Source organism: Tenacibaculum sp. 1B UA (assembly GCF_033978845.1).
GTDB lineage: Bacteria > Bacteroidota > Bacteroidia > Flavobacteriales > Flavobacteriaceae > Polaribacter.
In genome coordinates this window covers 1-55,942 of record NZ_JAKVUA010000021.1, presented here as the reverse complement: position 1 = coordinate 55,942, position 55,942 = coordinate 1, and the positions used below count along the sequence as shown (strand labels likewise).

General features: G+C 32.1%; 41 protein-coding genes and 1 pseudogene. 20 read left to right on the top strand and 22 right to left on the bottom strand.

The features are described 5' to 3' along the window. The 3 genes from MK851_RS13790 to MK851_RS13780 all read left to right on the top strand — a co-directional run. Nucleotides 1-3,057: gliding motility-associated C-terminal domain-containing protein (locus MK851_RS13790; protein ID WP_320244408.1), on the top strand; the 3,057-nt coding region annotated here is incomplete at its 5' end. Between the two features lie 10 nt (nucleotides 3,058-3,067). Beyond that, on the top strand, nucleotides 3,068-4,009 hold the full coding sequence (locus MK851_RS13785) for a type IX secretion system membrane protein PorP/SprF (protein WP_320244407.1): 942 nt from the start codon (nucleotides 3,068-3,070) through the stop codon (nucleotides 4,007-4,009). A 10-nt stretch (nucleotides 4,010-4,019) separates the two neighbouring features. After that, nucleotides 4,020-5,906: an OmpA family protein gene (locus MK851_RS13780; RefSeq protein WP_320244406.1), complete on the top strand. Its 1,887-nt coding sequence runs from the start codon at nucleotides 4,020-4,022 to the stop codon at nucleotides 5,904-5,906. Between the two features lie 91 nt (nucleotides 5,907-5,997). Here the strand turns inward: MK851_RS13780 and MK851_RS13775 are convergent, their stop codons facing one another. From MK851_RS13775 to MK851_RS13765, 3 genes are all read right to left on the bottom strand, one after another. Beyond that, the gene (locus MK851_RS13775; RefSeq protein ID WP_320244405.1) at nucleotides 5,998-6,489 is read right to left on the bottom strand and encodes a CAP domain-containing protein; all 492 of its coding nucleotides are present in this window, start codon (nucleotides 6,487-6,489) and stop codon (nucleotides 5,998-6,000) included. A 109-nt stretch (nucleotides 6,490-6,598) separates the two neighbouring features. Continuing rightward, a complete protein-coding gene (locus MK851_RS13770; RefSeq protein WP_303511037.1) occupies nucleotides 6,599-7,036 on the bottom strand; it encodes a DUF4268 domain-containing protein in 438 nt (145 codons plus the stop codon). After that, complete coding sequence (locus MK851_RS13765; protein ID WP_320244404.1) at nucleotides 7,036-7,617, bottom strand: tRNA-(ms[2]io[6]A)-hydroxylase; 582 nt, start codon at nucleotides 7,615-7,617, stop codon at nucleotides 7,036-7,038. The genes MK851_RS13770 and MK851_RS13765 overlap by 1 nt, the downstream gene beginning before the upstream one ends. Nucleotides 7,618-7,842: 225 nt before the next feature. Between MK851_RS13765 and MK851_RS13760 the strand changes: the two genes are divergently transcribed. Together MK851_RS13760 and MK851_RS13755 are read left to right on the top strand one after the other, a co-directional pair. Next, on the top strand, nucleotides 7,843-13,362 hold the full coding sequence (locus tag MK851_RS13760; protein WP_320244403.1) for an alpha-2-macroglobulin family protein: 5,520 nt from the start codon (nucleotides 7,843-7,845) through the stop codon (nucleotides 13,360-13,362). Nucleotides 13,363-13,499: 137 nt separating this feature from the next. Further along, complete coding sequence (locus tag MK851_RS13755; protein ID WP_320244402.1) at nucleotides 13,500-14,813, top strand: DEAD/DEAH box helicase; 1,314 nt, start codon at nucleotides 13,500-13,502, stop codon at nucleotides 14,811-14,813. Nucleotides 14,814-14,919: 106 nt separating this feature from the next. Here the strand turns inward: MK851_RS13755 and MK851_RS13750 are convergent, their stop codons facing one another. Beyond that, nucleotides 14,920-15,867 (bottom strand): tRNA-dihydrouridine synthase family protein, encoded by a 948-nt coding sequence (locus MK851_RS13750; protein ID WP_320244401.1) that lies wholly within the window; start codon nucleotides 15,865-15,867, stop codon nucleotides 14,920-14,922. Between the two features lie 85 nt (nucleotides 15,868-15,952). Between MK851_RS13750 and pbpC the strand changes: the two genes are divergently transcribed. Both pbpC and MK851_RS13740 read left to right on the top strand, forming a co-directional pair. Further along, the gene (gene pbpC, locus MK851_RS13745) at nucleotides 15,953-18,307 is read left to right on the top strand and encodes a penicillin-binding protein 1C (protein WP_320244400.1); all 2,355 of its coding nucleotides are present in this window, start codon (nucleotides 15,953-15,955) and stop codon (nucleotides 18,305-18,307) included. A gap of 58 nt (nucleotides 18,308-18,365) precedes the next feature. Further along, on the top strand, nucleotides 18,366-20,189 hold the full coding sequence (locus MK851_RS13740) for a sodium:proton antiporter (RefSeq protein WP_320244399.1): 1,824 nt from the start codon (nucleotides 18,366-18,368) through the stop codon (nucleotides 20,187-20,189). On the opposite strand, the gene dnaX is transcribed toward MK851_RS13740, so the two are convergent. Next, nucleotides 20,178-21,878, bottom strand: coding sequence for a DNA polymerase III subunit gamma/tau (dnaX, locus tag MK851_RS13735; protein WP_320244398.1), 1,701 nt, complete (start codon nucleotides 21,876-21,878; stop codon nucleotides 20,178-20,180). The genes MK851_RS13740 and dnaX overlap by 12 nt on opposite strands. A gap of 144 nt (nucleotides 21,879-22,022) precedes the next feature. Between dnaX and msrA the strand changes: the two genes are divergently transcribed. Further along, nucleotides 22,023-22,679 (top strand): peptide-methionine (S)-S-oxide reductase MsrA, encoded by a 657-nt coding sequence (gene msrA, locus MK851_RS13730; protein WP_303511176.1) that lies wholly within the window; start codon nucleotides 22,023-22,025, stop codon nucleotides 22,677-22,679. Between the two features lie 69 nt (nucleotides 22,680-22,748). Here msrA and MK851_RS13725 read toward each other — a convergent pair whose 3' ends face one another. The 10 genes from MK851_RS13725 to MK851_RS13680 form a co-directional block, all read right to left on the bottom strand. Continuing rightward, entirely contained in the window at nucleotides 22,749-25,034 is a 2,286-nt protein-coding gene (locus MK851_RS13725) for a TonB-dependent receptor (RefSeq protein ID WP_320244397.1), read from the bottom strand. A 51-nt stretch (nucleotides 25,035-25,085) separates the two neighbouring features. Then, nucleotides 25,086-25,409, bottom strand: a complete 324-nt coding sequence (locus MK851_RS13720) for a hypothetical protein (RefSeq protein WP_320244396.1) — start codon at nucleotides 25,407-25,409, stop codon at nucleotides 25,086-25,088. A 78-nt stretch (nucleotides 25,410-25,487) separates the two neighbouring features. Next, nucleotides 25,488-26,267, bottom strand: coding sequence for a TerC family protein (locus tag MK851_RS13715; RefSeq protein ID WP_303511184.1), 780 nt, complete (start codon nucleotides 26,265-26,267; stop codon nucleotides 25,488-25,490). A 3-nt stretch (nucleotides 26,268-26,270) separates the two neighbouring features. Next, a complete protein-coding gene (locus MK851_RS13710; protein WP_303511186.1) occupies nucleotides 26,271-26,687 on the bottom strand; it encodes a hypothetical protein in 417 nt (138 codons plus the stop codon). Next, nucleotides 26,687-28,030 (bottom strand): adenylosuccinate lyase, encoded by a 1,344-nt coding sequence (gene purB, locus MK851_RS13705; protein WP_320244395.1) that lies wholly within the window; start codon nucleotides 28,028-28,030, stop codon nucleotides 26,687-26,689. Before purB ends, MK851_RS13710 begins: the two co-directional genes overlap by 1 nt. A gap of 779 nt (nucleotides 28,031-28,809) precedes the next feature. Then, nucleotides 28,810-31,212, bottom strand: coding sequence for a hypothetical protein (locus MK851_RS13700; RefSeq protein WP_320244394.1), 2,403 nt, complete (start codon nucleotides 31,210-31,212; stop codon nucleotides 28,810-28,812). Nucleotides 31,213-31,230: 18 nt separating this feature from the next. Further along, nucleotides 31,231-32,658 (bottom strand): T9SS type A sorting domain-containing protein, encoded by a 1,428-nt coding sequence (locus MK851_RS13695; protein ID WP_320244393.1) that lies wholly within the window; start codon nucleotides 32,656-32,658, stop codon nucleotides 31,231-31,233. A 51-nt stretch (nucleotides 32,659-32,709) separates the two neighbouring features. Then, complete coding sequence (locus tag MK851_RS13690) at nucleotides 32,710-32,862, bottom strand: hypothetical protein (RefSeq protein WP_303510218.1); 153 nt, start codon at nucleotides 32,860-32,862, stop codon at nucleotides 32,710-32,712. Nucleotides 32,863-33,594: 732 nt separating this feature from the next. After that, a complete protein-coding gene (locus MK851_RS13685; protein ID WP_320244392.1) occupies nucleotides 33,595-33,897 on the bottom strand; it encodes a type II toxin-antitoxin system RelE/ParE family toxin in 303 nt (100 codons plus the stop codon). Beyond that, a complete protein-coding gene (locus MK851_RS13680; protein ID WP_320244391.1) occupies nucleotides 33,894-34,136 on the bottom strand; it encodes a type II toxin-antitoxin system ParD family antitoxin in 243 nt (80 codons plus the stop codon). The genes MK851_RS13685 and MK851_RS13680 overlap by 4 nt, the downstream gene beginning before the upstream one ends. A 222-nt stretch (nucleotides 34,137-34,358) precedes the next feature. On the opposite strand from MK851_RS13680, the pseudogene MK851_RS13675 reads away from it, so the two are divergent. Continuing rightward, nucleotides 34,359-34,502, top strand: a pseudogene (locus tag MK851_RS13675) (IS110 family transposase); the annotation flags it as partial. A gap of 69 nt (nucleotides 34,503-34,571) precedes the next feature. Here the strand turns inward: MK851_RS13675 and MK851_RS13670 are convergent. The 4 genes from MK851_RS13670 to MK851_RS13655 all read right to left on the bottom strand — a co-directional run bounded on the left by MK851_RS13670 (nucleotide 34,572) and on the right by MK851_RS13655 (nucleotide 37,590). Further along, complete coding sequence (locus MK851_RS13670; RefSeq protein ID WP_320244390.1) at nucleotides 34,572-35,246, bottom strand: HNH endonuclease signature motif containing protein; 675 nt, start codon at nucleotides 35,244-35,246, stop codon at nucleotides 34,572-34,574. A gap of 10 nt (nucleotides 35,247-35,256) precedes the next feature. Then, on the bottom strand, nucleotides 35,257-35,448 hold the full coding sequence (locus tag MK851_RS13665; RefSeq protein ID WP_320244389.1) for a hypothetical protein: 192 nt from the start codon (nucleotides 35,446-35,448) through the stop codon (nucleotides 35,257-35,259). Nucleotides 35,449-35,528: 80 nt separating this feature from the next. Then, nucleotides 35,529-36,701 carry a hypothetical protein gene (locus tag MK851_RS13660; protein ID WP_320244388.1) on the bottom strand — a complete coding sequence of 391 codons (1,173 nt, stop codon included), beginning with the start codon at nucleotides 36,699-36,701 and terminating at the stop codon, nucleotides 35,529-35,531. A gap of 292 nt (nucleotides 36,702-36,993) precedes the next feature. After that, nucleotides 36,994-37,590, bottom strand: coding sequence for a Crp/Fnr family transcriptional regulator (locus MK851_RS13655; RefSeq protein ID WP_320244387.1), 597 nt, complete (start codon nucleotides 37,588-37,590; stop codon nucleotides 36,994-36,996). Nucleotides 37,591-37,661: 71 nt separating this feature from the next. Between MK851_RS13655 and MK851_RS13650 the strand changes: the two genes are divergently transcribed. Next, entirely contained in the window at nucleotides 37,662-38,069 is a 408-nt protein-coding gene (locus MK851_RS13650) for a group III truncated hemoglobin (protein ID WP_320244386.1), read from the top strand. Here MK851_RS13650 and MK851_RS13645 read toward each other — a convergent pair. Continuing rightward, nucleotides 38,059-38,397 carry a hypothetical protein gene (locus MK851_RS13645; protein WP_320244385.1) on the bottom strand — a complete coding sequence of 113 codons (339 nt, stop codon included), beginning with the start codon at nucleotides 38,395-38,397 and terminating at the stop codon, nucleotides 38,059-38,061. The two genes, MK851_RS13650 and MK851_RS13645, sit on opposite strands and share 11 nt — an antisense overlap. Nucleotides 38,398-38,524: 127 nt before the next feature. Between MK851_RS13645 and MK851_RS13640 the strand changes: the two genes are divergently transcribed. The 9 genes from MK851_RS13640 (at nucleotide 38,525) to MK851_RS13600 (ending at nucleotide 50,307) form a co-directional block, all read left to right on the top strand. Then, nucleotides 38,525-40,543 carry a VWA domain-containing protein gene (locus tag MK851_RS13640; protein ID WP_320244384.1) on the top strand — a complete coding sequence of 673 codons (2,019 nt, stop codon included), beginning with the start codon at nucleotides 38,525-38,527 and terminating at the stop codon, nucleotides 40,541-40,543. Between the two features lie 6 nt (nucleotides 40,544-40,549). Then, the gene (locus MK851_RS13635) at nucleotides 40,550-40,741 is read left to right on the top strand and encodes a hypothetical protein (RefSeq protein WP_303509982.1); all 192 of its coding nucleotides are present in this window, start codon (nucleotides 40,550-40,552) and stop codon (nucleotides 40,739-40,741) included. Between the two features lie 22 nt (nucleotides 40,742-40,763). Further along, nucleotides 40,764-40,946 carry a CPXCG motif-containing cysteine-rich protein gene (locus MK851_RS13630; protein ID WP_303509980.1) on the top strand — a complete coding sequence of 61 codons (183 nt, stop codon included), beginning with the start codon at nucleotides 40,764-40,766 and terminating at the stop codon, nucleotides 40,944-40,946. Between the two features lie 5 nt (nucleotides 40,947-40,951). After that, nucleotides 40,952-41,350 (top strand): acyl-CoA thioesterase, encoded by a 399-nt coding sequence (locus tag MK851_RS13625; protein ID WP_303509977.1) that lies wholly within the window; start codon nucleotides 40,952-40,954, stop codon nucleotides 41,348-41,350. Nucleotides 41,351-41,383: 33 nt separating this feature from the next. Then, the gene (locus MK851_RS13620; protein ID WP_303509974.1) at nucleotides 41,384-41,722 is read left to right on the top strand and encodes a hypothetical protein; all 339 of its coding nucleotides are present in this window, start codon (nucleotides 41,384-41,386) and stop codon (nucleotides 41,720-41,722) included. Between the two features lie 121 nt (nucleotides 41,723-41,843). Then, nucleotides 41,844-46,154, top strand: a complete 4,311-nt coding sequence (locus MK851_RS13615; protein ID WP_320244383.1) for a CusA/CzcA family heavy metal efflux RND transporter — start codon at nucleotides 41,844-41,846, stop codon at nucleotides 46,152-46,154. A gap of 10 nt (nucleotides 46,155-46,164) precedes the next feature. Continuing rightward, nucleotides 46,165-47,358, top strand: coding sequence for an efflux RND transporter periplasmic adaptor subunit (locus MK851_RS13610; RefSeq protein ID WP_320244382.1), 1,194 nt, complete (start codon nucleotides 46,165-46,167; stop codon nucleotides 47,356-47,358). 98 nt (nucleotides 47,359-47,456) lie between these two features. Further along, the gene (locus MK851_RS13605; RefSeq protein ID WP_320244381.1) at nucleotides 47,457-49,442 is read left to right on the top strand and encodes a heavy metal translocating P-type ATPase; all 1,986 of its coding nucleotides are present in this window, start codon (nucleotides 47,457-47,459) and stop codon (nucleotides 49,440-49,442) included. Nucleotides 49,443-49,476: 34 nt separating this feature from the next. After that, nucleotides 49,477-50,307 carry a prohibitin family protein gene (locus MK851_RS13600; RefSeq protein ID WP_303509962.1) on the top strand — a complete coding sequence of 277 codons (831 nt, stop codon included), beginning with the start codon at nucleotides 49,477-49,479 and terminating at the stop codon, nucleotides 50,305-50,307. A gap of 428 nt (nucleotides 50,308-50,735) precedes the next feature. On the opposite strand, the gene MK851_RS13595 is transcribed toward MK851_RS13600, so the two are convergent. Together MK851_RS13595 and MK851_RS13590 are read right to left on the bottom strand one after the other, a co-directional pair. Further along, the gene (locus tag MK851_RS13595) at nucleotides 50,736-52,529 is read right to left on the bottom strand and encodes a DEAD/DEAH box helicase (protein WP_303509961.1); all 1,794 of its coding nucleotides are present in this window, start codon (nucleotides 52,527-52,529) and stop codon (nucleotides 50,736-50,738) included. 126 nt (nucleotides 52,530-52,655) lie between these two features. Then, on the bottom strand, nucleotides 52,656-54,011 hold the full coding sequence (locus MK851_RS13590) for a hypothetical protein (protein WP_320244380.1): 1,356 nt from the start codon (nucleotides 54,009-54,011) through the stop codon (nucleotides 52,656-52,658). A 177-nt stretch (nucleotides 54,012-54,188) separates the two neighbouring features. On the opposite strand from MK851_RS13590, the gene MK851_RS13585 reads away from it, so the two are divergent. Continuing rightward, on the top strand, nucleotides 54,189-55,811 hold the full coding sequence (locus tag MK851_RS13585) for an ABC-F family ATP-binding cassette domain-containing protein (RefSeq protein ID WP_320244379.1): 1,623 nt from the start codon (nucleotides 54,189-54,191) through the stop codon (nucleotides 55,809-55,811). Nucleotides 55,812-55,942: the final 131 nt, after the last annotated feature.

Genomic DNA, 55,942 nt, shown 5'->3' with positions numbered 1-55,942 from the left:
ACTGCACCAACTTTATCAGCAGAACCAACCGATATTTCAGTAGACTGTGAAGCCATACCATCAGTACCAACAATCACAGCGACGGACAATTGTGATAGCGTAGTAGATGTAATTTTTACCGAAGTAAGCAATACAGTAGTAGACGGATGTGGAGAAATCGTACGTCAATGGGAATCAACTGACAACTGTGGTAATACAGTAAGTCATAGCCAAACAATTACCGTAGCAGATATAACTAAACCAGGTTTTACAGTTCCAGCTGACATCACAATATTTAAAGATGATACTTGTACTTATGATGCTAATGTTGGAATCACTGGAGATGTAATAGATGAATCTGATAATTGTGATACAAATTTAAGCGCTAGTTATACTGATATAGAATCAGTAGGTTCATGTGAAGGAGAAATAATTGTAACTAGAACTTGGTCTTTAACAGATAACTGTGGAAATACAACAGAAAAAGATCAAAGAATAACAGTTAAAGACAATATAGCTCCAGTTATAGATGAAACGAATAAAGATAATATAGATATAGAATGTGGAGTAGGAGATACAGAAACTACCTTACAAGATTGGTTAGACAGTAATGCAGGAGCAACAGCAACCGATAACTGTAGTAGTGTAACATGGACAAATAATTATGGAGATGACACTTCTGTAAAATGTGATGGAAGTTATATTATAGTAACCTTTACAGCTACAGATGTTTGTGGTAATTCAAGTATCACAACTGCAGGATATTTAATTAAAGATGAAACAGCACCGACAATAACTCAACAACCATCAGATAAAGCTGTAGAGTGTGATGGATCAGGAAACACAGCAGAGCTAAACGCTTGGTTAGCTAGTAATGGAGGAGCAACAGCAACAGATGATTGTAGCGTTGTATCATGGAGTAATAACTATACAGATTTAACATATATCTGTAGTTTTACAGGAGAAGTAGAAGTAATTTTTACAGCGAAAGACGCCTGTGGGAACCCTGTAGATACCAATAGTGCTAAATTTATTATAGAAGACACGCAAGCACCTGAATTTGTTGAGGAATTACCAGTTGATGTAACGGTAAGCTGTGATACAATTCCAGCAGCAATGGTATTAACCGCAACAGATAATTGTGATGCTTCTGTGACTGTGAATTATTCAGAAGAGTTTTCAGGACAAGATGACGAATGTGCATCAGAATATACAATCACAAGAACATGGACAGTACAAGATTGTGCAGGTAATACAACCTCGCATGCTCAAGAGGTAACCGTAGAAGATACTACCGCACCTGAATTTGTTGAGGAATTACCAGTGGATGTAACGGTAAGCTGTGATACAATTCCAGTAGCAATGGTATTAACCGCAACAGATAACTGTGATACTTCTGTAACAGTAAACTATTCAGAAGAGTTTGCAGGACAAGATGACGAATGTGCATCAGAATATACAATCACAAGAACATGGACTGTAGAAGACTGCGCAGGAAATACAACCTCACATACTCAAGAGGTAACCGTAGAAGATACTGCTGCACCTGAATTTGTTGAGGAATTGCCAGTGGATGTAACGGTAAGCTGTGATACAATTCCAGCAGCAATGGTATTAACCGCAACAGATAATTGTGATGCTTCTGTGACTGTGAATTATTCAGAAGAGTTTTCAGGACAAGATGACGAATGTGCATCAGAATATACAATCACAAGAACATGGACAGTACAAGATTGTGCAGGTAATACAACCTCGCATGCTCAAGAGGTAACCGTAGAAGATACTACCGCACCTGAATTTGTTGAGGAATTACCAGCAGATGTAACGGTAAGTTGTGATGCGATTCCAGCAGCAGCGGTATTAACCGCAACAGATAACTGTGATACTTCTGTGACTGTGAATTATTCAGAAGAGTTTTCAGGACAAGATGACGAATGTGCATCAGAATATACAATCACAAGAACATGGACAGTACAAGATTGTGCAGGTAATACAACCTCGCATACTCAAGAGGTAACTGTAGAAGATACTACCGCACCAGAATTTGTTGAGACTTTACCAACAAACACAACAGTAAGTTGTGATGCTATTCCAGCAGTAGCAGTACTAACAGCAACAGATAATTGTGATTCTGAAGTAATAGTTGTATATTCAGAAGAGCTTTCAGGCCAAGAAGAAGGATGTGCTTCAGAGTATATCATTACAAGAAAATGGGAAGTACAAGATTGTGCAGGTAATACAACCTCGCATACTCAAGTTATCACAATAGAAGATAATGAAGTGCCAACCTTGGTGTCAACATTAGAAGATATTACAGTAGAATGTGATACTGTTCCTGAAGTACCAACTTTAGAATTTACAGACAATTGTTCTTCAAATGTAACACAAACAAATTTTGAGGAAACAAGTACATTTGAAGGAAGCGATAGTGACTATACAATCACAAGAACTTGGACAGTAGCTGATGATTGTGGAAATACAGCAGAGTTTACACAATATATTACAGTAACTGTAAAAACATCAGTAACAGAAGTAGCAGATTCAAGATGTATTGATGATGGCGAAATTGACTTGAATGACTATTTAGCGAATCAAAGTGAAGATGGAACTTGGGAAGTAACTCAAGGAAGCGTAACAGTATCTGATGATGGAAGCTTTGACCCGTCGGGAGTAAATTTAGGAGATTATATATTTACGTATACATCAGCAAACAATGGCTGTTTAACATCGACAAAAGTTACGATTAATATAAACGATGATTGTATAGTATTACCATGTGGACAAGAAGATGTGGTAATTTCAAAAGCAGTAACCCCTAATGGAGATTCATGGAATGAATTTTTTGAAGTTACAGGAGTTGAATCCTGTGGATTTATAGCCAATGTAAAAATATTTAACCGTTGGGGAGCTAGAGTTTTTGAATCTAATAATTATGCAAATAATTGGAATGGAGTTTCAGATGGAGCTACGTTTGGATCAGCAGAAAGATTACCAGCTGGTACATATTACTACATTGTAATATTAGAAAATAGTGGGTTAAAACCATTTACAGGAGCAATTTACTTAGGAACCAAATAATATTATAGCTATGAACCAAAATTACAAGCTATTACAAGCAATTATTGTACTGTTTTTTGCAACAGTTTTAACAGTTCAATCACAACAGCTACCACAGTTTACTCAATATATGTATAATACAATTTCTATCAACCCTGCATATGCAGGAAGTAGAGAAGCATTGAGTATTGTTGGACTGCATAGAAGTCAGTGGGCAGGATTAGATAGAGCACCAGAAACACAAACCCTATCTATTCACTCACCTCTTAGAAATGATAAAATAGGATTAGGATTATCATTTATAAATGATCAATTAGGGTATGAAAATTTTACCTATTTATATGGAGACTTCTCATATACAATTCAACTTAATGACGATATAAAACTAGCCTTTGGACTTAAAGCAGGGTTTACTCAATACAATATTGATGATGCTTTAATAGCCTCCGAAGGGTCAGACCCAGGAATTTCAGGGATTCAAAATAGATGGGAACCTAATTTTGGGAGTGGTTTATTACTACACACAAATAAGTGGTATGTAGGGCTTTCTGCTCCAAGGTTATTGAATATAGATCATAATGATTTGGCTGTTAATGGAATTAATTACGGAATTATAGATAGGGTAAGTTATTACTTAACAGGAGGATATGTTTTTGATGTAAGTGATAATGTAAAATTTAAACCAGCGGCATTAATTAAAGCAACCAATGGAGCTCCAGTATCATATGACATAACAGCAAACTTCTTATTCAATGAAAAATTTTGGTTAGGAGGATCTTATAGAATCAATGAAAACACAGGGGCTTTAGGGGCTTTAGTAGATTTTCAAGTATCTCGTCAGTTCCGAATAGGTTACGCGTATGAGCATCCATTATCAGACATTAATCAATACTCAAATGGTACACATGAAATATTATTAATGTTTGAGCTATTTCCTAAGTCATATAGAACTAAATCTCCTAGATATTTTTAAAAGCATAGTTATGAAGACAAAAATTACACTGATACTACTTTTTTTATCATGCTTTGCATTTTCTCAAAGAAAAATAGCAAATAAATTCTATAAAGAATATGCGTATGTAAAAGCAGCCGAGTTTTATAAAAAAGCTATAAACGGAGGAGATGATGGGATAGATATGATAACAAGGTTGGCAGATTGTTATTATAATAACTCAAACTCCAAACAAGCAGCTTATTGGTATGGAGTTGCTTCAAACAGAAAAGAAAACTTAACTGATGATGCTATATATAAGTATGTACAGTCACTCAGAAGTATAGGAGAGTACAATAAAGCAGATAAATGGCTTCAAAAGCTATCTGACAAAGCATTAAAAGAAAAAAGTGTTGATTATAATAAGTTAAAAACACTTAATAAAGACTCTGTATTAGTAGCAAATTTAGAAATTAATACAAAAAATTCAGAGTTTGGAACGTATGTACATGGACAAAAACTATATTTTGCTTCGACAAGAAAAAAAGATGGCGAAATTTATGAATGGAATAACCAACCGTATTTAGACTTATATCAAGCCAAAATTACTAAAAATAATAAAGATGAAGATAGTATAGCAAGTGTTATTCCTATTGTATCTTCTAAAATTAATACGGGTTTTCATGAATCGAGTGTAGCAATAACTAAAGACGGGAAAACGTTATATTTTACAAGAAATAATTTAAACGAAAAGAAAAAACTAGAGTATAGTAAAAAAGGGACATCGCATTTAAAAATATTCAAGGCTACATTGGTTAATGGACAATGGGATAATATTGAAGAGTTACCGTTTAATGATAAAATGTATTCTAGCGGACATCCAGCATTGAGTCCCGATGAGAAAACATTATATTTTGTGTCTGATAGACCAGATAGTTATGGCTTAACTGATATTTACAAAGTAGCTATTTTACCTAATGGAGAGTATGGTGAATCAATAAATTTAGGAGATAAAGTAAATACAAAAGGAAGAGAGATGTTTCCTTTTGTAGCTAAAGATTATACCTTATACTTCTCTTCGGATGGTTATGCAAACTTAGGGTTATTAGATATTTTTAAATCTGACTTACTAAAAAACAATTCGTCAGAAGTTATAAATATAGGAGCTCCATTTAATAGTGGGTACGATGACTTTGCTTTCTTTTATAATGAAGATGGAAAAACAGGGTACTTTTCTTCAAACCGACCTGAAGGGAAAGGACAAGATGATGTATATAAGTTTAGAACGCTAAAATGCAAGCAATTTATCAAAGGAGTAACATATGATAAAAGAACTAAAGAAATATTACCCAATGCTTTAGTCGAATTGATTGACTCTGAAGGTAAAGTAATAAAAAGGTTTGTAACTCAAGAAGATGCCACCTACGTTTTTGAAGTAGAATGTGAGAAAAAATTTTCTTTAAGAGGAACAAAGTTAGATTATAAAGATGATTTTATCAATAATATTGAAACGACAGATGTAAGAGGTATAGAGATAGAACATGATTTATATCTAACACCATTAATTATAGGAAACGAAATAGTGATAGATCCTATATTTTTCGATTTCGATAAATGGAATATACGACCAGATGCTGCTTATGAATTAGAGCACATTGTACGAGTAATGAACAATCATCCAAAAATGATTATCAAGATTGAAGCTCATACCGATAGTAGGGGGAGCGATAGGTACAATGAGATTTTATCAGATAGAAGAGCTAAGTCTACCAGAGATTATATTTTTTCAAGAGGTATAGCTACCAATAGAATAGAAAATGCCATTGGTTATGGAGAAAAACAGTTAATGAACAAATGTTCTAATGGTGTTCCCTGTACAGATGAGGAACATCAAGAAAACAGACGATCAAAATTTATAATCGTCAATGATTATAAATAGTAATAAAAAGAAATTAGTCTCCCGTAGAGTAGTTTTCTTTAGTAGCCCCAATTCAATGCGCATATTGAGTTTGGGGCTTTAATTTACTTCACTATTTTTTTACAAAAATATTAGTGTAATACCACTTACCGTTGTCACTTTTTTCAGCTGTAATTTCAAAGTGAGTATAGTCACCTTCAATATTTTCTTTATGTCCGTTGCTTTTAATCCAAGCATCAACTACAGCTTCAGCAGTAGAATAGCCATAAGCTACATTTTCACCTACCTTAATAGCATTAGCGTTTTCAGTCAAATACTCTTTGCGTTGGTGAAAAAAGTCGTGAGAAATTTCTTCTTTTTTAATCATGTAATTTGTATGATTGTTTGTCTGCGACTTAATCGTTTGTAACTTGTTTAGTGAAGAAAAGCCATTATTAACTCTATAAGAATTAATAAGGTCTAAAACGTCCGCTTCTATCGGTTTCTCAATGATACTAGTTAACATTTCTGGGGTACTATCAGCTATCTCGGCTTCGTTAGAAGAACAAGATGTTATTATTAGTGCACAAAATAGCACCAATAACTTTTGGGGGTAGTTATTCATGATTATAGGGGTTAGGGGTTAATCAAAAACGTTGTAAATATATAATGAAAATTAAATACAAAACAAGTTAAATGCATGTATTTTAACAAAAAAGGTGTTTTTCCTGTGACTAGATTGCTTGTTTTATAAAGTCTTCATATTCATAAAAAAACAGTTCAAATTGTGTCATAGTTTCAACATAAAACTCATAACAGTCTCGCCAAGTGTCTTTATTATGAATACTAAACTTCTTATCGAAAGGGACATAAATTCTGTGAATAATCTTGTGATTATCTAGTTCAAAATTATTATCAAAAATAACTTCAGGTAAATATTCTGTTTCCAATATATTTTTCAAAGAAAGAAGTTGATCGTAAAGCAATTCATTGGCAATACTTTCTGGATGCTCGAAATCTAAACAAACTGAAGCTTTTTTTCTGTCTGCTTGAAATTTAAAAGCAAATCCTTTTATTTTAGTGTTGTATAACAACCATTTTCTTGGAAAAGACTTTCCAAAACTAGTCCAAAACTCCTTACGTAAGCGGGCAGATTCTTCTTTACTAAACACTATCCGTGAACTTTTGCTGTTCTACCTCTTTCTCGCATCATTTCAGCTTCAAAAGCTAATAAGTCTTCCCATTTTTTATCTACAATTTCACGATCCATATACTTTCTAGCATATCCTAAAAATAAGGTGTAGTGATTTGCTTCAGAAACCATTAAATCGATATAGAATTTTGATAATTCTTTATCTTCCATATTATCAGCAAAAACCTTAAAGCGTTCACAGCTGCGTGCTTCTATTAAAGCAGCAACTAACAGTCGGTGAATTAATGCTTCAGTTCTGTTTTTTGTATGCGGAAAGAATTTTTGTAATTTTAAAGCATAGTCGTTTTTAGTTGCTTGTCCTAAAACCATACCACGTTCAATCATTATGTTATGTACCATTCTAAAATGTTCCATTTCTTCAATAGCAATATCACTCATGTCTTTAACAAGTTCAGTTTCTTCAGAGTAATTGATGATAATTGACACAGCATTTGAAGCAGCTTTTTGTTCAGCAAAGGCATGATCTGTTAATAACTGTTCCAATCCATTTTTAGCAACTTCAACCCATGAAGTTTCAGTATCAAATTGTAATCCAAGCATAATGTATTATTCAGGCTGTAAAAGTAAAAAATATAAGTGCTAATTGTATCATAAATAGCTTAAAAATAGCTAGATTTGTTATTAAAAAAATCTCTTGAGAAAATTGCTTAAAAATATTGGCTTTAATTGCGAATACTAAATGAATTGCTACAAATTCTAAATAGATAATCTTTTAAAGATATTTTTAACTAGTTTTAGATAAAAAAGACAAAAACTTCTGTTGAAATGAAATTACAATTATTTAAAAAAGTGAAAAAAATTATTGGCGTTTTTACATTAATCTTTTTAATGTTTATCGCTAACTCCTGCAAAAAATCTGCTGTTACAGAAAGTAACGTTAATGAGTTTAGTGAGTACATTAGTGTTTTTCCAGATAAACTGATATCGGTAAGCCCTAATTTAAAGTTTGTGTTAAAAAATAAAGTCACAGCAAACTTTGATGCCACTGAAGTAATTACTACAAAACCGGCCATAAAAGGAGAAGTTGTTTTTAATGACAGCGAGTTAGTTTTTGTGCCTGCTGAAAAATTAAAAAGTAATCAAGAGTATTTAATAACACTTCATTTATCTAAGTTGTATGAAGATATAGAGGAAGATTTAGAGAACTTTACTATTAAAGTAAAAACTAAAGAATTATTATTCAACGTTTCCTTACAAGCTCCAAGTGTCTATAATAAAAAATTATATGCAATAGAAGGAGAGTTAATTGCCAGTGATATTATTGAAACGGAAAAAATAGCATCTTTAATAAGAGCTACATACAACGGGAAAGAAAAAGCTATAAAATTTAGTACTGTAGGTAAGGTAAGTTCTAAAGTTTACTTTAAAATAGACAGTATAGAACGCAATGAAGAAGACAAACAATTAAAGGTAGAGTGGACTGGAATGCCAATTCAGTCAGAGTCCAAAGGAAGTAGAGAGGTAACCATTACAGGAAAAAATAATTTTAAGATATTAAATGTTGAAGTTATTGATATAGATAAACAACATATTGAAATAAGCTTCTCAGATCCAATCCAAAAATCACAAAACTTAAAAGGACTTATTCAGTTTTTAAATACTCAAAAAAGAGCTTTTACATATAAGGTAAATAGTAATAAGGTAACGGTATACCCAAAATCATCATTTACACAAAAAGTTGATATAGAGATATTCAAAGGAATTAAGAGTGTGGATGGTTATACTTTAAAAGAAAACACAATTAAAACGGTTTATTTTGAAGAATTAAAGCCTGCGGTAAAGTTTATAAAGAGTGGATCAATACTTCCAAACTCTAATAACCTAAAAATAAATTTTAGTGCAGTTAACTTAAAAGCGGTTGATGCCACAATTTACAAAGTATACAAAGAAAATGTATTACAGTTTTTACAAAATAATAGTTTAAGTAATCAAGGAAATTTACGTTATGTAGGGCGTCCTGTAGCTAAATACACAGTAAACCTTAGTAATCAAGGATTAGATTTAAGTAAAGAAAACGCTTTTGCTATTGATTTAGCAGAAATAATAAAAGTGGAAAACGGAGCGATGTATAGAGTCGAGTTTTCATTCAATAAAGACTATTCAAATTATAAATGTACTGAAGATGTTTCAACCAAAACCATCGTTTTCGGGAAAAAGAAGATAGATACCAAAAGCTATGATAATCCTAATTACTACGACGATTATTACTACGATTATAGTTGGAGAGATAGAGAGGATCCTTGCACAACGTCATACTATTACAACAAAGATATTAGTACAAATATTTTAGCTACGAATATTGGGGTTATAGTAAAAAAAGGAAATAACAACAAAACGTTAGTAGCTGTTACAAATATACTTACCACAGATGTTATAGAAGGAGCAAAAGTAACCTTATATAACCTACAAAAACAAGAAGTAGCTTCAGCTACAACTAATAAAGAAGGAATAGTGTCTTTTTCTGACGTAACAAATGCTTTTTTTGCAGTAGTTTCTAAAAATAATAATACTACTTATGTGAAATTGAAGGATGGAGAAGCACTGTCAATGAGTAAATTTGATGTTTCTGGGGTAAAATTACAAGAAGGAATTAAAGGATATATTTATGGAGAGCGTGGAGTTTGGAGACCAGGAGATCAACTGTTTTTAACTTTTGTTTTAAATGACAATGCAAACCCAATTCCAGAGGAACACCCAATAAAGTTTGAATTAATAAATCCGCAAGGAAAAATAATCGATAGAAAAGTACTTCCAAAAAAATCAAATAATGTATACACATACGCTCCTATAACAAACCCAGAAGCTATTACTGGTAATTGGAAGTTACGTGTAAGTGTTGGTGGAGCTGTTTTCAATAAAACATTAAAGATTGAAACCATAAAGCCGAACCGATTAAAGATAAAACTAGCTACAGATGCAGAGTTCATCAAAGCAAATTCAACTATTACAGGAGATGTAGAAGTAAAATGGTTACATGGAGCAATAGCAAGAGGATTAAAGTTAGATATCAACGGAAAATTCTCACAAACCAATACGGAGTTTTCAAAATTCAAAAGCTATAATTTTGATGATGTAACTCGTCGATTTGGAACAGAAGAGTTTAAAGTGCTAAAAGGAAGTTTAAGTAATGATGGAACTACTAAATTCTCGGTAAAACCTAAATTAGATAGTAAAGCTCCGGGAATGTTAAGAGCGAGTTTTATTACAAAAGTATATGAAAATGGAGGTGACTTTAGTACCGATGTGTTCTCTAACAAAGTGTCACCGTATACTTCGTATGCTGGATTACAAGATGCTGAAGAACCGCAATCTAAAAACTATTTATTTACAGATGAAAACTATACATTTAATGTAGCTTCAGTAAACGAAGAAGGAGTAGGAATAGCAAATACTTTAGAAGTAAATGTATATAAATTATCATGGCGTTGGTGGTGGAGTACTTCTGATAATGGATTGTCTAGTTATGATGGTACACGTTATCATGAACCATATAAGAAATTAAAAGTAACAACAAACGCGAATGGTAAAGGAACTTTTAAATTAAAGGTTGACGAAAATGATTGGGGACGTTATTTGATAAAAGTAAAAGACTTAAAAAGTAAGCATGTTACCTCAAATGTGATATATTTTGATTGGCCTTCTTGGTATGCTAAAAAGAAAGGAAATCAAGATAAAAGTAACGCTACGATGCTAATATTTACAACCGATAAAGAATCGTATGAAGTAGATGAAAAAGCAACTGTGAAGTTTCCGTCTTCAGAAGGAGGAAAAGCGTTTATTACCATAGAAAACGGAACAGAAGTACTAGACCATTTCTGGGTGCCAACACAAGCACAACAAACATCGTTTAGTTTTCCAGTAAAAGCTAGCTATACACCAAATGTATTTGTAAACATTTCATTGTTACAAAAACATAGTCAAACGGTAAATGATTTACCAATTCGTATGTACGGTTCAATACCAATGTTGGTACATAATCCAGCAACTAAATTAGAACCAAAAATTCAGTTAGCTGATGAGCTACGACCAGAATCTACGGCTACTATTCGAGTGAAAGAAGAAAAAGGTAGAGCAATGACCTATACCATTGCATTGGTAGATGAAGGTTTGTTAGACTTAACACGTTTTAAGACTCCAAACCCATGGGGAGTGTTCTATGCACGCCAATCTTTAGGTGTAAAAACTTGGGATATTTTTGATGACGTTATTGGTGCTTACGGTGGAAAAGTAAATCAGATTTTGAGTATTGGAGGAGATGAAGCAGAAGCAGGAAGTAAAAACCGAAAAGCGAATCGATTCAAACCAATGGTTACGTATTTAGGCCCTTTCGATTTAGAAAAAGGAGACAGTAAGGAACATAAAATTAAAATACCTAAATATGTAGGATCTGTTCGAGCTATGGTGGTAGCTACTGATACTAAAAAAGATGCGTACGGTAGTGATGAAAAAACAGCTTTTGTACGAAAACCAGTAATGATTTTAGCATCATTGCCTCGTAAAATAACACCACAAGAAACTGTTACCTTACCAGTTACTGTTTTTGCAATGAAACCAAACATTAAAAATGTAAAAGTTACAGTACAACCAAACGAAACATATACTATTGTAGGAGATAAAACGCAAACCGTTTCATTTAGTCAGCCAGATGAAAAAATGGCGTATTTTACCTTAAAAGTAAATGATTTTAAAGGAATTGGTAAAGTAAAAATAGACGCAAGTTCAGGAAGAGAAAAAGCATCTTACGAAGTAGAAATAGATGTGTTAAACCCAAATCCAGTAACTACTGAGGTAAAAGATGTCGTATTAAAATCGAATGAAGAAGGAGAAATCAGTTTTACAAGTTTTGGTACTAAAGGAACGAACGCAGCTACGTTAGAATTATCAACCTTACCACCAATGAACTTTACCAAGCGTTTGGGATACTTAATTCGTTATCCGCATGGGTGTGTAGAACAAACAACCTCTGGTGCTTTTCCACAGTTGTTTTTACCAGAATTATTTGAGTTATCAAAAGAAAAGATAGCTTCAACAGAAAGAAATATAAAAGCAGCAATTCAACGTTTATCAAATTTCCAATTATCTAATGGAGGATTGTCATACTGGCAAGGAAATAGTAGTGCTAATAGTTGGGGAACATCGTATGCAGGTCATTTCATGATAGAGGCTGAGAAGAAAGGATATGCACTACCTATTGGATTCAAATCAAAATGGATAGGGTATCAAAAACAACAAGCACGTAATTGGAGAAATAACTCACGTTATTACAACAATTCATTATCACAAGCATACCGATTGTATACCTTGAGTTTAGCTAATAGCCCTGATTTAGCTTCAATGAACCGTTTACGAGAATCAATGGGAGTTTCAGATGAGGCAAAAATGAGATTAGCAAGTGCGTATGCTTTAATAGGTAAAAAGGCTATAGCAACATCTATTTTAAAAGGAATTACTGGTTATACGTATACAAAACGATATTATTCAAACTATGGTTCTGAAACGCGAAATAAAGCAATGTCTTTAGAAACCTATATGTTATTGGATGATGAAACAAAATCAATAAAATTAGCAAAAGAAATAGCTGAAGATTTATCTAGTAATAATTGGATGAGTACGCAAACTACAGCCTATAGTTTGTTGGCAATGAGCCAATATGCTTTGAAAAATGGAGGTAGTGATGGAATTAATACAAGTTATGTATTAAATAAAGCTTCAGGAGAAGCAAGTACTTCAAAATCGTTGTTGACAAAAGATTTAATCGCAATTCAAAAAGAGAATTCATTAAAAATAACCAACAAAAACAGCGGTGTTTTATATGTACGTATACTAAACAAAGGAATTTTACCTGTAGGTGAAGAAAAAGTATTCCAAAAGAATTTAGAAACTTCTATTACCTATAAAACAAAAGATGGCACTCGTATTGCACCAGATAACTTATCACAAGGGACTAATTTTGTAGTAGAAGTTACAGTAAAGAACCCAACAAGTGAAACGATTGATAATGTAGCATTAACACAATATATTCCTTCAGGATGGGAAATTGTAAATACTCGTTTTACCGATTTTGGAAATAATACTACGTCTTCAAAAGTAGATTATACCGATATACGAGATGCAAGTATCAGTAACTACTTTACCTTAAAAAAGTACGAAACTAAAACATTTAGAGTATTACTAAATGCGTCGTATTTAGGAGAATATTATTTACCAGGAGTACAAGTTGAAGCAATGTATGATAATGATTATATAGCTCGTACTAAAGGTGAGTGGATTAAGGTGGTGAAGTAGTTTATAAATAATTAAATGAGATAAATAAAGCTTACTGATTTCAGTAAGCTTTATTTATTTCTAAAATACTTAATCTTTCCTTGTGTAAGACTACCTATCTTTGCCCATTAATATAAAATTCATAGATATAAAGGATTATGGTAAATACAGTTAAAACACAAGAAGATATTCTAGCAAAGCTAAATATCTATGAATTAAATGAAATGCAACAAAATGCCATTTCTACGATTGATAAAACAACCAATATAGTAATACTATCACCCACTGGAACTGGTAAAACATTAGGGTTTTTATTACCAACATTAAAGTTAATAGAGCCTAATAATAAAGAAGTTCAAGTTTTAATTTTAGTACCATCAAGAGAATTAGTGATTCAAATAGAACAGGTGATTCGTGAAATGGGAACAGGTTTAAAAGTGAATGCTGTATATGGTGGGCGTTCAATGGCAAAAGATAAAATAGAACTAAAGCATACACCCAGTATATTAATTGGTACGCCAGGTAGAATCTCTGACCATTTTGCTAACAATCGTTTTTCTAAAGAAAGTATTAAAACCTTAATTTTAGATGAGTTTGATAAATCGTTAGAAGTTGGTTTTGAGTACGAAATGCGCGGAATTATTAATCAATTACCAAATATTAATAAACGTATTTTAACTTCTGCAACTCAAGAAGCTGAAATTCCAGATTTTGTACGTTTGAACAATCCTACCGTATTAAACTATTTAACAGGTAAGAAATCAAAGAAATTAACATTAAAAACGGTTGTTTCACCATCAAAAAATAAAAATCAAACCTTAGTAGAACTATTACACCATATAGGGAATGAACAAGGAATTATTTTTTGTAATTTAAAAGACAGTATTGCTAATGTAAGCGAGTTTTTGACTAAAAACAAGATAGCACACAGTTGTTTCTCTGGAGGAATGGAACAAAGAGATCGAGAACGTTCTTTAATAAAGTTTAGAAACGGAACAAGTCAAGTATTGTTAGCGACTGATTTAGCTGCAAGAGGAATTGATATTCCAGAAATGAAATACATTATTCATTACGAATTACCTCAGAGAGTAGAAGAGTTTACGCATAGAAACGGACGAACAGCAAGAGTTAATGCCAAAGGAACTGCTTATGTTTTAAAATGGCAAAAAGAAAGCTTACCAGAATTTCTTAAAAACATACCCAATGCGGATATTTCTCAGAAACAAAAGTTAAAACTTGGTTATTGGGAGACGTTATTTATTTCTGGAGGAAGAAAAGATAAAATATCTAAAGGAGATATTGCAGGTTTATTCTTTAAGAAAGGAAATCTAACAAAAGAACAAGTAGGAGTTATTGAACTGAAACAAGATTGTGCTTTTATAGCAGTACCTGTAGTAGAAGCTAAGAAATTAGTAGAGAACTTAAACAATACACGTTTGAAGAATAAAAAAGTGCGTATTAGTATTGTGTAAAACAAAAGAGGTTTCTAATTTTTTAGAAACCTCTTTTGTTTTATAAATAGCAGCTGTTCTAAAATATTTTTAAAAAGTAAAATATTAGCGGCTATAAGAATGGAGGTTATTTTTCACTACTCAAAATCTCCTTAACAGCCGCTTGATATTTTTTAGGGTTTGTCGCTTTTTTAATTTTCTTATAAGTTTTGCGAGGATCAGAAAACGATTGAGAAAAATACTCCCAAAAGCCTAACATTTTCATTTTTATAGGTGTTGGCCCAGATAAGGCAGCATCATATTGCTGGTATATTTCATCATGAAACTCTCCAAATGTTTTCCATCTATCTTTTGTATATTCAGTAGTATTATCTTTAATCATTTGTGGTAAAAAAGGATCTGCAATTAAACCACGTCCAATCATAAAATGTGTAATACTAGGAAAACGTTCTTTTATAGCTTTAAAACCTGCTACTGTGGTAATATTACCATTATAATATAATTGATGTTTGGCAACGTCTATACATTTTTGAAAAGCATCTAAATCAACACCTCCTTTGTACAATTGTTTTCCAATTCTGGCGTGAATAGCTACATTTTTTAATGGATACTTATCTAAAATAGGAAAAGTGTGCAGTATTTCTTCACTGTTTTCATAACCCATTCTCATTTTCATCGATACTAGAATGTCAGTTTCGTTATGAGCGCGATGTAGTATTTCATCTATACGTGTAGGATTACAAATTAAACCAGAACCCATACCTGATTTTGTAACCATAGGGTAAGGACACCCTAAATTCCAATTTAACTCTTTATACCCTAAACTTTGTACATATTTGGCAACAAATAAAAACTCTTCAGCATCATTGGTTATAACTTGCGGAATAACCGTTAAAGTTGTGTTATTTTCAGGGAGTAAATCACGTTCATAACTCGATTTTATTTTAAATTTCCCATTTAATCGAATGTAAGGAGCATAATAAGTATCTATACCACCAAAATATTTTTGTTGGGCATTCCTAAAACGAAAATCGGTAAACCCTTGTAAAGGTGAAGAAAGTAAGGTAAAACTCATAGTGTAATTTGAGTTGCAAATATAACAGACTTATGGACTAAATGTTTGCTATAAACTTTATACTTTTGAGATATATAAGTTGTCTATGAAAATTGTTTTTAACTTTTTAAAACAGCATAAAATTAAAGTTATCATTATAAGTGTTTTTATGGTAGCTTATTATTTCTGTTTACCTAAAAATTTATTCGATAATCCAACATCAACAGTCGTAACATCAAAAAATAATGAATTGTTAGGAGCTGTAATTGCCAGTGATGGTCAGTGGCGATTTCCTGAATTAGATTCCGTTCCTAAAAAGTTTGAACATTGTATTTTACAATTTGAAGATGCTTATTTTTATAAGCACTTTGGATTCAATCCTATTTCAATAGGAAAAGCGATGGTAGAAAATATAAAAGCAAAAAGAGTTGTACGAGGAGGAAGCACATTGACACAGCAAGTAATTCGCTTATCAAGAAAGAATAAAAAACGTTCCTATTTTGAAAAGCTGCAAGAGTTAATACTAGCGACTCGATTAGAATTTCGTTATTCTAAAAAAGAAATTTTAAACCTCTATGCATCTCATGCCCCCTATGGAGGAAACGTTGTTGGGTTAGAAATGGCTTCGTGGCGTTACTTTGGATTAAAACCATATCAGTTATCATGGGCAGAAACGGCTACATTAGCGGTATTACCAAATGCCCCATCGTTGATTTATCCAGGGAAAAATCAACAAAAGCTAAAAAATAAAAGAAATAGGTTACTACAAAAGTTACACGAAGAAGGAATTATAGATCAAATTACGTATGATTTAGCGATTGAAGAAGAATTACCACAAAAACCATATCCATTACCTACGGTAGCACCACATTTTGTGCAAGAAGTAACTAAACAGTATAGAGGACAACGCGTAAAAAGCTCTATTGATATTCATTTACAAAGGCAAATAAATAATTTAGTAAAACAACACTACTTCCGTCAAAAACAAAATGAAGTCTACAACATGGCGGTCTTAGTATTAGATGTTAAAACAAGAAAAGTGCTGTCTTATGTAGGGAACTCTCCAACCGATAAAGCACATCAAAAAGATGTGAACAATATTATTGCTCCAAGAAGTACAGGAAGTACTTTAAAGCCTTTTTTATATGCACAAATGTTGCAATCGGGAGATTTACTTCCCAGTCAATTAGTCGCAGATGTACCAACAGAAATAGCAGGTTATTCTCCTAAGAATTTCAATTTAACTTTTGATGGAGCAGTTCCAGCAAATAAAGCACTAACACGTTCGTTGAACATTCCTTCAGTACGTATGTTACAGCGATACGGATTGGAAAAATTTCGAGAAGATATAAAAGCATATCATATTAAAGATATTAATAAATCAGCTGATTATTATGGACTTTCATTAATTTTAGGAGGTGCTGAAGCTAGTTTATGGGATTTATGTAAAACCTTTGCAGGATATGCAGGAATTGTAAATCACTATGAAGAATTAAAACATAAGTATTATCAAAAAGAATTTGTAGAACCTAGTTTTTTGTCTGATGGAATTCCAAATTTTGGAGAGATTCAGGAGGATTATACAACTTTAGATGCTGGAGCTACATTTTTAACGCTAAATACTTTAATTGAGGTAAATAGACCTTTTACAGATCAAGCTTGGAAGTACTATGATTCGTCCCAAAAAATAGCGTGGAAAACAGGGACAAGTTTTGGAAATAAAGATGCTTGGGCAGTAGGAGTTACTCCAAAATATGTTGTAGGGGTGTGGATAGGAAACTCTGATGGAGAAGGACGCCCTGATCTCACAGGAGTTGGAAGCGCAGCTCCACTAATGTTTAGTGTTTTTGATGTATTACCAAAATCTAATTGGTTTTTAGAACCCTATGAAGATTTAATTGAAGCAGTTATTTGTGAGAAAAGTGGATTTTTAGCCAAAACTATTTGTCCGTTAACAGTAACTAAAAGAGTTCAAAAAAGTGCAATGAAAGCTAAATCGTGTCCGTATCATCAAGAAGTAACAGTAGATGCATCTGAAAAATATAGAGTGAACTCAAACTGCGAATCAATTTCTAACATGGTAACAAAACCATGGTTTGTATTGCCACCATTAATGGCATATTATTATCAGCAAAATAATGCAGATTATAGATCACTTCCTAAGTTTAGGTCAGATTGTAACCAGTTGGAAAGTAATACAATGGATTTTGTTTTTCCTGCCAAATATACCTCGAAAATATCTTTAACAAGAGGAGAAAACAACAAGCTAAATCCTATAATTTTAAAGCTTACACACGCTAATGCAGAGGCAAAAGTGTATTGGTATTTAAACAAACAATTTATAGGAATAACAGAACAGTATCATGAGCAAGCAGTTATGCCAAAAAGCGGAACTCATATAATAAGGGTTATAGATGATTTTGGTAATGAGTTGAAGAGAGTTATTGAAATAAAAAATTAAATAAATATAAATACGGTTTAATTAAAAGCTGTATTTTTAGTTTTTTTAAATATAAAATATGTTAGAACTAGCAGGGATAATTATACTTGGAATTTTAGCACAATGGGTAGCTTGGAGGTTTAAAATCCCAGCAATTTTACCTTTAATCTTAATAGGATTACTTGTAGGGCCTATTGCAGCAGAGTTTTTTAATGATGATGGAAGTAAATGGATAGAGCCTGTTTGGGATGGTGAAAAAGGATTATTCCCCGGCGACGGGCTATATTATTTTGTATCACTATCTATTAGTATTATTCTATTTGAAGGAGGATTAACCTTACGACGTGGTGAAATAAAAAACATTGGCCCTGTTATTACAAAATTAATAACCTTAGGATCGGCAATTACCTTTTTTGGAGGTGCTATAATCGCTCATTATGTGTTTGGTTTAAGCTGGGAGTTATCGTTTTTATTTTCAGGATTAATAATCGTTACAGGACCTACGGTAATAACACCAATTCTTAGAAATATACCGCTTAAAAAAGATGTTTCGGCAGTTTTAAAATGGGAAGGAATATTAATAGACCCCATTGGAGCTTTAGTAGCGGTACTTGTTTTTGAATTTATAAGTGTAGGAGGAGGTGCAGGTTTTACAGGAACCGCTTTGTTAGAATTCTTAAAAATAATCCTTTTCGGAACCACTTTCGGGTTCACTTTTGCCCATGCTTTAATATTTGTAATCAACAAAAAATGGGTGCCTCATTATTTACTAAACGTGGTTTCTTTATCTACTGTTTTATTAGTATTTGTTGAATCAGAGTTGTTTGCTCATGAATCAGGATTACTAGCCGTTGTGGTAATGGGAATGGTACTGGGTAATAGTAAACTAAAGAATTTAAAAGAGATTTTATACTTCAAAGAATCATTAAGTGTCTTATTAATTTCTATTCTATTTATTTTACTATCAGCAAATATTGACTATAAAGAATTAACATTATTATACGAGTGGAAAACACTGCTTTTATTTGCTTTAATAGTGTTTGTAATACGTCCGTTAGCAGTATTTTTAAGTACATCAAAATCAAACTTAAAAACAAATGAAAAACTGTTTATTAGTTGGGTAGGACCAAGAGGTATTGTTGCGGCAGGTATTGCTTCTTTATTTGGAAGTAAATTGTTAAAACAAGGAGTTGAAGGAGCTGAGTATATAACACCTTTGGTATTTATGATAGTGTTAGGAACTGTTTTGTTAAACGCTACTACAGCAAGATTATTTGCTAAATTAGTTGGCGTGTTTTTAAAGCGTTCAAATGCAATAATGATTGTTGGGGCTTCAGATCTAGCTAGAATGATTGCTAAATACTTAAAACAAAATCAAAGAAGAGTAGTATTAATTGATTCTAATATTGAAAATGTAGAAAAAGCAAAGGAAGAAGGGTTGGAGTCAATTGAAGTAAATATTTATGACGATCAACTTACAGATAATATTGAACTTAATGATGTAGGATATTTAATTGCAATGACAGGAAGTGATTCAATTAACAAATTTGTAATCTCGAATTTCTCATCAATTTTTGGAGAGCAAGGTGCTTATCGTTTAGCAACGTCACAAGAAGTTATTACAAAAGATTACGAAGATGAAGATCATTTATTTACGATAGAAGATGATTATATTAATTTAATGGAAGCTGTAAGAGAGTTTCCTGAAATTCACGAAACAGTAGTTAATTCTATTGATGATTATAAGAAGAAAATTGAAGAAATTAATAGAGATCAAAAATCGATTCCAATTTTTGTTAAGAGTCAGAAGAATGAAATTTTATTAATTTCAGAATTTGAGAAAAAAGTAAAAAAAATAGAAGATTGGAAGTTGATTTACGTGGGGAAGAATTTAAACATCTAACCCAAAAGTATTCTTTAGTTTCTCAATCAACGGATTTTTTTCTTTTAGTTTGTTGTACTTCTCTTGAGGAGTATAGGCAAACTTTTTTTCTACTGTTTCATTTACAATAACATTGATTTGAATACCGTAATTATTTAGTTTCTCACGTAAAAAACGTAATAACTTAGGTTTTCCTTTTTCAAGTTGAGATTTCATTAAATCGTTAGGTAATGAAAAAACAATGGTAAAATCCTCTTGTAGTTTAGGTTCATCTGAAGCTAAAATAGCGGCTATACTTCGCTCTCCAAAATTCTGAAGTTGAAAATAATATTTTTTCCAAGCATCCTTTAACTCATCTTGATTAAAAGGAGTTCTAGGGTGATTATCGTAGTTTTCCTCTACATCAACGTCGTTTTTTACTTCTTTCTTTTGCTGTAAACTCTTTAATGATAAAGCAGAGGTACGTCGTTTAATATTTTTTAAAACTGGTTTAGCAGGAGTTTCTTTTGCTGCTGAAGCTGTTACAGGTGTAGTTTCAACTTTTTTAGGGGTTTTTACAACAGCAGGTTTCACCTCAGTCTTTTTAACTGAAGGAGATAAAGCGGTAAAAAAAGTAGCAGGAATTATGTAGTTGCTAGATTTTTTTTTTGCTCCATCAAAAGTGATAGAGGCAATTTGCATTAAAGTAAGTTCTACCAATAACCGTTGGTTTTTACTTCCTCGATATTTCAAATCGCAATCGTTTGCTTTATCTATAGCAGGGAGCAAAAACTGCATACTAGCTTTAGAAGCTTGTTCTAAGTACTTCTTTTTTGTATTGTCTCCAACCTCAAGTAAAGCTATGGTAGCTTGGTCTTTTGCTACTAGCAAATCTCTAAAGTGAGAAGCCAAACCATTTATAAAATGATGTCCTTCAAACCCTTTTCCTAGCACCTCATTAAAAGCCATCAAAACTTCTGGAATTTTATTTCCAAGTAACAAGTCAGTAATGTTAAAATACACATCGTAGTCTAACACATTTAAGTTTTGAGTAACTGCTTCTCGTGTTAAGTTGCTTCCTGAGAAACTTACAACTCTATCAAAAATAGAAAGCGCATCACGCATAGCACCGTCAGCTTTTTGTGCAATTACATGCAAGGCATCATCTTCAGCAGTAATATTTTCTTTAGTACAAATGGTTTTTAAATACTCTTTAGCATCTAAAACACCAATACGTTTAAAGTCAAAAATTTGACAACGAGATAATATCGTAGGTATAATTTTATGCTTTTCTGTAGTTGCTAAGATAAAGATAGCATGTGCTGGCGGTTCTTCTAAGGTCTTTAAAAAGGCGTTAAAAGCAGCTTGTGAAAGCATGTGAACCTCATCAATAATATACACTTTGTATTTTCCTGTTTGAGGCGGAATACGAACTTGGTCAGTTAAATTACGAATATCATCAACAGAGTTGTTAGAGGCCGCATCTAATTCAAAAATATTGAAAGCAAAATCTTCATCATCAGTAGTTGCATCTTCTTGGTTAATACGTTTAGCCAAAATACGAGCACACGATGTTTTACCAACTCCACGAGGTCCTGTGAACAATAAAGCTTGTGCTAAATGGTTGTTTTGTATAGCATTTTCTAACGTATTGGTAATAGCTTGTTGCCCTACCACATCTTCAAAATTTTGAGGACGATATTTACGTGCCGATACTATAAAATGTTCCATTAAAATCTACTGTTTATGTAAACAAAAATAGAAAACACAGTGGCAACACGCAAACAAAATTCTTAAGGAAATATTAAAGTTGTAAACAATTGTAAAAATTATATTCTTTGTACGACCAACTAACATATAAACAAGACTAATTATATGAAGATATTTAAGGTAGTAACAGCAATTACAGCTGTTGTTTTAGCGGTAAGCTTATTAAGTTTCTCACAAAAAAAAGAAGAGAAGCAAAAAGAGGTATCAATACAAACATTCTCAGAAACCAAAGTAGCTTACTTTGCAAGTGGTTGTTTTTGGTGTGTTGAAGCTATTTTTGAAAGTGTAAATGGAGTAGAGGAAGCTGTATCAGGATATGCAGGAGGACACACTAAAAACCCAACGTATAAAACTATAGGAACTGGTAGAACAGGGCATGCAGAATCCGTAGCAGTATATTACAATCCGAAAAAAGTTAGTTTTCAAACATTAGTAACTGTGTTTTTTGGTTCACATGATCCAACCACCAAAAACGGACAACATCCTGATTATGGTTCACAATACCGATCAATAGCTTTTTATAAAACAAAAGAGGAAAAGCGGTTCATAGAAAATACGATTCAAAGATTGAATAAAGATGTGTATCAAGGGAAAATAGTTACGGAGGTTAAAAAGATGGAGAAGTTTTATCCTGCGGAAGAGTATCATCAAGACTATGAGCGTTTGCACCCAGAGAATCCGTATGTGCAAAAAGTTTCAATTCCTCGACTAAATCGGTTTAAACGCAAGTTTCCGGAATTGCTTAAAAAGGAAAAGCATTAAAAACTTTATTAAGTTAAAGTTTGTTTATATAAAAGCTCCCCAGCAACAGCGTTACTGGGGAGTTATTTTTTATAGAGTGAAGTTTATTCCTAAAACAATATTTCTACCAGGGTTAAAAATATTGTCAGGTTTTAATCTTGATAAGTGATTTATATATTTCTTATCTAAAAGGTTGTTAATTGCTAAAGATGTGGTAAAAGTATATTTACTAATAATAACATCTCCACCAATACCTAGATTAACCAAATTATAAGCAGGTGTTGCTGTTTCGAACTCACTAACATTATCTTGCTTAAAGAACGAGTGTAAGCTTACAGAAGCATAGCCATTAGGTAACCATTTTTCATTCGAAAATTCTGTTCTTAGTGTATTTTTTAAGGTGTTTGCAGGGATTAGTGGTAAATAGTTTCCGTTATCTTGTTTACCAATAACCGTTTCAAAACTACTTTCAAGGTGTAACCAATCTAAAGGGTGTGGGTGTAAGTGAAAACCAAATTCTCCACCGTATAATTTAGCATCTTCCTGTAAGTAAGTATAAACAGGAGCTTCATCTTCAATTTCACCAGTTGGTGATAAGTAAATATAATCGTTTAATTTATTGTAAAAACCATTAGCAAATAACTCAAAATGTTCAGAATTATAATCTAAAGAAAGGTCAAACTGTAAGTTTTTCTCATTAACTAGGTTGTTATTACCAACTTCAAAACGATTTGTACCGTGGTGTACTCCGTTAGAAGTTAACTCAGCAAGGTTAGGAGCCCTAAATCCGCTTGCAACATTTAAACGAGTTGTAACAGTATTAAAAAGTTTAGTTTTAGCACCAAAAGAAGCTGTAAAACTATTAAAAGACTTATCTATAGCTTCAAAAATATGTACTTCATCTTCATGTGCCACTTCGTGTCTTTCTGTAGTGATAGCTCTATTATCATAACGAATACCAGCTTGTAAAGAAGTATTGTCATTCAGTTCATAATTTGCTGTAGTAAATACACCAAAATCGTTTACAGTAGCGTTAGGAATTAATAGTTCTTCACCAAAGTTAGTATTGGTTTGGTGTAAACCTTGAGCACCTACTAAAACTTCAAATTTTCCAAATTTAGGAAGGTGGTATTTAGTGTTATAACTAAACGTTTTTAGTTTCATATCTAAAGCTGCTTCACCTTCTTCATGATGTTCATGTTCTTCTTCATGCTCATGATCTTCCTCACCTTCTTCGTGCTCCTCTTCATGTTCATGATGTTCTTCAAACTCTTTACGGTTATTAATGGTATACCCTAAATCGATATCTAGTTTTGAGTTTTTAAAGAAAATATGATTGTGCAAACTTATAATATGATTGTCAATATCTTGATAAGGAGTTTCGAAATGTGTTTCTTTTGTTTGCTCTCCAATTCCTTCAGTTAATCCTAGTTTAGAATTGTTGAAGTTATAACGTAACTCAGAAGAAAAGTTTTTCTCATGAAAGCCTACACCTAGTTTTAAATCTTTTTCCTTAAAACGTGTATTAGTTACTCTATAGTCAGGTGTTTTGTAATCTGCATGCTGTGCGTACGTTCCTCTAGCTAAGAATTGCCAGTTTTTTAAAGAAGATGTTAGGCCAACCGAAGTATTAGTACCTAAAGTATTACTAAAGTAACGCTGATTCAAATTAAGTTTAGTAGTATTTTCAGGGGCAAATTTTTCTGGTTGAATATATAAAACACCACCTAAAGCATCAGAACCGTATAAAAGAGAAGCAGGACCTTTAATAACTTCTACACCAGCAACACCAGCATCGTTAATACCCAAACCGTGTTCTCCACCAAATTGTTGGTTTTCTAGTCGGATACCTTGTGTGTATACTAAAACTCTGTTTCCGCTTAAACCTCTAATAACAGGTTTACCGATAGACGTTCCTGTAGAAACCTGAGAAACTCCTGCAATGTTTGTAATTCCTTCAGCTAATGTTGTAGCTCCTGTTTTTTGAAGGGCTCTAGCCGAAAGACGCTCAACTTTCATTACATTTTCTGATTGTAATTTATTGAAAGGAGTGGAGATAATTACTTCATCAATTTTAAAAATAGATTCTTCTAAGTGAAGGTCAAAAGAGATGTTTTCATTATTAAAATTAAATTCTTTTGAAACAGTTTTAAAACCTAAGAATGTAAAGTTAAAGGTAATTTTTCCGTTAGGAATGTTTTGTATGCTGTAGGTACCATTTTCGTTGGTTACAGTTCCTTTATGTAATTGTTCAGAGTATATTTCTACTCCTAAAAGTGGTTGGTTATCAGTGTCTGTAATTTTCCCTGATAAGTTGTTTTGTGCATATATAGCAGATACTCCTATGAATAATAGGAAGTTTATTAATTTCTTCATTAAAATGAATTTTACTGTTAACGATGTGTTTTGTTAGTTTTTATAACAATATTATGATACAGTAAAATATGGGGGTGCTCTAGAAGATCTTTTATCAGCATATATAAAAGAGATTAACTGAGGTTGCGTCTCGTAATCTAATTTGTAAAAGTGTTGTGGTACAACTGAAAAGTTCTCAGCTGTTTGATACGTAAATGTGTTTAAATGATAATGAGCTAAAGAACAATCAAGTTCTTGCGCATGGAAGTGATGCTCACTAGTAGATGTACAAACAGTATGCTCATGATTTTCAAATAAGTGTATCGTTAAAACTACAGTTGGTAATAGTAGAATTAATATACTTAGTAAAGCAATATGTTTTTTTAGTTGAATCACAAGGAGCAAAAGTATAAAAAATAAAACCTAATAGAAATTAACTATTAGGTTTTATTTTTTTATAGTCTTAATATTTTCTTAATGCTTTTTTGAATTTCCTCGCATTTTCATATTTAGCATTTCTACTACTAAAGAAAAAGTAATAGCAAAATATAAATAGGCTTTAGGAATACTACCTATTTCTTCTCCAAAAAGAGTAGCATGCGATAAATGTGCCCCTTCTGCAATAAGCATGAATCCAATTAAGATTAAGAAAGACAATCCTAACATTTGAATGGTTGGGTGCTTGCTTACAAATTTTCCTACTGGATTTGCAAATAACATCATAATAACCATAGATAATACAACAGAAGTAATCATAATAACCATAGCACCTTCAATACCATTAGTCATTCCTACAGCTGTTAAAATAGAGTCAAAAGAGAAAACAATGTTAATTAACGTAATTTGTATAACAGCTTGCGTTAATGTGTATCCTTTTTTAGGCTTACCATCATTTTCATCTTCAGCATAGCCTTCAACTTTATGGTGAATTTCTTTAGTACTTTTATATAGAAGGAATATTCCACCGGCAAATAAAATTAATGCCTGCCCAGTAACTCCAGCTTTGAACCAAGATAAATCGATGTTAAAAAAAGGAGAGTTCATAGCAATAAGCAAAGAAATACCAAATAGCAGCAAAATACGAAGTACCATGGCTAAGAACAGCCCAATATTCGTTGCTTTTTTTTGTTGATTTTCAGGTAGCTTATTTGCAGCTATTGAGATAAAAATAATGTTATCAATACCTAATATAATTTCTAAAAAAGTTAAGGTTACTAAAGCACCCCACGTATCAGGTTGTAAGAAAATATCCATAGTTTATTGTACTTTATATACAGTTCCTTTTTGTTTAAAGTTAGAATAGCCAATTTTTGCGGTAAAACTATAAGAGCTATCAGTAACTTTAGTTATTTGAACAAATATTGGATCTTTATCTAAATCAGTTTTCGGATTTTTCATTCGCAGAGTATATGCGAAATTATTTTTCCATTTGATGTAGAGTGTATCTATATGCTTTATTTCTTTTTCAGTAACTAAGCTGTCAGTAGAAATACTTACTTTTTTAGTATACTCTTCTATTTGTAAGCTATCTTTTCTTACAATAGTTGTTTTTCCGTAGTTATCACCAGCAGGAATTTCAAATGTTCCGTGAACAAAACGTGTAGGATCTCCTTTTTTTTCTGGAGTACATGAAATAGCTAAAAATAAAACTAAAAAAATACCTAAATATCTCATTATATACCTGTGTAATTAGATGGTGTAATTTGTTTTAATTCATTTTTAATCGCATCAGAAACCTCTAAAGTATCAATAAAATTAGCGATAGAATCTTTGTTGATTTTTTCGTTAGTACGTGTTAATCCTTTTAAAGCTTCGTATGGATTAGGATAGGCTTCACGACGTAAAATAGTTTGAATAGCCTCAGCAACTACCGCCCAGTTATTTTCTAAATCTTCAGCAAATTTAGCTTCGTTTAATAATAACTTGTTCAATCCTTTTAACGTAGAAGCAAAACCAATTAAGGTATGTCCGAAAGGCACTCCAACGTTACGTAATACTGTACTGTCAGTTAAATCACGTTGTAATCTTGAAACTGGTAACTTAGCAGATAAATGCTCAAAAATAGCATTGGCAATACCTAAGTTTCCTTCAGAGTTTTCAAAATCAATAGGATTTACTTTATGTGGCATTGCAGATGAACCTACTTCTCCTTTTTTAATTTTTTGTTTAAAGTAGTCGTTAGAAACATACGTCCAAACATCACGATCTAAATCAATTAAAATCGTATTTACACGTTTTAATCCGTCGTATAAAGCCGCCATGTGATCGTAGTGCTCAATCTGCGTAGTAGGGAAGGAGTGGTGTAAACCTAAAACTCCCTCTACGAAATGAGTTCCGAAGTTTTTCCAGTCGATATCTGGATATGCAACTTTGTGTGCATTATAATTACCTGTAGCTCCACCAAACTTCGCGGCGTGTGGTGTATGTTGTATGTGAATAACCTGATTGTTAATACGCTCTACAAATACAAAAAACTCTTTTCCTAAACGAGTAGGAGAGGCTGGTTGCCCGTGAGTTCTTGCTAACATTGGTACGTTTTCCCATTCTTCAGATAAGTCTGCTAATTTGCAAACTAGGGTATCTAAAGTTGGATAGTATACTTCATCCATTGCATCTTTAATAGATAATGGAATAGCAGTATTGTTAATATCTTGAGACGTTAATCCGAAGTGGATAAATTCTTTATATTTCTGTAAGCTTAAAGCGTCAAACTTTTCTTTAATAAAGTACTCAACAGCTTTTACATCGTGATTGGTAACGCTTTCAATTTCTTTGATTTTTAGCGCATCTTCAGCAGAAAAATCTTCATAGATCTTACGTAAATCAGCGTATAAATCTTTGTTGAAATCGGCTAACTGAGGTAATGGAATTTCACATAAAGCAATGAAATATTCAATTTCTACTTTTACACGATATTTTATTAAAGCTTCTTCTGAAAAATAGTTCGCTAAGCTTGCTACTTTGTTACGGTATCTACCATCAATAGGAGAGATGGCGTTTAATTCTGTTAAGTTCATGTTTTGTTGTTGTGTTGAAAGGCACAAAAATAGAAAATACTTCCCTTTTTTTAGAGATAAACTACAGGAATTTTAGTACTAAATAAAAGCAATCTTATTTAGACACAAAGAAGTATACAAGGTTTTTGTTTGTGATAACCGAACTCAAAATCTTTTTTAGAAAAACATTGCCGTTTTCTTATTTGAAAACGGCAATGTTGAAGATGTATATATTATGTGTTATTATAGGTTCTTTAAACGAAAAAATATTTCTTTTTGATAAATTATTAGTTGAATTCCTAATGCCATGACTATTTGCCAAATTGTGTAATGACCTAATTTTAGATCCTTTAAAAGTATTATAATTTTTGAATCAGGTAAATGAAAAAATAATGTAGATACAAATACTAATACTATAACTACGCCTAAAATTATATTTCTTGTCATTATTGATTTTTTGGGATAATTGAAAATATGACTATAAGAGAAAAACACCAATAATGGGGCTATTACAAAAGCAGATATTTCAATTGAAATAAAACTTGACAAATCCTCACCAAAAAGAGGTTTTAATATTGTACTTAGTAGAGGAAAACTAATATAAGCCAAGAAAAAACAGATAAATGAAATAATTATAGTAAAAAACAAACCTAAGTATGCGTTGAACTTATAATTTTTCCAATTAATCAACCCAAGAACCAAACCAAAAGATATTGGATAGTATTCTATAGAAATTTGAGTCGTAACTATTATTAAAGTACATATAATAGATGGTAATATTATTTTAAGAAAAATCATTTTTATTTACAATTAATTTGATTAATAGTTTCATTACTTTCTAATAACTCTTTTAATTTTGTTTTATCAAAACGAATTGCTGTTTTTGGCACTACGGTTGCAACACCTCCGTTTGCATTTACCCATGTTTTAATTTGCTCTTGTAAATTAGACCATGTTGCTTCACCAATATTATAATACGTGTTTTCGGAACATTCCGAATTATCTTCACTGAATCTAATAATTCCCGAAACCCTAGCAACATCAACCGCTCTTGCATAAAGCTCTAAATTCCCTTTTTGATTAGTTAAATAACCCCACTGTCGATTTCCAGAAAATGGCTGAGTTCCTGAAAAGGGGGTTTGTATTGTAGAACCAATCCAATATTGAGATGTATAAGCAGAAATCATAATAGCTCCATCATCAGAAATTGCATCTCCAAACGGAATGTCAGAACTCGCATCAATTCCAATAATCGCTGTTAATGGATTAGCAGAATTCCAAATTGTAGCATCTGTTGAACCATAAGGAACGAATTTCCAACTTACATTTGCTTTGTCATCAGAATCAAAAGGTATATCACAACTAAACTGAAAATCTTTTTTACTTCCTGAAGCCCAACTCGTAAAATTTCTTTTATATGCTTGAAAAACTTCAGCATTTGTATCTGGTTTTCCGTCAACATTAAAATCAGGGTTCTTAGTTATTTCCACACCATAATAATCTACATTCGCAACCGCTGCATTACCTGCATTAAGGGGTTGGTCATTATATCCACCTCCTAAATTATTTAGTCTTTCCTTACAAGTTCTTGGTAGTGTATGATTATATAATTGTTGATAATTTTCTATAGCCAAGCCATTTTCTTGAATACAATCTTGCAATAATACAAAAGGGTTATTTTCAAAAAGATCTAACAATTCTTCATATCTATTAAATTTCGCATTTGGTATACCTTCTATTATGTTTAAATAATCTGTGATAATACTTTTTGTATTATCTTCAATCTTATCATTTACTTTACTACTATCAACAAAACTAATAATTTTATCGGTTTCTGCTCTATTTTCGTATAACCAATCTTTTTGACTTTTATTGGTAATACCTAATTCACGAATAAGCCCACCTACTACAGCACCGTTTTTTAACTCAGTTCTAATATCCCATTGGGCTAGTTGTTGGTGATGGTCTGGTGGAAAGCTTAACTCTCCTGGTATTGGAGGAGGCATGTTTGCATCTTTTACTTTAGCTTCACTTATCTCTTTTACAAATTCATCCCCTTTACTTGGATGGTCGTTTAACCATTGTAATTGGTCTTTATCTGTTATTTTGAGTAATGACACTAAGTAATCTATTGTTGATGTAGCATTCATAGTAGTGCTACTAATAAGCCTGCTAAGTTCTTTCCTTTTTAACTGTTGATGTTTATTTTTTGCTGCTTTAGTAGAAAAAGGATTACCCTTATAATCCCTTTTCCATATTATTTTCCAATAATTAGGGTGGAACAATGACATTTCACTCTCTTTATTCGCATTGATGTAGTTTTCTACATAGGTTGCAGTCACAGTATTGGCTTTATCCAAATACTTATTAAAAAGTTTAATTTCTCTTTCACTCCAAGGAATTGGCGCAGGTCTGTTGATAATCGACTCATAATGAATTGTAAACTGCATAAAGTCTAACTTATCCCAAGTACCTAAATTTCCATAGTAGTTATTCTTTGTTTTTAAAACCTTATTATTAAAAGGAAGCCCTAGTATTTTCATGATATGACGACCTTCAAACTCTTTCCATGTATTGTCTACAAATTGATTTAAGAGATTATTATATGCCGAGGTTACAGCGGCGGTGCTTTTTAAATCTTTTAAAGGAGTACCGTTTACTTCAAAATCAGGATATAGTGGTCTGTTGGTGTTACCTGCCTTAATTTCTGCTTCTCTTATTTTTAACGCTTTTAAGCCTTTAATGTGTACCTTTTTTTTAAGGGCTCTTCTAATTCGGTCTGAGTTTTTAGTACTTACAATTGGGTCAACATTAATCGTCATGTTTTTTGATTCAAAGTCTATAAAAGCGTAGTCTTTGGCTTCATTAAAAGATGAAAATTGTTTGTGGTACTTGTTTTCTAAAAAATTTTCTATAACTACTTTTTGTCGCTCATACCATTCTCTTGCTTTTTTCTTTGCGGCTCTCCTAATATAGGTCTCATTCAATACAGCAGCATCAAAAGAGTTACTCCAATTAAAGTTTAAATCAGGTACTTCACAACCACTACATCTTCCAGCTAAAACGGGTTGTAAATCGCTAAAAGTTCCATCTGAGTTCATTAAAAACTCATCATTATTTACTGTTGGTAAAGTCTGTGCCTGTAAACTAATACTAAATACTACAGTAAGTAGTAGTAAAAATTGTGTATATATTCTTTTCATTTGTGTGTTTTCTAGCAATTATTTTTTGATGATAATTCTTGTTTTTCTTTCTTGTCCTACTAGTATTGTTACTACATACATCCCTTTAGGTAAATCCGTTCCCTCCACATAATATTGGTAGCTACCTGTTTCCTGACTAGCCAAAGGTTTTATTACTTTTTCTCGTAATCCATTCATATTGGTAATGGTAACCTTTGTATTTGCAGGTTGTTCTAATGAATAGGATACGATTACATCTTTTTCAAAAGGATTTGGGTATAGCTTTATAAAACTATCTTCTTGCTTTGAAAGTGCTGCTAAAGCTTCTTCTGAAAGCTCTTCTTCTGAGTTTTCTAATTTCTTTTTCTTTTTTAAGACAAAACGAATAGGGACTCCTGATTCTTTCCAAGCACTCACATAAGTATCTAAGTTTCCTGTTAAGTAGGTTTCTGAATTAAATTGTTTGATAGAAACATCAGAAGAAAGTAATTGATGTTTTAAAACAGAAGGAATGTTTTTACTAAATGAACTATGTGGTAACTCAACAGTATAATCATTAAAATAAAGAGTGTTATCTAGTTTAGTAAAGTCTACATTTTGTTTTTTATCAGCAATAGTAGTAGTGATGTGTAGTACATTACTCTCTGTGTCATGCTTCGCTGTAATTTTAAAAGGTATTTTGTTTTCTATATGAGTTGCTGACCAATCAAAAAACAATAAATCGCCTTCCCACACTCCGTTAAGTTGCTGTTTGGTAACTTCTGCTGATGTAGCTGTCTCTTCTTCACCTATAACTTGCTTAATTTCTTCTATATTTGTTACTTCTGAGTTTTTAGATACTTCACTTATGTTCGCTTCTTTTACTGTATCGAAGTTGGTTTTTAATAACTCATTTGCTTTTGCCACATTTTTCTCTACTCCATAACCGTGGTAGTAACAAACTCCTAACCAATATTTCGCCATTGGGTAATCGCTCTTTTCAAACCAACTAACCGCTTTGGTATAGTCTTGCTGTATGTTTCCAAAACCTTTTAAATACAAGTAACCTAATAAATAAGCAGCTTTGGTATTCCCTAGTTCAAATCCTTTTTCAAACCATTTTCTTGCTTTGTTATAGTTAAGTTTACACCCTTTACCATACTTATACAATATTCCTAAATCGGTAGCTGCAATAGCATTGTCTTGTTTTGCAGCAGCTTTAATTAGTTTAATAGCTTTTGTGTAACTTTCTTCTGTGGCTTCCTCTAGCAAGATACGACCCATCATTAGCTGTGCTACGGGATTTTCAGTTTCTACACAAGGAGTTAGGTATTCAATAGCTTTTTGTTTGTCTTTTGTAAAGAGTTCTTTTCCTTCCAAATGGTAATAAGCTCTGTTAATGTTGAAATCGCAATCAACTTCTTTTTCTTGTGCATTGAGTGTCGATGTACACAGAGCAATCAATGCAATAATTCTAGTAATTTTCATTTTTATATAGTAATATTTAAGTTAAAATTCTTCTCATACCCAAAGGGATGATTAAGATTTTGTGTGTATAGGTGTGTAATTATGAAGCGTTGGAAATAAGTTACATAGCTTTTTTATGTAATCTTCATTTTTTTGTTTTTGTGCTTGTCCATAAATAGATGCAAAGCAAAGAACAACTAATAAATAGTTGAGTTTTGTTTTCATATTTGTTTAATTTTTGGGTTACAATTTTTTAAAAGGGAACAATTTTTTTTCTAATAAAACAAGTAGGTAATAATTTACCCTACCCAAAAAATAAAATAGTATTAGAAACTTAGTTAAGATGTACTTAATAAAAACAAGTTGACACACTTTATTGAATAGTCTCTAACGAAACCATCAACGAGCTTCGCTGGTTTTTCCTCAATGCAACGAAACGGTCAGCGAGCTTCGCTGGTCTTTCCTCAACACAACGAAACCATCAGCGAGCTTCGCTGGCCTTTCCTCAACACAACGAAACCATCAGCGAGCTTCGCTGGTCTTTCCTCAACACAACGAAACCGTCAGCGAGTTTCGCTGAGCTTTCCTCAACGCAACGAAACCATCAGCGAATTTCGCTGGTCTTTCCTCAACGCAACGGAACCATCAGCGAGTTTCGCTGGTCTTTCCTCAAGGCAACGAAACCGTCAGCGAGTTTCGCTGAGCTTTCCTCAACACAACGGAACCATCAGCGAGCTTCGTTGAGCTTTCCTCAACGCAACGAAACCGTCAGCGAGTTTCGCTGAGCTTTCTTCACAGATATATAAATACAATAAGGTGTGTAGAGAATTTTATGAATGAATTGTAGTTAAGGGTAAAAAAGTGGTTTACTGTATGATATGAACTATAAAAGTAATTTGAAAAAAAATTGTAAAATTTACTTGTTTTTACCTCAGTTCTTTGTTGTGTGCAGTTTTTTTATTTCAGTCGTTTTTTAATATCCATTCGCTGATGTAAAATTCTAACAATTTCTACAATGTCATTTTCCACTTTTCTATAAAAAATTAAATGCGATTTTATTTTAGTCACACGATAATTTTTTCGGGTTTGCTCTACCGATTTTCCGGTCAAATAATTATCCGCAATGAATTCAATTTCTGTAATTATCAGGTCGTAATATCTATCCGCTTGTTCTTTAGACCATTTATTGAAAGTATAAACCCAAATATTTTTTAAATCCTTAATCGCTTCTTGACTTATTCGATATTGGTTTTTACTCATAAGTACTGACGATGTATTTCTTTCAGGTTTTGTTTTGGGTCAAAATTTTCAACAAATCCACTTTGTTCTCCGACTTCAAGAGCTTTAATCAGTTCCCTTTCTTTTTTTTCTTCACTTTCTAAAAGTCTCAATGCAGAACGAATAACCTCACTTACAGAACCGTATCTTCCAGATTTGACCTCTTCTTTAATGAATTCCTCAAAGTGTTTTCCGAGTGATATTGATGTGTTTTTTCCCATTTTGGATATTATTTTTATCAAATATACCAAATATTGGTAACGCACCCAAATTGCACACAACGTCTCAGCTATGGTTAGTACGGGAACTAAAATTACTTAATTTCCGATTAAGCACTTAATCAAAATTTTTTATTTTAATTTATTCATTCTTAAAAGTCAAATCAACGATTTAGCGGTGTTGATAAGTAGCATTGAGCTTTCCTCACTAATATGTAAATACAACAAAGCTGTAGAGAACTTTATGACCGAATTGTAGCTAAGGGTAAGAGTAAAAAACTTGCTTTAATAGCGGTGTGTAATAAGCTACTAAAACAAGCTTTTACCATAGTAAAAAGTGGTTTACCTTATGATGCAAATTATAAAAGTATTTTGGTTTTAAAAAGTATAAAATGTACTTGTTTTTTACCTCAGTTCTTTGTTGTAAGCAGTTATTTCTCAATTCTTTTTCTTGACGTATGTTTTATTTCCATTTGAATTTATATAATATTTTCCACCTCTTGGTCCTGTCTGAATTGTTCTACTTGAAGAACTGCTCGGAATTGAATAGCTTGGCGAGGAATAAGTCGGACTCGAATAATAGCTGTTTGAAGTGCTTTTTTTAGATTTTACATAGACTTTTTTTCCGCTACTATTGTAATAGTATTTTCCACCTCTACTTCCAGTGTAAATTATCCTTCCACTATTATTAGTTCCCGAATAAGTTGATTTTGGTTTTGAATTATTATTGTAAAAACTGTTATATGTCGAATTAGAATAATAATTAGGTTTAGTAATTGAATAAGTTGAATTACTTCTGTTAGCTCTTTCTCTTGCTGTTTTTCTTTTATGTTGTTCTACAGTCAGTAACTGCATATTGTTTGGGGCATCCGTTCCTCCTTCTGATAATGGGATGATATGGTCTATTTCATACCCATATGGAATTTTATCATAACCTTTTGACTTCAGAAATTCTCTTTTGTTTGCTTCGCTCCTCTTAACCATTGGTTTTCCAGTTGTAGAATAATATTTACCAGAATAATATTCAGTCCTTCCTATGCTATAAGTTTCTTGGCAATAAGCACTAAGAGATGTTATTAATGAGATTAATATAAATAAGAAATAATTTTTCATCGTTTGATTTTTAAGGGTTAGTTATAGAGACAAAAATTAATATTACTACTATTATTAGAATAACTGTTACCACTATTTTTATTGATTCTTTTGTCTCTTCTTCTTTATTTTCTTTCTTAATTTTTTCCCACCATTTTAAATATTTTATCAAAAAAATAAATAAAACTATTATGGTTAAATATAATATTATTCCTGGTGCCATTCTATAATTTTAATTTTTGTCCTTTTTTCAGAAGTAGGCGAGAACAAGCAATTGCTTATAGCCATTGTTACAAAACGTTTTTAATCTCGATATTTCTTAATTTCTACAAATCTTTTTTCGTTGTCATCCAATTCTTTTGTATCTGATTTTGATGTTTTCATAAAGAAAGGAAATGTCCCATAAGGTGTTTGAACAGGTTCTCCAAAATAATACAATTCATTTCCTGTGTTAAAAGGTATTGGCTTTATATTCATTTCTTCCAGCTCGCTTTCTTTCTTAGCATAAACAAGTTCAGTCGATACTTCACGAACTATATTTCCTTTATTATTTATTTCCTGAACCCAAACGGTTTTTCCTTCATCTTTACGTTTTGAAGTGTAAAGTGTTATGTATCCAGTACCATTCTCAAGTGGGCTGTATTGTTTAGGATTATCCGAAAGATAAGGTTCTAACAAAACAATCGTTACAGATTCCAACGTGTTAAAATCTGTATATTTAACTATTCCATTGGATAAGCATGATGCTGATAATTTCGGATACTCTAATTCAAATCCTTTTTTTCCATAAGGATAGATGTTTACGACTTTGTTGTTTTTAACAATTACAAGACAAGGTATTTCGGTAACTAATTCTTGATTGTTAATAAATGAGTATCTACGTTGTAAGAACAAATGGGCATTAAATTGACCACTTATATTTTTATCGAAGTTTGGACTTGGAATTTGGTTATATAAGCTCTTGACTTTTTCAATTCTTCCTGAATTATACCTTGTAAAATTTGTGGCAACTTTTTCTCTTCGCTGTATTTCCCGTTTAATATTATTGTAAGCGGCAGCTTGCAAGGAATTTGAGAGATTTCCCAAAGTGTTACTTATTTCTTGTTGATAAAGTTGTTGAGTTTGAGCTTGTCTTTGTTGCATTTGAGTCAAAACCTGTTGGTCATATATTTGTTGATTAGCCCTTCGCTGTTCTTGCTGTTGTTGATTTAAAGAATTTTGATATTCTTCCTGCTGCTTAGCTTTCTGCTCAATTTGATTATACTTAACTCTCAGTTTATTCTCTAAGTTTTGATATTTAGCGGAAATATTCGCAAGTTTTGCTTGCCTTACATTGGGTGATTCTCCTTCAACTTTTCTTTTTTCAGCGTTTTCTTCAGCTCTTAGGGTTTTTAATTCTTGAATAAATTCTTGTGAAGTTTGAGCATTTGAAAAAATCCCAAAAAGCAATATACAAATTGTGGTAAGTGTTCTCATAATGTAATTTTTAAATGTTTTGTAACTCGTTATATGTCAAACTTTAGTTGTTTTATATCGACAAAAGCATGGGATAATATAAAGTTTAGCAATTTTTATACGCTACCAAATATATTAAAACCAGTACTTTACTTAAAATAAAGTTATTAACGAGTTATTATTATTTGTTAATTAATTATATAATTCCAACGAACTTACTACAAGGTGTGTACAAATTCTTACGGAATTCCATAAATCCATTAATTTTATGATTTATAACACACTTTATTGAATGGTCTCTTTTAGGAAAGTTTTAACGATATACCTTTCGTTTGCTAATTTTTACATCTCCCTTTTTTTCCAAGGATTTTATTACCCGAATTACGGTTTCTACGCGTAAACCTAAAATATCGGCTATTTGTTGTCGAGTATAGGCTACTTTAAACGAGTGCTTTCCTTCAACTTTATATACATCGTCTTTTAAATAATCAATAAAGCGGAGTACTCTGTGGGCAGGTTCTTGACTCGATATTTCAGAAGCAATAATGGCTTTGTAATACAAACGTTTTGCTAAACTTTGGGTAATTTTTAAGTGAATTTCAGGATTGTCTTGTAGTAATTTAAACAGGTTGTTTTTAGATAAGACTAGAATTGTACTATCAGAAATAGCCACTGCATTGGCAGGATATTTTACATCTATAAACAAAGGAGGTTCACCAAAACTTTGGTTTTTATAAAACACCCCTTGAATAAACTCTTTGCCATCATCATTAAAATTATTCATTTTAACCACTCCGCTTACTATTTGGTAGTAGTAGTGTGCGGTTTGTTTTTCAGAAAAAATAATCTCGTCTTTTTGAAAACGTTTCTTTTCAGCGGTGTATTTTAATAAGAGTTCTTCTGGTATCATTATGATTTAAGTCATAAATTGCAATCGTATAAAGATATACTTTTGTAGCGTATTTCAACAACGATTTGTAAATGGATAAAAGAGACATAGAAAATAGGGAAGATGTGTATAAACTGGTATCAACCTTTTATAACGATAAAATTAGAAAGGATGATTTTATAGGGCCTATATTTTTGAAAACAATACCAGAAGAAACCTGGGAAAGCCATTTACAAAAGCTCACCGATTTTTGGGAAACGAATTTGTTTTTTGTTAGAAAGTTTAAAGGAAACCCAATGAAAGCACACAAAGATGTAGATAGAGATTTCGAGTATTCTATCTATCAGGAACATTTTGGACGCTGGTTGCAATTGTGGTTTGAAACGGTTGATGAACTTTTTGACGGAACAAAAGCCCATGAAGCTAAAGAAAGAGCACGAAACATAGCTTCTATGCTCTTTTTTAGAATGTTTGAGGCAAAGCCGAAGCCTACGACATAAGTAGGTAAAAAATCAACGAAATATTACCCACTATATTGATAATAAATGCCCATGCAATTATTTTAAAAGGTTGTTGGCTTATGGCGGTAGCATTAGCGCCCATAGCGGTTACACAAGCAAAAATTAGGGCAAATAAATGAACCTCTCCATCTATAGCTAAAGCAGCAGTTATAGAGGCTATCATTGAGCCTACGGTAATTAATATAATAGATACACCAATGCTATTTCGTTCTCCTTCAGCAATTTTTTTATTGATGTAAGCCGTAATTCCCATGCTATTTGTTTTTTGAAGTGTTTTTTCTGTGGTTAAGTTTTCAGTGGTTACCATATACTAGTTTTTAGTAAAATTATGTAATTGATTGCTAGTTTTTTATGACCGAGGTCATAAATGAAAAAGAAGAAAAGGTGTTTTTATTTGTCAGATATTTTTATCTTCACATACTAAAATAAGCTGAGTGGAGTCAACAACTATAATTTACATTGTATTAGCCGTATTCATAAGCGTAGCCATTGCTTTTTTTCAATATTTCTATAAGGTAAAAAGAACTCCTAAAGTACACATCTTACTTTTTAGTTTAAAAGCACTAAGCCTTTTTTTAATAGGATTGCTACTCATTAATCCGAAGATAACAACTCTTGAAACGGAGAACATAAAACCTGTGTTGTCTGTATTGGTAGATAATTCACTATCTACTCAGTTTTTTAAAGAAGAAAAGAAGGTTGAAGAATCTCTTTCAAAAATTAAAAGCAACCAAGAACTTCAAAATAAGTTTGACGTTCAGTATTTTTCGTTTGGGAATGATATTAAAGTGTTGGATAGTTTATCGTTTGCTGAAACACAAACCAATATTTCAAAAGCAATTGATGCTGTTAATGAGTTAAATAAAGGTAAAAAAGCAGCTACTATTTTAATAACAGATGGAAATCAAACCCAAGGGAATGATTATGAGTTTTCATCAACAAAGCATAAAATATTTCCTGTAGTTATAGGGGATACTATTCAATATCAAGACATTCAAATTTCACAGTTAAATGTGAACAAGTATAGCTATGTAAAGAACAAGTTTCCAGTTGAAGCATTGTTGTATTATGAAGGAAAAGAAACGGTGAATACTACTTTTTCAATCGTAAAAAATGGGAACAGAGTTTTTTCAAAAAGGGTACGTTTTTCACCAGAAAACCCTGTGCAAACTGTTACCGCTAATTTAGTGTCTACTACCAAAGGAGTACACTATTACACAGCGTCGATAAGTAGTATAGCGAATGAAAAAAACACGAAGAACAATTATAAAAGCTTTTCAGTAGAAGTTTTAGATGAGCAAACCAAGGTTTTACTGTTAAGTTCTTTCTTACACCCAGATTTAGGAGCGCTTAAAAAAGCGATAGAGAGCAATAAACAACGCAAAGTAGACATTGCTTTGATACAGGATAAGAATATAAATTTAGAAGCGTATCAGTTTTTTGTTTTGTATCAGCCTAATAGTTATTTTAAAGCAACTTTAGAAAAAATACCCTCTAATTTTTTACTGGTTTCAGGAACTAAAACAGATTGGAACTTTTTGAATAGTCAAAGTTTAGGAATTCAAAAAAGAGCCATCAATCAAAAAGAAGAATATACCGCTATTTACAATGCAGATTTTTTAACTTTTTATCAAGAGGATATCGGTTTTGGTCAATTTCCGCCACTACAAGATAAGTTTGGAGAAGTACAGCTTAAAAAAGAGTCTCAAAGCTTGTTGTATCAAAAGTATGCAGGCGTAGAAACCACACAGCCATTATTATCAACCTTTGAAGAGAATGATAAAAAGTACGCAGTACTATTTGGTGAGGGTATTTGGAAATGGAGAGCTGCCAGTTATTTACAAGAGAAAAACTTTGAAAGTTTTGATATGTTTGTAGGAAATTTGGTTCAGTATTTAGCATCCACTAAAAAGAGAAAACGTTTAGATGTAAAAGCGCAACGTTTGTATGCAGCTAATGAACCTATAACTATAAGTGCATTTTATGTTGATAAAAACTATCAGTTTGACAGTAGGGCTTCTTTAGAGTTAACGGTAACTAACTTAGAAACAAAGGCAAAAAAGAGTATTCCGTTTTCTTTATTTAATAACTCGTATCAAGTTTCAGTTGAAGGCTTAGCTTCAGGAGAATATTCATATACCGTAACTGTACAGAACCAAAATATAAGTAGCTCAGGAAGGTTTAAGATTGAAGATTATCAGATAGAAGAGCAATTTACCAATGCGAACTTTAAGAAATTAGAACAACTGGCCTCAAAAACAGATGGAGCAACAGTTTATGTAGATAAAATAGATGATTTATTAAAAAAGATACAAGAAGATGCATCTTTTTATACCACTCAAAAGTCTATTACCAAAAAACAAAGTTTAGTTGATTGGAAATGGTTGTTATTGTTGATTGTAATTTTATTATCAACAGAGTGGTTTGTTAGAAAATATTATGGTAAAATTTAAAAAAAAATGAATAAAAAGTTAATAAAAGTACTGCTTTTGAGTACTGTTTGTCTAGTTTTTAGTGGTTGTTCAGATGAAGAAGAAATGTGTGAGTTTACCTATGATAGACCTGATGGAAGTGGAAACTATATAACAACTACTATTGAACACCCTTGTAAATTAGGTCCGCCAGTAACAGAACCAGCTAATAAAAAATAATTGGTGAAAATTATAATAAAATATGACGTATGAACACTTTTTTCAATGTCCGCATTGTTGGGAAGAAATTTCCATGTTATTAGATGCTAGTACGTCTGAAACGTATGTAGAAGATTGTGAGGTATGTTGCAATCCTATACAAATAACCTTTACTTTTGTAAATAATGATTTAATAGCTTTTGAAGCTAAAAATATAGAACAATAAATACGATGAGATTTCACACACGTAAATGGGTAAAACCAGAAGATTTAAATCCTAACGGAACACTTTTCGGAGGACGATTATTACAATGGATTGATGAAGAAGTAGCGTTATATGCTATTATTCAGTTAGAAATTCCTAAAACAGTAACTAAGTTTATGTCTGAAATAAATTTTGTTAGTTCAGCAAAACAAGGAGACATTGTTGAAATAGGAATTAATGTAGTAAAGTTCGGAACAACATCTATCACCTTAAGTTGTGAGGTTCGTAACAAAATAACCCGAAAAACAATTATCGCAATTGATCAAATTGTTATGGTAAGTTTGGATGAAGAGGGAAGCCCTTTTGCGCATGGTAAAACAAAAATTGAGTATGTTAAGGATAGATTGGATAATGAAGATTCATAAATTTTTATAATTTTGTAACTCTAAATTAGATTAGTGAAAAAAAGCATCATCATATTATTAACCTTACTGTTAATTGTGCCTCCTTTACAGGCACATACTGATGCTGTGGTTTTTGTAGCTGAATCAGAAGTGCATCATGATGTGTTAAATGAAGATCATCAAGATGAGCATCATCAACATGATACTGAAGAAGAAAAAAACAAAGAACATCACCATCATTGTAACGTAATTACAATTACAGCAGATTTTATTCCGACTGACTATAGTTATAACATTCCTACTTTCTTAGAAGTAAGAAACCATATTAACTTCTATAGAAACACCTATTATAATTCATACTTATCGGCTATTTTCCAGCCACCTAAGTCTTAATTCTATTTTATTATTAAAAACAGCAGTAGCTCTTGTGTAAACAAGAACTACAAACTGTTGTACCGATTATTTAATAATAACCGGTAGAAATTATGTTACATTAGAATTAAATCAATACAAAATGTTAGATAACATTATCAAATTTTCAATTAAAAATAAATTGATTATTGGAGCATTGGTTGTTGCATTGATAGGCTGGGGAGTATATTCTCTAAAGCAATTGCCTATAGATGCTGTACCAGATATTACCAATAATCAGGTGCAAATAATAACATCTGCACCCTCACAATCAGCCCAAGATATAGAACGTTTAGTGACGTTTCCTATAGAAATTAGCATGTCAAACATTCCTGATATCGAAGAAATTCGCTCTTTCTCTCGATTTGGATTAAGTGTCGTTACAATTGTTTTTAAAGAAAGTACCGATATTTATTGGGCACGTCAACAAATTAGCGAACGGCTTATTGAAGCTAAAGATCAAATTCCTGAAGGAGTAGGAACACCCGAAATGGCACCAGTAACCACAGGGTTAGGAGAAATATATCAATACACACTTTATGCTAAAAAAGGATATGAAAAGCAGTATGACGCAATGGAGCTACGATCTATTCAAGATTGGATTGTTCGTCGTCAACTGCTAGGAATAGAAGGAGTAGCTGATGTAAGTAGCTTTGGAGGTTTTTTAAAACAATACGAAGTAGCTATTGAGCCAGAACGCATGCAATCGTTAAATGTTAGTATAAATGAGGTTTTTGAAGCACTGTCTAAAAACAATCAAAATACAGGAGGAGCGTATATAGATAAAAACCCGAAAGCGTACTTTATTAGAAGTGAAGGGTTGATAAAAACTCCAGAAGACATCCAGAATATTGTCATAAAAAACAATATAAACGGAACGCCTATATTAATGAAAGATATAGGGAAAGTTCAACTAGGACATGCGGTACGATATGGGGCAATGACAAGAAATACCGATGGAGAAGTGGTAGGCGCTATTGTTATGATGTTAAAAGGAGCTAACTCTTCAAAAGTGATTGATAATGTAAAAGAAAGAATAGCACAAATAGAAAAAAGTTTGCCAGAAGGAGTTGCTATAAAACCCTTTTTAGATAGAACTAAATTAGTAGATAAAGCCATAAAAACGGTATCAACAAACCTTATTGAAGGAGCTTTAATTGTCATTTTTATTTTGGTGCTGTTGTTAGGAAACTTACGAGCAGGTTTAATTGTAGCGTCGGTTATCCCGTTAGCAATGTTGTTTGCTATTAGTTTAATGAACGTGTTTGGGGTTTCTGGAAACTTAATGAGTTTAGGAGCAATTGACTTTGGTATTATTGTAGATGGTTCTATAATTATTGTAGAAGCAACACTACATCATTTGGGATTAAAAAAGTCAGGAACGCAATTAACCCAAGATCAAATGGATGATGAAGTGTATGAGTCGGCTTCAAAAATAAGAACAAGCGCTGCTTTTGGAGAAATTATCATTCTTATAGTGTACTTACCAATTCTTGCCTTAGTAGGTATTGAAGGAAAAATGTTTAAACCTATGGCATTAACCGTAAGTTTTGCAATTTTAGGAGCCTTTTTGCTATCGCTTACCTATGTACCTATGATGAGTTCGTTGTTTTTAAAGAAAACAATAAACAACAAAAGAAATATTTCAGATAAAATCATAACAGCGATACAAAATGTATACACCCCAATACTCAATTTTGTGTTAACTCATAAAATAAAAGTAGTGATAGGTTCAGTAGCCATTTTTATACTCAGTTTAGTCACTTTTTCTAAAATGGGATCAGAGTTTATTCCTTCGTTAGATGAAGGAGATTTGGCAGTGCAAGCCATTGTATCAACCGGAAGTTCACTTTCGTATACCATAGATGTTTCCAACCAAGCATCAGCACTCTTAATTAAAGAGTTTCCCGACGAAATAGAGCAAATAGTTAGTAGAATAGGTTCTTCAGAAATACCTACAGACCCAATGCCAATAGAGGCTTCAGACATCATCATTATTTTAAAAGAAAAAGACGATTGGACAAAAGCTAGCACAAAGAATGAACTGACAGAGAAAATGCAACAGCTGTTAGATGAAAATATGTTAGGGGTTTCTTTCGGATTTCAACAACCTATTCAAATGCGATTTAATGAGTTAATGACAGGGGCTAGGCAAGATGTTGTATTAAAGATTTATGGAGAAGATTTAGATAAATTAGTAAAGTATGCCAACCAATTGAGTAGAATTATTCCAGATGTAGAAGGGGCGGAAGACGTATATGTTGAAAAAATGACGGGACTACAACAAATCGTAATTGATTATAATCGAAGCCAGTTAGCGTATTATGGACTCAATATCTCTGATGTTAATACAGTGGTAAACACTGCTTTTGCAGGACAAACAGCAGGTTCAGTATATGAAGGTGAAAAACGCTATAACTTGGTAGTACGTTTAGCAGAAAATAAAAGAGCTAGTATTGAAGACATTCGTAAACTATACATTACAACTTCAACAGGAGCGCAAATTCCTTTAACAGCAGTGGCGTCTGTAGATTTTAAAACGGGGCCGAATCAAATTCAAAGAGATGATGCTAAACGTAGAATAACAGTTGGTTTTAATGTAAGAGGACGCGATGTAGCTAGTATTGTAAACGAATTAAAAAGCAAAGTTTCAGATAAAATAACATTCGATTCAGGATACTATATTACGTATGGAGGAACTTTTAAAAATTTAGAAGAGGCTCGTGCCAGATTAGGCGTTGCAGTACCAGCTGCTTTATTACTCATCTTTTTGTTACTGTATTTTACGTTTAAATCGATTAAACAAAGTGTATTGATATTTACTGCCATACCGATGTCTGCTATTGGAGGAATTTTTGCTTTATGGTTGCGTGATATGCCATTTTCAATTTCAGCAGGAGTAGGTTTTATAGCTTTATTTGGTGTAGCGGTGTTAAATGGAATTGTTTTAATTGCTGAATTCAACCGATTAAAGGCTTCAGGAATATTAGACCTTACTGAAATAGTAAAGAAAGGGACATCGGTGCGTTTACGTCCTGTAATTATGACTGCAGCTGTAGCGTCGTTAGGTTTCTTACCCATGGCATTATCATCTTCGGCAGGAGCAGAGGTACAAAAACCTTTGGCTACCGTGGTAATTGGAGGATTGGTGTCTGCAACTTTACTAACCTTACTTATTTTACCTGTGTTGTATATGCTTTTTGAAAAGAAAGTCAATCTAAAAATGAAAAAAGGTATGGGAACTATTATGGTATTTGCTGCCAGTATTTTCAGTACCCAAGCTCAAGAAGTTCCTCAAAAGTTGACCGAACAGCAAGTTATTGAGCTAGCTTTACAAAAGTCGGTGTTGATGAAAAAATCAGCGCTAGCAATCGAAAAATCGAAAGTAGGAATTAGTAAAGCGATTGATTTGAAGCCTACAACAGTTCAATATCAAGATGTTGGTGTAGCCAATGGCATAGCTGAAAAAGAATGGTCTGTTAATCAGAGTTTCGGTTCTATTTTAACGCATATTCAAAAAAAGAAGTTGGCTAAAGAGAAAAATACTTTAGCAAGCATAAATAACAACATAACAAAGAAAGAAACAGTAAGAAGAGCCAGAAGATTATATCAGCAATGGAACTATTTATACGGTTTATTATCTTTAATGGAAGAACAACAGGTAAGTACAAATCAAATAAAATCAATAGCAAAAACGTTGCATGCTGCTGGAGAAATAGGAGGATTAGAAAACGATTTAACCTCTTTACAGTCGTTAGGGGTACAATCGCAAAAGAATAAAATATATAAGGATTTTATTCAGGTAGAAAATGAACTAAAGCAATTATTACAAATAGATTATTTGATACAACCGCTTGAAAAATTACCTCAAAAAAAGGACTTTTTAATTCAAAAAAATTCGTTATCAAAAGACTTTATCAAAAGTTTAGAGCAAGAAAATAAGGTAGCTGCTAAAGGTGTATCTGTGGCAAAATCAACATATTTTCCTGCATTAACAGCTGGTGTAATTAATAGAAAAACAGGAAGCGAGAACAGCTATACAGGTTTTAATGTAGGAGTGAATATTCCACTTTCTTTTTGGTCTAATAATGCAAAAATTAAAGAACAAAAGATTATACAAGAAGAAATAGCGTATGAAAACAACAATAAGGCTATGGTTATTCAAAATAATTTTAAAAGCCTGCAAGAGCAGCTTATTTATTTAAATAAAGAGTTGGTAAGTATTCACACAACAGTTACACAAGCAGAAAGGTTTATAAAAAAACTACAGCTAGCTTATAAGGTTGGTGAAATTGATGCCTATCAATACAATCAGAGTTTTACCGCTTATTTTCAAGTAATGCAAAATTACCTATCACTGGTTAACAACTTTAACCAAACTGTAATAGCCTACGAATTTTACACAAAAAAATAAAAATATAGACATGAAAAAATTAGTAATATTATTAGTAACAATTATTATTGTTGTTAGTTGTAACTCAAAAAAAGAAGATCACTCAGATCACGACCATGCTTCCGAAGAAAAAACAACTCAAAATGTAAAGAACGATGAAGAACATGATGAAAATGGAATTCATTTAACCCAACAACAACTAGTTACAGCAAAAATAGAAACTTCTTTAATTGAAAAAAGAAAGATTAGAGAAAAAGTATCTGTGACTGGTACAATAGAGGTGCCTCCACAAAGTAAAGCTACTGTATATGCTCCTTTAGAAGCTTTTGTTTATAAAACAGATTTATTACCTGGAGATAAAGTAAAAAAAGGACAAACAGTTGCAGTGTTGCAACACCCTAATTTTATCGAATTACAATATGCGTATCTTGAAGCAATAAACAAGCTAAAAGTGGCTAAAGCAGATTATGAAAGAAAGAAAATGTTGTTAGAGAACGATATTACCTCAAAAAAATCATTTCAAATTGCTGAAGGAGGGTATCGATCTTCTAAAAGTTTAGTCAGTAGTTATGCTGCACAGTTAAAAATGGCAGGATTGTCACCTAATACAGTAGCAACAAAAGGCATTCAGCAATATGTGTATGTAAAGGCTCCGATTTCTGGTTACGTTGTAGAGAATAACTTGAACAAAGGAATGTTTTTAGCTGCTAATTCAGAAATGATGGAAATAATAGACAACGATCATATGCACGCAGAATTAAATGTTTTTGGAACAGACATAACAAAAATAAAGAAAGGAGATGAGTTTGAGTTTCAGCCTTCAGGAATAGATGTTACTTATGAAGGCTATATAAAATTAATAAGTCAAAAAGTAGATGACCAAACGAAAACGGTAAATGTTCATGGACATTTTGAAGATGAACAAAACCGATTAAAAGCAGGTATGTTTATCAATGCTCAAGTTTTATTAGGAGGAGATGAAGCATTTGCAGTACCTGAAGAAGCGGTGATAGAAAATGAAGGAGAGCATTTTGTTTTTGTTAAAAAGTCAGCAGATGAATTTATACCTGTTGAGGTAACTGTTGGAGACTCGGATAATGGATTTGTAGTAATAAAAACAATTCAAGAAGATAATTACAAGGTAACTATCGTAACTAAAGGAGCACATTTCTTAAAAGGAAAGCTATTACAAATGGCAGGCGGAATGGAAGGTCATGCACATTAATAATAACATGGGGTTATAAGAGCTATAATCCCATGTTTTGTATTAAATTAATTGCATCTTTCTAAAAGAAATAAAGTCTATTAATAAAACAAATTATAATGTCAAATCATACACATTCAGAAAAAGAAGCTCATGCACACAAACATGGAGGTATTTTTGGAGAAAAAACTGAACTTTATTTTTCAATTTTAAGCGGACTGTTTTTTTTCATAGGAATATTGCTTGAAAAATTAACCAATCTATCAAACACGTATCTACTTATAAGTTTTATAACAGCTTTTTTCTTTGGAGGGTACTTTACTACGATTGAAGCGATTGAGAAAATAAAAAAAGGAGAGTTTGAAATCGATTTTTTAATGTTAGTTGCCGCTATTGGAGCAGCTTATATAAACAAGTGGGAAGAAGGAGCTTTACTATTGTTTTTATTTAGTTTAGGGCATGCTTTAGAGCATTATGCAATGAATAAGGCAAAAAAATCAATAGAATCCTTGGGGGACTTATCTCCTAAAAAAGCACTAGTAAAACGGAATAATACCACAGTAGAAGTTGCGGTTGAAGAATTAAAAATTAATGATGTTATTGTTGTTAAACCTAACACCAAAATAGCAGCCGATGGTGTTGTAATTAAAGGTAAATCAAGCATAAACCAAGCATCTATAACAGGAGAGAGTATGCCTGTTGATAAAGAAGCATATTCGAGTTTAGAAGCGTTACCAAAACATTTTAATGAAATTGAAGAGAAAAACGTTGTTTACACAGGAACAATAAATGGTGATAATGCTATTGAGGTAAAAGTGTTAAAGCTAAGTAAAGATTCAACCATAGCACGACTAATTAAAATGGTAAACGAGGTAGAAACAAAGAAATCTCCCACACAACTACTTACTAAAAAGTTTGAAAAATGGTTTGTTCCTTTTGTAATCATTTTAGTTTTTGTCTTATGTTTTGCTTATTTGGTACTAGACGAGACTGTAAATGAAAGTTTATACAGAGCGATTACTGTATTAGTAGCAGCAAGTCCATGTGCATTAGCAATATCAACCCCTAGCGCAGTGTTAAGTGGTATTGCGAGAGCAGCTAACAAAGGAGTATTAATAAAAGGAGGACGTACTTTAGAAGATTTAGGAAGCTTAACTACAATAGCTTTTGATAAAACAGGGACACTTACCGAAGGAAAACCAAGATTAACAAATGCAATCGCCTTAAATAATTTTGAAGAAAAAGAGTTCTTAAAGCTAGTAGTAGAAGTGGAGAGTTTGAGCAATCATCCATTAGCAAAGGCAATTTATAAAGACATTAAAGAACAATATGCTATTCAACCTTCTAATGAAGCTTCCAATATCAGTGCTGTTCAGGGTAGAGGAGTTTCAGCAGATTATAAAAAGGTAAAAGTTTTTATAGGAAATGAAAAATTATTAGAAGAAAATCAAATAATTATTTCTCAAGAAGTAAAACAACAGGTGAAAAATTTGTTAGCTAAAGGCCATACTACTATGTTAGTAGCTTTTGATGATACACTAATTGGTTTGCTAAGTGTGATGGACGTTCCTAGAAAAACAGCAAAAGAGACGTTAACAAAATTAAAAAGCATAGGAATAAAAAAGATGATAATGCTTACTGGTGATCATCAAAATGTAGGAGATTCTATAGCTAAACAAATAGGTTTAACAGAAGCAAAAGGAAATTTACTACCCGAAGATAAAGTTGCAGCTATTCAACAATTAAAAAAAACTGAAACAAGAATAGCTATGGTAGGTGATGGGGTAAATGATGCGCCAGCAATGGCAAATAGCACAGTAGGCATAGCTATGGGAGCAGCAGGGAGTGATGTTGCATTAGAAACAGCAGATGTTGCATTACTTTCTGACAAAATTGAAAATTTACCATTTGTAATAGGGTTGAGTAGAAAATCAAAAAGTATTATTAAACAAAATTTATGGATAAGTTTAGGGGTAGTAGCTATTTTAATTCCAGCAACATTATTTGGATTTGCGTCTATAGGACCAGCAGTTTTAATGCATGAAGGTTCAACACTTATTGTAGTTTTAAATGCTCTTAGATTATTAAAGTACAATGAAAATTAATTCAGTATTTTTGAGAGTATAAAATATATAAGAGATGGCAAGAAATCAAGTAGAGTTAAAGTTTCCAAAGTTTGGATTGTTAATTCCAGTAGTAATAGTTTTAATAATTTTTGTAGCAAAATCAACAGAAACAATTAAATCAGGACAAGCAGGAGTGCTGTATAAAACTTTTGATGGAGGGGTTGTAACTGATGAACCACCTTTAGGAGAAGGTTTTCATATAGTTGCACCTTGGAACAAGGTGCATGTTTATGAAGTAAGACAACAAGAGCTTTTTGAAAAAATGAAAGTATTATCTTCAAATGGTTTAGAAATTCAAATAGATGGATCTGCATGGTATCAACCAGTTTATAACGATTTAGGTAAATTACACCAAGTATTAGGAGAAAATTATTTACAACGTGTAATTCAGCCTGCAATTCGTTCAGCGGCACGTAGTGTTGTAGGTCGTTATACGCCTGAGCAATTATATTCAAGCAAGAGAGATGCGATACAAGATGAAATTTTTATTGAAACTAAAAAGATTTTAGAGTCTCAATACATTCAGTTGAATGAAATTCTTGTTAGAGATGTAACGCTACCATCGACTATTAAAGAAGCAATTGAGCGTAAGTTAAAGCAAGAGCAAGAATCTTTAGAATATGAATTTAGGCTGGTAACAGCTCAAAAAGAAGCAGAGAAACAAATAATTGAAGCAAAAGGTAAAGCAGATGCAAACAAAATTTTAAGTGCATCGTTAACTGACAAGATTTTACAAGATAAAGGTATTGAAGCTACAAATAGATTAGCGAACTCTACTAACAGTAAAGTAGTTATTATTGGTTCAGGTAAAAGCGGAATGCCAATTATTTTAGGAAATCAATAAAATGATTTGTTGTTGTTGTGATAAGGTATTACTACAGAAAATATAAATAACAGAAAGTTAAGTTGTTTAACTTGTTGTAAATTAATTATTAAACTTTCTTAAATATCTGTTAAATACATGAAAGGTATGTAACAACTCTGTGTTATCAACGTCATATAAGTGTACAAAAATTAATATAATACTTAAAAATAATAACATGACAACAACAGATAATTTTAAAGAGGAGAAAAAAGCTAATCAAGTAGTAAGTGTTTATTCTAAAAGATATTCCTGGAACAGTAAAAGAAAATACGGCTATAAATATGTTACTTCTGTATTTTAGTTTTTAAAGAATTGTTTTAAGATAGTTTAATCATTAAGAAACCAAAAAAGCGGTGAAGTTAACTTCACTGCTTTTTTGGTTTTTATATAATAAATTTTTTTATTAATTAATCTCTTCTACGTTTTCTGCCAAAACCTGCTGCAGGTTTATTATCGCTTCTTCTAGAAGAGCTATTTTCACTACGTCTTCTGCCAAAGCTTTTTTTACCATCAGTTGGTTTATCGCTTCTACGCTTTTTACCATTAAATCCTCCGCCGTTTCTACGTGGTTTTCTTCCACCGCCGCCGCTACGGTCGCTTTTAGTAATTTCAATATTTACTGATCGACCATTAAAATCTGCGTCATTAGAAGCAAAAGCATCTAACGTTTCTTTTTCGAAGTTTTTGTCAATTTCAAAGAAAGAAAATGTATCTAAAATATCAATAGCACCAATTTCAATCTTGTCGCCAATATTTTGATCATTGATTAAACCTATTAGCTTAGCAGGGTTTAAACGATCTTTTCTTCCTAAGTTGATGAAGAAACGTGTCATATTCTCGCTAGAAGAACGACCTCTAGAGCTATCTTTTGAAGATAAATTGTTTAAATCAGGAGCGTTTTCGTAATATGATAAGAAAGTGTTGAACTCTAATGATACAAACTTTTGAATTAACTCTTCACGAGTTAAGTCTTCTAATTTTTCATAAATACCAGGTAAAAAACCTTCAATTTGATCAGTATTTACTTCGGTATTATGCACTTTATCAATTAAGTGAAATAATTGATTTTGACAAATTTCTTTACCAGAAGGAACAGGGGTGTGAACAAATTGTTTTTTTATAATCCGTTCAATAGGACGTAACCTACCTTGTTCTTTCTTACTTACTAAAGCAATAGAAATTCCTTTATTACCAGCTCTACCAGTTCTTCCGCTACGGTGATTGTAGTTTTCTATTTGATCTGGTAATTTATGGTTGATAACATGTGTTAGGTTATTAACATCTAATCCACGAGCAGCAACATCAGTAGCTACTAATATTTGAATCGTCTTTTTACGAAACTTATCCATTACTGAATCACGTTGAGCTTGTGATAAATCTCCGTGTAAAGCATCAGCATTGTAACCATCCCTTATTAGGTTGTTGGCTACTTCTTGAGTTTCTCTTCTAGTTCTACAAAATACAATTCCGTAGATATTTGGGTTTAAATCTGCTACTCTTTTTAGAGCAGGGTAACGTGTTCTTTCTGTTACTAAATAATACTCATGACTTACGTTGTCAGATCCTTGATTCTTTTGACCTGAAGTAACCTCTATAGGGTTTGTCATATAGTTTTTAGCAATATTTTCTACTTCTCTAGGAAAAGTAGCAGAAAATAATAACGTTTGTTTAGTGTTTGGCGTAGCTTCTAAAACTTGATCTAACTCATCTTTAAAGCCCATGTTAAGCATTTCGTCTGCTTCATCAAGTACTAACCATTTTACATTACCGAGCTTTAAAGCTCTTCTTTTAATTAAGTCTACGGTTCTACCAGGAGTACCTACAACTATTTGAACACCTTTCTTAAGTTTTCTTATTTGTTCTTCAATATTAGCTCCACCATAAACAGTGGCTACCTTTAAGTTAGGTAAGTATTTTGAAAAATCTTCAATGTTTTTTCCTATTTGAACAGCTAGTTCACGGGTAGGAGATAAGATGATTGCTTGCGTGTGTGTGCTTGTTTGATCAGCAAGCTCAATAATAGGCAAACTAAAGGCTGCAGTTTTACCTGTACCTGTTTGTGCAAATGCTTTTAAATCATCCGTAGAAGAAATTATTTGAGGAATTGCTTTTTCTTGAATTACTGTTGGCTTTTCATAACCTAAATCGGTTAACGCCTTGTTGATAGGTTCTTGCAAACCTAAATCTAAAAATGTTGACATACTGTGTTTTTAGAGAACCCACAGATGCCCCTCCGCGAATTCTATAATTAATTATTAATTAAATCGTCTAATACGATTTTTTTTGGACGGTGCAAAAGTACACTAAATAAAATGAATTGAGGCTAACTATTTGGTTTTTTGTAAATTACTGATTTCTAGGTTTATGTCTTTTGCAGATAAACTAGTATAACCGTTTTGAATAATTCCGTTTTTATCAACTAAAATCATACGAGGAAATTTACTAGAGGTAAAGTCACATACTGTACTTTCATTAGGTATGGTGTATTGATATTTTACATCTACATTTTTAGTAAACCTTTTTGAAGAATCACATAGGTTAACCAAAACAAAGTTGACATCAGGATTTTTCTTTACTAAATAGTTAAAACGAGAAGATACCCAGTCGTCTGAGGCATATTTATAATTTTTTAAAAGTACAACTGTGTTTTTGTTTTTAGAAATACGATTAAAGTCCTTTAGCTCACCATCGGCAGCTATTAGTTTAAAAGAAGGTAACTTTTCTCCTTTATTTAATATTTTTAAATCATTAATTAAACGTTGAACATTTTTTTTATGCTCATTATTGGTGTTTAATTTGAAGAAAGTAAAAAAAGCTTCACTCTTCATTTCGCTATTCGGTTCTTCATAGAAGTTTCGAATAACTGCATTATATAGCATTTTATTCTTAACAGCTTCAAGAGTTACATTTTCATTAATTGCGTGTAATAAACTTTGTGTAAACTTTTCTGATTTTACTCCGTGGTTTTTTAGGTAAGCATCATTATTAATTTTTTCTATTATAAACCTATAATATGGTCCATAAAACATCAAAGAGTCTTTATTTGTTGAAGCCTTTTCACGATAATTATAATAAGAACTACTAAAGTGTTGAACCCCCTTATTTAAGTTCTCAATGGCATACTGTTCTAACCTAGTGTATAACGGGAAATTTAAAGATATATCAAAAATATCCACAAAACCTGAAGCATCATTACTACGAGTTTTATAGTTTTTAAGAATAGTACTTTTAATAGACCTCATTGAGTCTATCTTTGATAAAAACTCATTTTTTGGTAACGAAAGATATTTATATGTGTCTTTATTGTCTTGCTCATATTGTAAAAAAGACTCAATTAATAAGTTATTTCTTTCCGCATTAACACCACTAAAAACTAACGATTCATCAAAATCCCAAGTATTTAGCCTAATTAATAAACTATCAGAAGGTTGCAAGTATACATATTGAAGCTCATTACCATGATGAAAAATGTATAAGCCTTCTTTAAAGTTCTCATAGCTTTCTAAAAATGTATTATTCTTACTAAGAGGAATAGTGTCATTAAAATCGTAATTGTTAGACAATATAACGAAGTCACATTTAGGATTGATAATTTTACCCCCAAAATAGGTAGGCTTATTTTTACTGGATTCGTTGCATCCAATAAATACAATTAATATGAGAGGTATAAAATACTTAATCATGATTCAAATTACCCTAAATACTAGAGTTCAAAAATAGATAACTCTTTATTATTAGGCTGTTAATTCGTTGTTAAAAAGAATTAAAACAAGCCAAAAGTAAGATGTTAAAAACTTCCATGCAAATTCTTTTATAGTCTTTAGTTTTTATACTTTTGCACGGAATTAAAAAATATATACATGTTATCAGTTTCTAATTTATCAGTTCAGTTTGGAAAACGTGTTTTGTTTGATGAAGTAAATACGAAGTTTACGCAAGGAAATTGCTACGGGATTATCGGAGCTAATGGAGCTGGGAAATCTACATTTTTAAAGATTTTATCAGGAAAACAAGAACCTACTTCAGGCCAAGTTCATTTAGAACCAGGAAAAAGAATGTCTGTATTAACACAAGATCACTATGCTTTTGATGAGTATACTTCTTTAGAAGCTGTGTTAATGGGGAATAAAGAACTGCACAAAATAAAATCGGAAATAGATGCATTGTATGCTAATTATTCTGACGAAAATGCAGAAAAAATAGGAGAGCTACAAGTTCGTTTTGAAGAAATGGATGGTTGGAATGCTGATGCTTCTGCTGCAAGTTTATTATCTAACTTAGGAATTAAAGAAGAAGATCATTATACGCTATTAGCAGATTTAGATTCAAAGAAAAAAGTACGTGTGTTATTAGCACAGGCTTTGTTTGGTAACCCTGATGTGTTAATTATGGATGAGCCAACTAACGACTTGGACTTTGAAACAATTGCTTGGTTAGAAAACTTCTTAGCAAACTACGATAATACAGTAATAGTAGTATCTCACGACCGTCACTTTTTAGATGCTGTTTGTACACATATTTCAGATATTGATTTTGGAAAAATTAATAATTATTCAGGAAACTATACATTTTGGTATGAATCTTCTCAGTTAGCTGCTAAACAAAGAGCACAGCAAAACAAAAAAGCAGAAGATAAAAAGAAAGAATTAGAAGAATTTATCCGTCGTTTTTCTGCAAACGTTGCAAAATCAAAGCAAGCAACGTCTCGTAAAAAAATGATAGAAAAGTTAAATGTAGATGAAATTAAGCCATCTTCACGTCGTTATCCTGCAATCATTTTTGATAGAGATAGAGAAGCTGGAGATCAAATTTTAAATATTGAGGAGCTTTCTAAAACAGATGTAGAAGGAGAATTATTATTTTCAAAAGTTGATATTAACTTAAATAGAGGAGATAAAGTAGCCATTATTTCTAAAAACTCAAAAGCCACCACAGCTTTTTATCAAGTAATTTCAGGAAATGAAGAGCCAGATGCAGGAAAATATAGTTGGGGGGTAACAACAACACAATCGTACTTACCTGCTGATAATTCATCGTTTTTCCAAAACGGAGAATTAAATTTAGTAGACTGGTTGCGTCAATATGCACAAACAGAAGAGGAGAGAGAAGAAGTTTTCTTAAGAGGGTTCTTAGGAAAGATGATTTTTTCTGGTGAAGAAGCTTTAAAGAAAAGTAACGTATTATCAGGAGGAGAGAAGGTACGTTGTATGTTATCTCGTATGATGATGACTAGAGCTAATATTTTAATGCTAGATGAGCCAACAAACCACTTAGATTTAGAATCTATTCAAGCATTGAACAACTCATTAATTAACTTTAAAGGAACTGTGTTGTTTACTACACATGACCACGAGTTTGCACAAACGGTTGCTAATAGAGTTATAGAAATTACCCCTAAAGGTATTATTGATAAATACTCAACATTTGATGAGTATTTAGATGATCCTAAAGTAAAAGAATTAAGAGAGAAGATGTACTCTTAAAATTATAAGATATAAATAAAAAGGGAGCTAATTAGCTCCCTTTTTATTTATAGAATGTCTCGTCCTAAAATAAGTTGACACAATTTAGACTTATTTTATGAAAAACAATGTATCCAAGAAGAAACGCACAC

What these genes read in the sequence shown, in the direction of transcription:
- MK851_RS13655 (WP_320244387.1), bottom strand. Translation starts at nt 37,590, where the DNA reads ATGATACCAGAAGAACTCTTATTAAAATACACCGCTGAAAAGAAACGT.
- MK851_RS13670 (WP_320244390.1), bottom strand. Translation starts at nt 35,246, where the DNA reads ATGAAAAATTATTTCTTATTTATATTAATCTCATTAATAACATCTCTT.
- MK851_RS13775 (WP_320244405.1), bottom strand. Translation starts at nt 6,489, where the DNA reads ATGAATAACTACCCCCAAAAGTTATTGGTGCTATTTTGTGCACTAATA.
- MK851_RS13760 (WP_320244403.1), top strand. Translation starts at nt 7,843, where the DNA reads ATGAAATTACAATTATTTAAAAAAGTGAAAAAAATTATTGGCGTTTTT.
- MK851_RS13650 (WP_320244386.1), top strand. Translation starts at nt 37,662, where the DNA reads ATGGATAAAAGAGACATAGAAAATAGGGAAGATGTGTATAAACTGGTA.
- MK851_RS13645 (WP_320244385.1), bottom strand. Translation starts at nt 38,397, where the DNA reads ATGGTAACCACTGAAAACTTAACCACAGAAAAAACACTTCAAAAAACA.
- MK851_RS13690 (WP_303510218.1), bottom strand. Translation starts at nt 32,862, where the DNA reads ATGAAAACAAAACTCAACTATTTATTAGTTGTTCTTTGCTTTGCATCT.
- MK851_RS13630 (WP_303509980.1), top strand. Translation starts at nt 40,764, where the DNA reads ATGACGTATGAACACTTTTTTCAATGTCCGCATTGTTGGGAAGAAATT.
- MK851_RS13740 (WP_320244399.1), top strand. Translation starts at nt 18,366, where the DNA reads ATGTTAGAACTAGCAGGGATAATTATACTTGGAATTTTAGCACAATGG.
- MK851_RS13665 (WP_320244389.1), bottom strand. Translation starts at nt 35,448, where the DNA reads ATGGCACCAGGAATAATATTATATTTAACCATAATAGTTTTATTTATT.
- MK851_RS13785 (WP_320244407.1), top strand. Translation starts at nt 3,068, where the DNA reads ATGAACCAAAATTACAAGCTATTACAAGCAATTATTGTACTGTTTTTT.
- MK851_RS13765 (WP_320244404.1), bottom strand. Translation starts at nt 7,617, where the DNA reads ATGCTTGGATTACAATTTGATACTGAAACTTCATGGGTTGAAGTTGCT.
- MK851_RS13615 (WP_320244383.1), top strand. Translation starts at nt 41,844, where the DNA reads ATGTTAGATAACATTATCAAATTTTCAATTAAAAATAAATTGATTATT.
- MK851_RS13780 (WP_320244406.1), top strand. Translation starts at nt 4,020, where the DNA reads ATGAAGACAAAAATTACACTGATACTACTTTTTTTATCATGCTTTGCA.
- MK851_RS13590 (WP_320244380.1), bottom strand. Translation starts at nt 54,011, where the DNA reads ATGATTAAGTATTTTATACCTCTCATATTAATTGTATTTATTGGATGC.
- MK851_RS13680 (WP_320244391.1), bottom strand. Translation starts at nt 34,136, where the DNA reads ATGGGAAAAAACACATCAATATCACTCGGAAAACACTTTGAGGAATTC.
- MK851_RS13700 (WP_320244394.1), bottom strand. Translation starts at nt 31,212, where the DNA reads ATGAAAAGAATATATACACAATTTTTACTACTACTTACTGTAGTATTT.
- MK851_RS13725 (WP_320244397.1), bottom strand. Translation starts at nt 25,034, where the DNA reads ATGAAGAAATTAATAAACTTCCTATTATTCATAGGAGTATCTGCTATA.
- MK851_RS13715 (WP_303511184.1), bottom strand. Translation starts at nt 26,267, where the DNA reads ATGGATATTTTCTTACAACCTGATACGTGGGGTGCTTTAGTAACCTTA.
- msrA (WP_303511176.1), top strand. Translation starts at nt 22,023, where the DNA reads ATGAAGATATTTAAGGTAGTAACAGCAATTACAGCTGTTGTTTTAGCG.
- MK851_RS13685 (WP_320244392.1), bottom strand. Translation starts at nt 33,897, where the DNA reads ATGAGTAAAAACCAATATCGAATAAGTCAAGAAGCGATTAAGGATTTA.
- MK851_RS13750 (WP_320244401.1), bottom strand. Translation starts at nt 15,867, where the DNA reads ATGAGTTTTACCTTACTTTCTTCACCTTTACAAGGGTTTACCGATTTT.
- MK851_RS13660 (WP_320244388.1), bottom strand. Translation starts at nt 36,701, where the DNA reads ATGAGAACACTTACCACAATTTGTATATTGCTTTTTGGGATTTTTTCA.
- MK851_RS13625 (WP_303509977.1), top strand. Translation starts at nt 40,952, where the DNA reads ATGAGATTTCACACACGTAAATGGGTAAAACCAGAAGATTTAAATCCT.
- purB (WP_320244395.1), bottom strand. Translation starts at nt 28,030, where the DNA reads ATGAACTTAACAGAATTAAACGCCATCTCTCCTATTGATGGTAGATAC.
- dnaX (WP_320244398.1), bottom strand. Translation starts at nt 21,878, where the DNA reads ATGGAACATTTTATAGTATCGGCACGTAAATATCGTCCTCAAAATTTT.
- MK851_RS13635 (WP_303509982.1), top strand. Translation starts at nt 40,550, where the DNA reads ATGAATAAAAAGTTAATAAAAGTACTGCTTTTGAGTACTGTTTGTCTA.
- MK851_RS13755 (WP_320244402.1), top strand. Translation starts at nt 13,500, where the DNA reads ATGGTAAATACAGTTAAAACACAAGAAGATATTCTAGCAAAGCTAAAT.
- MK851_RS13610 (WP_320244382.1), top strand. Translation starts at nt 46,165, where the DNA reads ATGAAAAAATTAGTAATATTATTAGTAACAATTATTATTGTTGTTAGT.
- MK851_RS13605 (WP_320244381.1), top strand. Translation starts at nt 47,457, where the DNA reads ATGTCAAATCATACACATTCAGAAAAAGAAGCTCATGCACACAAACAT.
- MK851_RS13595 (WP_303509961.1), bottom strand. Translation starts at nt 52,529, where the DNA reads ATGTCAACATTTTTAGATTTAGGTTTGCAAGAACCTATCAACAAGGCG.
- MK851_RS13695 (WP_320244393.1), bottom strand. Translation starts at nt 32,658, where the DNA reads ATGAAAATTACTAGAATTATTGCATTGATTGCTCTGTGTACATCGACA.
- MK851_RS13585 (WP_320244379.1), top strand. Translation starts at nt 54,189, where the DNA reads ATGTTATCAGTTTCTAATTTATCAGTTCAGTTTGGAAAACGTGTTTTG.
- MK851_RS13710 (WP_303511186.1), bottom strand. Translation starts at nt 26,687, where the DNA reads ATGAGATATTTAGGTATTTTTTTAGTTTTATTTTTAGCTATTTCATGT.
- MK851_RS13600 (WP_303509962.1), top strand. Translation starts at nt 49,477, where the DNA reads ATGGCAAGAAATCAAGTAGAGTTAAAGTTTCCAAAGTTTGGATTGTTA.
- pbpC (WP_320244400.1), top strand. Translation starts at nt 15,953, where the DNA reads ATGAAAATTGTTTTTAACTTTTTAAAACAGCATAAAATTAAAGTTATC.